Origin of the sequence: Lysinibacillus sp. FJAT-14222 (genome assembly GCF_001278875.1) — a bacterium.
GTDB classification, from domain to species: Bacteria; Bacillota; Bacilli; order Bacillales_A; family Planococcaceae; genus Lysinibacillus; species Lysinibacillus agricola.
Genome location: NZ_LIYL01000007.1, coordinates 1 through 57,671 on the forward strand (window position 1 = coordinate 1; position 57,671 = coordinate 57,671).

At 36.9% G+C, this 57,671-nt stretch carries 49 protein-coding genes, 1 riboswitch and 1 other annotated feature (1 of these 51 running past the window's edge); of the genes, 16 read left to right on the forward strand and 33 right to left on the reverse strand.

All coding sequences use genetic code 11. The annotated features are described in order from the left end of the window. Positions 1-138: 138 nt before the first annotated feature. The 4 genes from AN161_RS02620 to pepV form a co-directional block, all read right to left on the reverse strand. Positions 139-1,071 carry a diacylglycerol kinase family protein gene (locus AN161_RS02620; protein ID WP_053592831.1) on the reverse strand — a complete coding sequence of 311 codons (933 nt, stop codon included), beginning with the start codon at positions 1,069-1,071 and terminating at the stop codon, positions 139-141. A 3-nt stretch (positions 1,072-1,074) separates the two neighbouring features. Then, positions 1,075-2,079: a nuclease-related domain-containing protein gene (locus AN161_RS02625; protein WP_053592832.1), complete on the reverse strand. Its 1,005-nt coding sequence runs from the start codon at positions 2,077-2,079 to the stop codon at positions 1,075-1,077. Positions 2,080-2,327: 248 nt separating this feature from the next. Beyond that, positions 2,328-3,182, reverse strand: a complete 855-nt coding sequence (gene dat, locus AN161_RS02630; RefSeq protein ID WP_053592833.1) for a D-amino-acid transaminase — start codon at positions 3,180-3,182, stop codon at positions 2,328-2,330. Between the two features lie 29 nt (positions 3,183-3,211). Further along, entirely contained in the window at positions 3,212-4,618 is a 1,407-nt protein-coding gene (gene pepV / locus AN161_RS02635; RefSeq protein WP_053592834.1) for a dipeptidase PepV, read from the reverse strand. Positions 4,619-4,972: 354 nt separating this feature from the next. On the opposite strand from pepV, the gene AN161_RS02640 reads away from it, so the two are divergent. Both AN161_RS02640 and AN161_RS02645 read left to right on the forward strand, forming a co-directional pair. Beyond that, complete coding sequence (locus AN161_RS02640) at positions 4,973-5,194, forward strand: DeoR family transcriptional regulator (RefSeq protein WP_049667439.1); 222 nt, start codon at positions 4,973-4,975, stop codon at positions 5,192-5,194. Positions 5,195-5,766: 572 nt separating this feature from the next. Continuing rightward, positions 5,767-6,942, forward strand: a complete 1,176-nt coding sequence (locus AN161_RS02645) for an MFS transporter (protein ID WP_053592835.1) — start codon at positions 5,767-5,769, stop codon at positions 6,940-6,942. Positions 6,943-6,954: 12 nt separating this feature from the next. Here AN161_RS02645 and AN161_RS02650 read toward each other — a convergent pair whose 3' ends face one another. The 5 genes from AN161_RS02650 to asnB form a co-directional block, all read right to left on the reverse strand. Beyond that, on the reverse strand, positions 6,955-7,203 hold the full coding sequence (locus tag AN161_RS02650) for a hypothetical protein (protein WP_053592836.1): 249 nt from the start codon (positions 7,201-7,203) through the stop codon (positions 6,955-6,957). A gap of 41 nt (positions 7,204-7,244) precedes the next feature. Beyond that, positions 7,245-8,771, reverse strand: a complete 1,527-nt coding sequence (locus tag AN161_RS02655) for a GGDEF domain-containing protein (protein ID WP_053592837.1) — start codon at positions 8,769-8,771, stop codon at positions 7,245-7,247. Positions 8,772-8,948: 177 nt separating this feature from the next. Continuing rightward, positions 8,949-9,662: a pseudouridine synthase gene (locus AN161_RS02660; RefSeq protein WP_053592838.1), complete on the reverse strand. Its 714-nt coding sequence runs from the start codon at positions 9,660-9,662 to the stop codon at positions 8,949-8,951. Between the two features lie 8 nt (positions 9,663-9,670). Beyond that, positions 9,671-11,284, reverse strand: a complete 1,614-nt coding sequence (locus AN161_RS02665) for a polysaccharide biosynthesis protein (RefSeq protein WP_053592839.1) — start codon at positions 11,282-11,284, stop codon at positions 9,671-9,673. Positions 11,285-11,845: 561 nt separating this feature from the next. Further along, positions 11,846-13,693, reverse strand: a complete 1,848-nt coding sequence (gene asnB / locus AN161_RS02670; protein ID WP_053592840.1) for an asparagine synthase (glutamine-hydrolyzing) — start codon at positions 13,691-13,693, stop codon at positions 11,846-11,848. A gap of 652 nt (positions 13,694-14,345) precedes the next feature. On the opposite strand from asnB, the gene AN161_RS02675 reads away from it, so the two are divergent. After that, a complete protein-coding gene (locus AN161_RS02675; RefSeq protein ID WP_053592841.1) occupies positions 14,346-15,596 on the forward strand; it encodes an NAD(P)/FAD-dependent oxidoreductase in 1,251 nt (416 codons plus the stop codon). A gap of 77 nt (positions 15,597-15,673) precedes the next feature. On the opposite strand, the gene AN161_RS02680 is transcribed toward AN161_RS02675, so the two are convergent. The 3 genes from AN161_RS02680 to AN161_RS02690 all read right to left on the reverse strand — a co-directional run bounded on the left by AN161_RS02680 (position 15,674) and on the right by AN161_RS02690 (position 19,966). After that, positions 15,674-16,366: an AIM24 family protein gene (locus AN161_RS02680; protein WP_053592842.1), complete on the reverse strand. Its 693-nt coding sequence runs from the start codon at positions 16,364-16,366 to the stop codon at positions 15,674-15,676. Between the two features lie 403 nt (positions 16,367-16,769). Beyond that, positions 16,770-18,041 carry an OFA family MFS transporter gene (locus tag AN161_RS02685; protein ID WP_053592843.1) on the reverse strand — a complete coding sequence of 424 codons (1,272 nt, stop codon included), beginning with the start codon at positions 18,039-18,041 and terminating at the stop codon, positions 16,770-16,772. A gap of 743 nt (positions 18,042-18,784) precedes the next feature. After that, complete coding sequence (locus AN161_RS02690; protein WP_053592844.1) at positions 18,785-19,966, reverse strand: MFS transporter; 1,182 nt, start codon at positions 19,964-19,966, stop codon at positions 18,785-18,787. A gap of 194 nt (positions 19,967-20,160) precedes the next feature. On the opposite strand from AN161_RS02690, the gene AN161_RS02695 reads away from it, so the two are divergent. Continuing rightward, positions 20,161-21,081 (forward strand): hypothetical protein, encoded by a 921-nt coding sequence (locus AN161_RS02695; RefSeq protein WP_053592845.1) that lies wholly within the window; start codon positions 20,161-20,163, stop codon positions 21,079-21,081. A gap of 803 nt (positions 21,082-21,884) precedes the next feature. Here the strand turns inward: AN161_RS02695 and AN161_RS30445 are convergent. From AN161_RS30445 to AN161_RS02715, 5 genes are all read right to left on the reverse strand, one after another. Then, the gene (locus AN161_RS30445; protein WP_343069299.1) at positions 21,885-21,983 is read right to left on the reverse strand and encodes a hypothetical protein; all 99 of its coding nucleotides are present in this window, start codon (positions 21,981-21,983) and stop codon (positions 21,885-21,887) included. Positions 21,984-22,381: 398 nt separating this feature from the next. Further along, entirely contained in the window at positions 22,382-24,796 is a 2,415-nt protein-coding gene (gene leuS, locus AN161_RS02700) for a leucine--tRNA ligase (protein WP_053592846.1), read from the reverse strand. Between the two features lie 90 nt (positions 24,797-24,886). Then, positions 24,887-25,097: a binding site (T-box leader), on the reverse strand. Positions 25,098-25,305: 208 nt separating this feature from the next. Beyond that, entirely contained in the window at positions 25,306-27,030 is a 1,725-nt protein-coding gene (gene sulP / locus AN161_RS02705; RefSeq protein WP_053592847.1) for a sulfate permease, read from the reverse strand. A gap of 66 nt (positions 27,031-27,096) precedes the next feature. Continuing rightward, positions 27,097-27,444: a metalloregulator ArsR/SmtB family transcription factor gene (locus AN161_RS02710; RefSeq protein ID WP_053592848.1), complete on the reverse strand. Its 348-nt coding sequence runs from the start codon at positions 27,442-27,444 to the stop codon at positions 27,097-27,099. A 171-nt stretch (positions 27,445-27,615) separates the two neighbouring features. After that, positions 27,616-28,794: an MFS transporter gene (locus AN161_RS02715; protein ID WP_053592849.1), complete on the reverse strand. Its 1,179-nt coding sequence runs from the start codon at positions 28,792-28,794 to the stop codon at positions 27,616-27,618. Between the two features lie 272 nt (positions 28,795-29,066). Here AN161_RS02715 and AN161_RS02720 point away from each other — a divergent pair, with 272 nt between their 5' ends. Both AN161_RS02720 and AN161_RS02725 read left to right on the forward strand, forming a co-directional pair. Further along, a complete protein-coding gene (locus AN161_RS02720) occupies positions 29,067-30,023 on the forward strand; it encodes a TIGR01212 family radical SAM protein (RefSeq protein ID WP_053592850.1) in 957 nt (318 codons plus the stop codon). After that, entirely contained in the window at positions 30,020-30,598 is a 579-nt protein-coding gene (locus AN161_RS02725; RefSeq protein ID WP_053592851.1) for a class I SAM-dependent methyltransferase, read from the forward strand. The genes AN161_RS02720 and AN161_RS02725 overlap by 4 nt, the downstream gene beginning before the upstream one ends. A gap of 153 nt (positions 30,599-30,751) precedes the next feature. Here the strand turns inward: AN161_RS02725 and AN161_RS02730 are convergent, their stop codons facing one another. The 3 genes from AN161_RS02730 to AN161_RS02740 all read right to left on the reverse strand — a co-directional run bounded on the left by AN161_RS02730 (position 30,752) and on the right by AN161_RS02740 (position 34,126). Then, positions 30,752-31,384: a superoxide dismutase gene (locus tag AN161_RS02730; RefSeq protein WP_053592852.1), complete on the reverse strand. Its 633-nt coding sequence runs from the start codon at positions 31,382-31,384 to the stop codon at positions 30,752-30,754. Positions 31,385-31,684: 300 nt separating this feature from the next. Next, positions 31,685-33,193, reverse strand: a complete 1,509-nt coding sequence (locus AN161_RS02735; protein WP_053592853.1) for an alanine/glycine:cation symporter family protein — start codon at positions 33,191-33,193, stop codon at positions 31,685-31,687. A gap of 126 nt (positions 33,194-33,319) precedes the next feature. Beyond that, positions 33,320-34,126: an alpha/beta hydrolase gene (locus AN161_RS02740; protein WP_053592854.1), complete on the reverse strand. Its 807-nt coding sequence runs from the start codon at positions 34,124-34,126 to the stop codon at positions 33,320-33,322. A 137-nt stretch (positions 34,127-34,263) separates the two neighbouring features. Here AN161_RS02740 and AN161_RS02745 point away from each other — a divergent pair, with 137 nt between their 5' ends. Beyond that, a complete protein-coding gene (locus AN161_RS02745; RefSeq protein WP_053592855.1) occupies positions 34,264-34,785 on the forward strand; it encodes a gamma carbonic anhydrase family protein in 522 nt (173 codons plus the stop codon). 191 nt (positions 34,786-34,976) lie between these two features. Here the strand turns inward: AN161_RS02745 and metK are convergent, their stop codons facing one another. Further along, positions 34,977-36,173, reverse strand: coding sequence for a methionine adenosyltransferase (metK, locus tag AN161_RS02750; protein WP_053592856.1), 1,197 nt, complete (start codon positions 36,171-36,173; stop codon positions 34,977-34,979). A 290-nt stretch (positions 36,174-36,463) separates the two neighbouring features. Next, a riboswitch (SAM riboswitch) is annotated at positions 36,464-36,582 on the reverse strand. Between the two features lie 632 nt (positions 36,583-37,214). Here metK and pckA point away from each other — a divergent pair. Beyond that, complete coding sequence (gene pckA, locus AN161_RS02755; protein ID WP_053592857.1) at positions 37,215-38,801, forward strand: phosphoenolpyruvate carboxykinase (ATP); 1,587 nt, start codon at positions 37,215-37,217, stop codon at positions 38,799-38,801. 815 nt (positions 38,802-39,616) lie between these two features. Beyond that, a complete protein-coding gene (locus AN161_RS02760) occupies positions 39,617-40,573 on the forward strand; it encodes an alpha/beta hydrolase (RefSeq protein WP_053592858.1) in 957 nt (318 codons plus the stop codon). Positions 40,574-40,780: 207 nt separating this feature from the next. Here the strand turns inward: AN161_RS02760 and AN161_RS02765 are convergent, their stop codons facing one another. From AN161_RS02765 to AN161_RS02815, 11 genes are all read right to left on the reverse strand, one after another. Beyond that, the gene (locus AN161_RS02765; protein WP_053592859.1) at positions 40,781-41,788 is read right to left on the reverse strand and encodes an MBL fold metallo-hydrolase; all 1,008 of its coding nucleotides are present in this window, start codon (positions 41,786-41,788) and stop codon (positions 40,781-40,783) included. A gap of 29 nt (positions 41,789-41,817) precedes the next feature. Beyond that, positions 41,818-42,591 carry a prolyl oligopeptidase family serine peptidase gene (locus tag AN161_RS02770; protein WP_053592860.1) on the reverse strand — a complete coding sequence of 258 codons (774 nt, stop codon included), beginning with the start codon at positions 42,589-42,591 and terminating at the stop codon, positions 41,818-41,820. After that, complete coding sequence (locus AN161_RS02775; protein WP_053592861.1) at positions 42,569-43,042, reverse strand: NUDIX domain-containing protein; 474 nt, start codon at positions 43,040-43,042, stop codon at positions 42,569-42,571. Before AN161_RS02775 ends, AN161_RS02770 begins: the two co-directional genes overlap by 23 nt. A 509-nt stretch (positions 43,043-43,551) precedes the next feature. Beyond that, a complete protein-coding gene (locus AN161_RS02780; protein WP_053592862.1) occupies positions 43,552-44,475 on the reverse strand; it encodes an aminopeptidase in 924 nt (307 codons plus the stop codon). 11 nt (positions 44,476-44,486) lie between these two features. Then, positions 44,487-45,248 carry an IclR family transcriptional regulator gene (locus AN161_RS02785; RefSeq protein WP_053592863.1) on the reverse strand — a complete coding sequence of 254 codons (762 nt, stop codon included), beginning with the start codon at positions 45,246-45,248 and terminating at the stop codon, positions 44,487-44,489. 448 nt (positions 45,249-45,696) lie between these two features. Next, the gene (locus tag AN161_RS02790; RefSeq protein ID WP_053592864.1) at positions 45,697-46,965 is read right to left on the reverse strand and encodes an ArgE/DapE family deacylase; all 1,269 of its coding nucleotides are present in this window, start codon (positions 46,963-46,965) and stop codon (positions 45,697-45,699) included. After that, complete coding sequence (locus AN161_RS02795; protein WP_053592865.1) at positions 46,958-47,911, reverse strand: DUF1177 domain-containing protein; 954 nt, start codon at positions 47,909-47,911, stop codon at positions 46,958-46,960. The genes AN161_RS02790 and AN161_RS02795 overlap by 8 nt, the downstream gene beginning before the upstream one ends. 208 nt (positions 47,912-48,119) lie before the next feature. Continuing rightward, positions 48,120-49,127, reverse strand: a complete 1,008-nt coding sequence (locus AN161_RS02800) for a dipeptide ABC transporter ATP-binding protein (RefSeq protein WP_053592866.1) — start codon at positions 49,125-49,127, stop codon at positions 48,120-48,122. Further along, positions 49,114-50,133, reverse strand: a complete 1,020-nt coding sequence (locus tag AN161_RS02805; RefSeq protein ID WP_053592867.1) for an ABC transporter ATP-binding protein — start codon at positions 50,131-50,133, stop codon at positions 49,114-49,116. The genes AN161_RS02800 and AN161_RS02805 overlap by 14 nt, the downstream gene beginning before the upstream one ends. A gap of 18 nt (positions 50,134-50,151) precedes the next feature. Continuing rightward, positions 50,152-51,018, reverse strand: coding sequence for an ABC transporter permease (locus tag AN161_RS02810; protein ID WP_053592868.1), 867 nt, complete (start codon positions 51,016-51,018; stop codon positions 50,152-50,154). Positions 51,019-51,020: 2 nt separating this feature from the next. Beyond that, on the reverse strand, positions 51,021-51,983 hold the full coding sequence (locus AN161_RS02815) for an ABC transporter permease (protein ID WP_053592869.1): 963 nt from the start codon (positions 51,981-51,983) through the stop codon (positions 51,021-51,023). Between the two features lie 214 nt (positions 51,984-52,197). Between AN161_RS02815 and AN161_RS02820 the strand changes: the two genes are divergently transcribed. The 4 genes from AN161_RS02820 to AN161_RS02835 all read left to right on the forward strand — a co-directional run bounded on the left by AN161_RS02820 (position 52,198) and on the right by AN161_RS02835 (position 56,743). Then, positions 52,198-53,802 carry an ABC transporter substrate-binding protein gene (locus tag AN161_RS02820; RefSeq protein WP_053592870.1) on the forward strand — a complete coding sequence of 535 codons (1,605 nt, stop codon included), beginning with the start codon at positions 52,198-52,200 and terminating at the stop codon, positions 53,800-53,802. Between the two features lie 62 nt (positions 53,803-53,864). Next, entirely contained in the window at positions 53,865-54,926 is a 1,062-nt protein-coding gene (locus tag AN161_RS02825; RefSeq protein WP_053592871.1) for an amidohydrolase family protein, read from the forward strand. Further along, positions 54,923-56,065, forward strand: a complete 1,143-nt coding sequence (locus tag AN161_RS02830; RefSeq protein WP_053592872.1) for an amidohydrolase — start codon at positions 54,923-54,925, stop codon at positions 56,063-56,065. The genes AN161_RS02825 and AN161_RS02830 overlap by 4 nt, the downstream gene beginning before the upstream one ends. A gap of 9 nt (positions 56,066-56,074) precedes the next feature. After that, positions 56,075-56,743, forward strand: a complete 669-nt coding sequence (locus AN161_RS02835; protein ID WP_241774479.1) for an AroM family protein — start codon at positions 56,075-56,077, stop codon at positions 56,741-56,743. A 43-nt stretch (positions 56,744-56,786) separates the two neighbouring features. Here AN161_RS02835 and AN161_RS02840 read toward each other — a convergent pair whose 3' ends face one another. Next, entirely contained in the window at positions 56,787-57,104 is a 318-nt protein-coding gene (locus AN161_RS02840; RefSeq protein WP_053592873.1) for a hypothetical protein, read from the reverse strand. A gap of 138 nt (positions 57,105-57,242) precedes the next feature. Between AN161_RS02840 and ytzI the strand changes: the two genes are divergently transcribed. The 3 genes from ytzI to yidD all read left to right on the forward strand — a co-directional run. After that, positions 57,243-57,389, forward strand: a complete 147-nt coding sequence (gene ytzI / locus AN161_RS28485; protein WP_143114586.1) for a YtzI protein — start codon at positions 57,243-57,245, stop codon at positions 57,387-57,389. 70 nt (positions 57,390-57,459) lie between these two features. Next, positions 57,460-57,621: a hypothetical protein gene (locus AN161_RS30090; RefSeq protein ID WP_198926831.1), complete on the forward strand. Its 162-nt coding sequence runs from the start codon at positions 57,460-57,462 to the stop codon at positions 57,619-57,621. Further along, positions 57,618-57,671, forward strand: the 5' end (the start) of a protein-coding gene (yidD, locus tag AN161_RS02845; RefSeq protein ID WP_053592874.1) for a membrane protein insertion efficiency factor YidD. It continues 180 nt past the right edge of the window; only the first 54 of its 234 coding nucleotides appear in the window; it begins with the start codon at positions 57,618-57,620; the stop codon falls past the right edge of the window. Before AN161_RS30090 ends, yidD begins: the two co-directional genes overlap by 4 nt.

Consider the following 57,671-nt stretch of genomic DNA (forward strand, 5'->3'; position numbering starts at 1 on the left):
TCAACTTCAGCAATGGATCGCCAGCCTTCCTAATTATATCAAGGCTTATTTGTCGATTTCAGTCTGCGAAGTTTGAGGTATTAACTTAAAATTCGCATGAAATTATTGCGCAATGATATTTTAGTGATGGGTCATTTTTTAATGTTCCTTTGATATAATCTGCCAAGCATTATGTTGCACTGTACAATGAATATTCGTTCCCTCTTTAATTTCTCCAATATAATTACCATCCGTATGACAATCAATGTTATTTGCGTGCACGAAAATGTTAAATTGATTGCCTTGTAAAAAAGTAATCTCTTTAAATTTTGTATGCTTTTCAAAAAATACAGTGACAAATACAAGTAGTAACTTAAGACGTGAAATACCGTGAACGATCGTTATTTCGACTTGTCCATCATCAGGTTTAGAGGAAGGGGAAATTTTCATCCCCCCTCCAAAATAAGGTTGATTGCTCATCGCAACAAACCATGCCTGCTGAAATTGTAACTCTTGATTGTCTGCACGGATGGTTACATCAAAGCGTTCAAAGCTAAATAATCCTCTTACAACAGCCGCGGCATAAGATAGTTTGCCGAGTCCTATTTTATTGAGGTAAAACTTCAATCGGGATTTATTAATATGCTTCGTGACAAATGCATCAAAGCCCACACCAGCATTATTGACAAATATCTCGTGCTGGAGATTTCCAAGCTGAACGGCACCAATATCTGTCGGAAGGCTAGCCATTTCTGTTTGTATATAGGTTTCAATTTGTAATGCATTTTGGAATGTAGTAAAGTATCTTGCAAAATCATTTCCAGAGCCAGCACGTACTACACCAATAACTATAAATTCATTATGTACAACACCACTAACAACCTCATGTATTGTGCCGTCACCACCAACGATAACAATTAACTTTTTTGTTTGAGCATCTTGCGCCCAATTTTTAGCAAGTTCCTGTCCATGTCCTTCATATTCTGTAAAGGCGACTTGATAGTTGATTGTTAAATGCTGTTGAAGGTGATGCCAAACTTTCTTTCCTTTTCCATGCCCTGCTGCTTCATTCACAATAAATAATATTTGCATTTATTAATCCTCAGCTGGTTGAGAAGCTTGCTTCCAAATATCCCGATTAAAGGATGTTGTTTGTACATTGTTTAAAATCGTTTGAGCTGCACGAATTTGCATATGCTTCATAGGAGAGGATACTTTCTTTAAATGCTCCATCCACTCTCCATAATTTCGATGATCAACAAATTGAATTCCATAGGGTGACCCTGGATAATCGAAATAGCCATTCCGTGTTAAAATAACCTTGCGAATTGGCATATTTATTTCGTCCTGTTTAAATAATTGAGTTAATACAGATTCCATGCGATTTAAATTAATTATTGGATTAAGGACTTTTGAATCCTTCGTTCCTACTTTTTTAATCCAGAATCGTTCACTGCCTCCTACATAAACTGCTTGATTTTCCGCTTCTAGCACTGTTATACAAATACATTCTGTCGGTGACATTAGCACGACATCAAGCTCTATTGGGGCTTTTCTAATTTGTAAAATAGGGTAATAAAAAAGCAAATAATTATCCGGTAATTTTTGTAACAAATTTCGCAACAAGGGATCACGCATAAAACGTGGATCTACATACGATTTTTCACGTAATGTTGAACTTGCCCATTTCATTTGAAAATGGAAAAATTGATCGATAAACATTCGTTTCAATTCATGAATAGATTGCGGTGCATAGACAATTTTGGGTTCAAATGTTAAGGTCGTTTCTTCTTCTGGTATGCTCTCTTCATCACTCACCAGCTCATTCGTTATTTCTACCTGTTCAACGTCCTCATTGTCTTCCTTCTGACGACCTGCAAAAATTTTTTTGAATAAAGAGAATCGCTCTTTCTCTTCGAAAGAATCTTTTTCTGAATCGCTGTCGGCATGTTGCCACTCACTAATTTCTTCTCCTAACTCCCACTGTCGCTTAACACGCTCCCACTGACTTTTCTTTAAGCGTACAAATTGTGTTGGATATCTTGCTAAATCAATTTGATAGCGCGAGATATAATCTTGTAATTTCACCAATTGTGCCATTTTAAGGTCACTCCAATCTTACTTGCCCTATATCTAATTTTGCCACTATTGCTTTGGAAGACATACCACCCGCAAAATAAATAGATACTTGTTCTTTGATTTTAAAGTTCCAATCATTCTACAACTGTAGATAATCATCATCTTATATATTTTACATGACGTTCCAGTAGAAAACATCCATAATTTATTCAATAGAAAAAGAGAACTACCCAAGTTTAGGGTAGTTCTCATCCGCCGGAGGATTTAACTTATTTCGCATTAATAGAAAGCGGTAATTTCGCCTCGAATGCTTGTTGTAATTTACGAGTCCATTCACCTGGAACTCCAGCACCAATTTTGTTACCATCAACATCGATAACAGGTGTTACTTCAGAAGATACAGATGACACAATGATCTCACTCATTGTTAATAAATCTGCCTTTGTCATTGGTTCTTCAATAACAGGTAAATTAATTTCCTCTGCACATTTTAAAATGACTTGGCGTGTAATACCGTTTAAAATGAAGTTATTTGCAGGGTGTGTATAAAGCTTACCATCTTTAATGCCGTAAACATTTGCTGATGAACATTCTGTTACGATGTCACCACGATGTAAAATAGCCTCATAGCAGCCTTTTTCAGATGCTTCCTGTTTTGCCAGTAAAGCACCTAATAAGTTTAAAGATTTAATATCACAACGTAACCAGCGAATATCCTCTACTAAGGTAGCCTTAACACCTTTTTCAAAGTTTTCATATGAACGCTCACCAGTTTTAACATTCCCTGTTAATACAGCTGGAACACTTGCATCTGGGAAAATATGATTACGAGAAGTTGTACCACGTGTAATTTGGAAGTAAACATGACCCGTTTCCAAATTATTTTTTTCGATAAGTTCATGTAATAATTTGTGTAATACGTCTTTAGTATAAGGAATGACAAGACGAATTTTTTCGGCACTCGCATAGAAACGATCAATGTGTTCTTGTGCTGTGAACATATTTCCGTTATAAACTTTAATTACTTCATAAATGCCGTCACCAAATTGGTAACCTCTGTCTTCTGGAGATACTGCAATTGATCCTTCTTCAACGATTTGATCATTCCATAATGAATATGCCATTTGTTACGTTCATCCTTTTCATCTTTAATTTATTTGTTTCCTGCAAGTTCAACAATTGCTTCAGCATAAATAGCTGTTGCTTTTATGAGATTTTCAATGACGACAAACTCATCCGCACGATGCGCTACGTCAGGTTCACCTGGGAACAGCATGCCAAATGCTACACCCTTTTTCATGACACGCGCATACGTACCACCACCAGTAGACAGTAGAGGTGTTTCATAGTCTCCTGTTTGACGTCTATAGATACCTGCTAAAGTCTGGATAAATGCATCGTCCTCGCTTACATAATGAGGTTTAGAGTCATCTTGAATATCCAATGAGAATCCTTTTGCCACAGTTAAGCGTTGTGCTTCCGTGATTTTTTCATCAAACGGATATGTGACAGAATAGCGCATACTAATGACCATGCTGCCACCTTTAGCCACATCGTAGGTTACAATACCTGGATTTAATGTAGTTTTACCAGACATTTCATCCTCGAATTGTAAATCAAGCTTGTTGCCATAATGGTCTTGATAAAAAACATCTGCGGTAAAGTCGACAAATTGTTTACTTGCCTCTGTCGTCAACTCTTGTTGTAAAAATGCTGCAAGATAAACAGCTGCATTGACACCTTTTTCCGGCTCCATTGCATGGGCTGCCTTACCTTTGATAATTATTATATAGCGAGACCCCTCGATTAATAAAGAGCCTTCTAGCTGATTTTTGCTTAAAAATGTGTGAAAATTCTGTTCGAATTGTTGGGAAACGAACTGCACCGTTGCTTTTGCAAAATCTGGTACCATATTTGGTCGCTTTCCAGCATTAAATAGTAATAGCTGTTCTTTCGAAGCATCACCTGTTTTATTTTGAGAGAACACTAGCTCGGCAATGCCTTTTTCTGCATTGATGAGCGGGAAATCCGCATCTGGTGCAAATCCAATCGTCGGCATTTCCTCATGTTTAAAATAGTGGTCGACACAGCGGAAGCCTGTTTCTTCATCCGTACCGATAATCATACGTACTCTTTTATGGAGCTCAATGCCTGCATCTTTGACAAGCTTCATGGCCATCCATGCTGCAATTGTTGGGCCTTTATCATCTATTGCGCCACGAGCAAATAGTTTACCATCTGCTACAGTACCGCTAAAGGGTGGGTATGTCCAATTTGTTTCATCACCAACTGGTACTACGTCAACATGACATAAAATACCTAATAACTCTTCACCTTCACCCATCTGTATGTGACCTGCATAATTATCAATATTTTGCGTTTGCAGTCCTTCAGCTTGCCCTTTTGCTAATAACCATTCAAGAGCCTTTAGAGGACCATTACCAAAAGGTACTTCAGTAGTGATCGTATTCTCATCGAGAACACTATTAATTTGCACAAGCTCCTGTAACTCTTGTATCAATTCATCTTGCCTTTCTTTTGCAGCTTGTAACCAATCCATACGATGTACCTCCTCCAATGTATTAACATTATTCTACTCTTTACAACATAAATTACAATCATCATTCTGACAACTTTTCAAAATCCCACTTCGAACACTACCACATATAGCACGTTTTTCACTTATTCCCACAAAATACTGTATAAATTTTATGTCTTAATTGTAAATTTCCCTTGCATTCACTAGAAAATCGACTAGCTTTTCTATATAATGAAGTTATCAGAATAATTGTTCTGAATATAAATTAGAAAAGGGGATGTCTAAGGCAGCTACTTATTAGCCTAAGTGCACTCCGCACATATTGTCGTCCGCTAGTCTTTGCCAAGAGAAATAAGATGAAGGAGTGGTTCATTTATGAAACCAACTACTGATCGAATGCTTAATCGTATTAAAGACGTGTACATGTTTATTTTAGACAAAGGAACCGTGTCTACACAGGATTTAGTCGAAGAGTTTAGTATCACTCCTCGCACCGTTCAAAGAGATTTGAACGTGTTAGCCTTTAACGATTTGGTGATGAGTCCAAGTCGAGGCAAATGGACAACGACGAAGAAAAAAGTAAAATTGACGTCTTAGTTTTTACGTGTAACACGTAAAGCATTTTGTATGGGAAAAGAATGACCTTTCGTCGTGGTCATTCTTTTTTTGTTTTCTTCTATTTTTTGATCACCCCACAATTTATCAAGCAACCAAGCAAATATGATTTGATTACTTTAAGTGAAATCCCCCTCTAATTAATAAATATTCATTATTTATTGCTCATCATCAAAAGCTTAGGATGACATTTTTAAAAAAATATGCCATGTATATAAGTTGATCTTCGTTCCGACTGGGCGACTCCTTGGGAATTAGCAATAGAGGAACGCGAGTGAAGCGGCTCATCGGACGCCCCTAGGAAGCTTTACTCTGTGCGACAACAACAATGTTTTATCTGCGCGAAAGCGAAGCGTCAGCGGCAATGTTTTATCTGTGCGAAAGCGAAGCGACAGCAACAAAGCGCCCAGTCGGAACGGAAATCAACCACACTTTATGGTGATGGACCTTATTTAGGCAAAGCCCTATATTCGCTAAGAATTTTTCGACTATTTACAATTGATTAACAATCCGTTAAAATCGAAACATTCTACATTTTGAGAGGAGGATTTTCTATGAAACTATCTAAACTGTTTCATCCACTAGTTTGGATTATTTTAGGTGGAACTGTTTTCACACGCATAGCAAGTTTTATGGCCATGCCCTTTTTAGCAATTTACTTACATAATGAAATTGACGCCTCCCCTTTACAAATAGGTTTAACGATTGGTATTGCACCGCTAATCTCCACAGTAGGAGGATTTTTTGGTGGTTATTTAACGGACCGATTTGGTAGGAAGCGCATTATTTTGCTTACTATTATTGTTTGGAGCATCGTGTTCTTTGGCTTTGCAACAGCACAAACTGTTTGGTTCTTCGTAGCATTAAATGCCTTAAATGGCTTATGTCGTTCCTTCTTCGAACCTTCAACACAGGCATTAATGATTGATTTTACTCCCGCTGACAAACGAAAAAGATTGTTTTCATTGCGTTACACAGCTATTAACATAGCGGCTGTGATTGGTCCTGTTATTGGTGTTTATATTTCTCAATTGTCTAGCCCAAGTATTCCATTTTTACTGACAGGAATTATGTATATTATTTATGCTGTATTTTTATTTTTCGTTTTAAATCGCTATGAAATGCAACAACCAAAAGCTTCAACACCAACAAAAATATTGCAAACCTTCACGATACTATTGACGAATCGTGTACTACTAAGCTTTATTTTTGGGGCAATTTTAATAAATATTGGCTACTCTCAATTTGATTCAACACTGCCACAAATTATTGAGCTTAAAATTGAAGAGGGTGCCAAGCTCTATTCTCTACTAATTTCGTTAAATGCAGCAGTTGTGTTATTACTTCAATTACCGATTAGTATACTTTCAGAACGTTTTTCATCGACAGCTACTCTTTTAATAGGGATCCTGTTATTTGCATTTGGTCTTTTATTATTCGGCTTCTCAAATAACTATCCGATGTATATTATCGCTATGATTATATTTACGATTGGTGAGATCTTCGCTTTTCCGACTATGAATGTCATGATTGATGAAATTGCACCTGATACACAAAAGGCAACCTATTTAGGGGCAGCCCAATTTAAAAATTTAGGGGGCTTTATTGGACCAATTATCGGCGGGTGGTTATTAACACACTATATCGATGCAATGTTTGCGGTCATTGCAGTTCTTGTTTTATGCAGTTGTCTATTTTATAGATCAAAGCTTAAGCCGCAACAGGAATAAAGTGGCTCATCATCATAACGTGTGGTTGATTTCCGTTCCGACTGGGCGCTTTGTTGCTGTCGCTTCGCTTTCGCACAGATAAAACATTGTTGCTGTCGCTTCGCTTTCGCACAGATAAAACATTGCCGCTTTCGCACAAAGCAAAGCTTCCTGGGGACGTCCGATGAGCCAATAAAATGTAAGTAATAGGGCTTTTACGGGAGTTAACTTCAGACAAAAAATCGCTCCATTTCTATAAGCGATTCCTAGCAATTGAAACACTTGCTTGAACTCACTGTAATAGTAATGGAGCGAATGATTATTTAATTATTCAATTGGCTTTCTTTATCGGCAGCAACTTCTTCATAACTGGAGTATTGGTCTTTACCAGCATTTTTCGATTGATATAATGCCTTATCTGCACGCTCAAATAAGCTTCTTTCTGATTCATCTGGGTGAATGCAAATGGCACCACCCATACTGACTGAAAGTACAGACCATCTATCAATAGTGACTTGATCCACATATTTTAAGTGGCGAATTTTCTCCAAAATAGAATTTGCTAATTGCTGCATATATTCATCCTTCACGTCATATAAAACAATTGCAAATTCATCCCCACCAAACCTTACAACAAAGCCATTATTTCTCACTTCTTGTTTTAAAATTCTTGCTGTTTCAATCAGAATTTTATCTCCTTCAACATGTCCAAACCGATCATTTACTTGTTTAAAATTATCTAAATCTAACAGCAATAAACCAGGTTGATTCGTCTTTCTTTTTCTTAATAAATTGTCCATTTTTCTAATATAGGTAGCTCGATTATAGACATTTGTTAAAGGGTCGTATGTTGCAAGATGAATTGTTTTAGAAAGGAGTTTATTGATGACTAATAGCATGATGAACGAAGTTACTAAGGCAATACCAAGCAACACTTGAAACTGCTTTGTATTTTTAGCTAGCGCCTTAATTTCAGTAAAATTTCCATATTTCACAAATACAATCCTTTTAGAAGATTCTCCCCGAACCGTTTCTGCTACATATGGTAAAAAACGATACTTTTCGATATAGCCATTTCTAAACTCCTTTTGAAATTCCGTTGGCTTCATCGTTTTTTTTGCTAGCTCGAAATGCTCTTGAAAAATTTTCGATTGTTCTTTTACAGTTATTTTACGGGATTTAAAATCATCAAAGAAAACCCCACCTGCATTTATCGTTTGTACTTCTATCAAATCAGCATATTTATCAATTAGATATTCAGCAGTCTTTCCAAAGTTAAATGTTTGGAACACAGGATCATCAAGTAAGTCTATACCTAGCTCGAATAAATATTTGTTGTCAGGTGTTGCTAAATAGCCAAATTTTCGATATCCCCCAGTGGTTGTTGAAATATCTATGCCATCATTGTAGTATTGCCCGCTTGCTCGACGTTCATCTAGTAAAGTAGAAAAACGTTTGCAGCATTGGGAAAAATTTAACCCTTTATCTTTTTCAAAAGTTGTATAAATTACAGTATTTGATTGATCGAGTATGTACACATCCATACCATGCTCGTTTTTAATCTTTTGCAAATCCCACGTAGCTATATCTGGATTTTCACCATAATATATAATTAGTTTTCGGAGTGCTACTTCCATTTTTTCAGAAATATTTTTATCAAAATAAAAATGTGCATTATCTACAGTTTGCATATCTGTCAAAATATGATTTTCAATTAACATTCTATTCGTGGCTTCTTGTTCTTCTATATCTGCCACTAGTATTTGCCTATTGACATAAAAAATTACAGCAACCAGTATCAATGCAAAAGCAATTAAAGATATTAATAATTTAATTCTCAGGTTTTTCATTAACTTGTCCTCTACTTATTTTCACCATCATTTTTTCTGAAACATTTAGAGATTTATTAGTACCATAGACTAAATAGTGTTTTCTTTAAAAGTCATATCGTAATTATACAGTTACTGGTATAAGTATGTATATAAAAAATACCTCGATACTAATCGTCGTTAGCATCGAGGTATTCTTTAATCCCTGTTTTGTAAGCAGGCTAGCTCTTCAGCCGTTAACTCTCGATATTCACCTAATGTTAGCTTGTCATCTAGCTTTAGGCTACCCATCGATAGACGTTTTAAATATGTTACTCGTTTACCAACAGTCTCAAACATACGCTTGACCTGATGAAACTTACCTTCTTGGATCGTTAACTCAATTTCTGATTGCTGAGCAGATTTTAAGATGATGAGCTCTCCTGGTTTCGTTATATAACCATCGTCTAGCTCAACACCCTGAGCAAATTTCTCACAGTCTTCCTCAGTCACAATTCCTTCTATTAATGCATAATAGACCTTTGGCACATGTTTTTTAGGAGATAATAAATTATGTGCTAATATACCATCATTGGTTAACAGCAATAATCCCTCTGTATCTTTATCTAAGCGACCTACCGGGAAAGGTTGGAAATGTTGATGTAAAGGCTCTAACAAATCGATGACGGTTTCATCCCGTAAATCTTCTGTTGCAGAAATAACTCCAGGAGGCTTATTCATCATAAAGTATACAAATTCTGTATAAACAACACGTTCACCAAAAACGGAGACATTCTGCTTTTCAGGGTCAACATGCAATGCTGCATCCTTCGCATATGCGCCATCCACTGTCACTGCTTTTTGCTTTAAAAGCTGCTTAACTTCCTTGCGTGACCCATAGCCCATATTTGCCAGTAATTTATCTAATCGCATAGTACCTCCTATTTAAATCCCAGTTTGTTCGTAATTCTTGTCAATCGTTCACCGAGAAGTTTTTGTGCTAAGCCTAGTTGTAAAGACAAATAGCCATATACTGCTACACCTACTCCAGCACAAATAACAGAATAAACTAATGCGGAGAATTTACCATCTACTGGTCCCATTAATAACTCTAAAAGTTTATGAACAATTAGTACACTTACCGCCATTGCCGCAGTCAAAAGAGAAATGAGCATAACACGACGTACAACCATTTCTGATCTGTAGTTTAGTGTTTTTCGTAGTACAAGTATATTAATGATAATGGATACACTATAGCCAATTGCTGTAGCAAGAAGCGCACCATCAGCCTCTATCCAACGAATTAAAGGAATGTTAATTGCTAGCTTAACAAAAATCCCAGATAATAAACTGAAGACAATCCACTTTTGGAAATCAATACCCTGTAAAAGTGCTGCCGTCACTTGGAACAATGCAAATAAAATAGCAACAGGTGCGTAATGAGCTAAAATCATAGCTCCCATTTCACTTTCAGAATAGAGCATAAAGTATATTTCATTCGCTAACAACGAAATTCCTACTACTGCTGGCAATGTAATAAAAATTAATATTTGATATGTTTTATCCATTGCATGTCGTAGCGATAAATATTCACCTTGCGTAAAGTATTTTGTAATCGTTGGTACTAGCGCCATCGAAAAACCTGTAGCTAGCATTACTGGAATAATAACAACCTTATGTGTTGTAAAGTTAATCATTGATAAATACTTATCCGTTACTTCCGCTAAGCCTATTGATGTCATAGCACCGTTAAACGTTAGCATATCCACTAATTGGAATAACGGATTAGCAATACCTACAAACACCATTGGAATCGAATACGTAATTACTTCTTTATATATGTTGGACATTGGTAGCTGTGTAGATGTAACACTTTGACTACGCAGTAAATCAAATTCAGGTTGATATTTTTTCCAATAATAATAGAGCACCAGCAACCCACCAATTGCCCCGATAAAGGCAGCAAATACTGCGAAAGAGATAGCTGTTTCTGGTTCCCCATTGAAAACTACTACAACTAAGAATGAACCACCTAATAACACAACAATACGAACAATTTGCTCTACTAACTGCGAAACTGCTGTAGGCTCCATTTTGTCATAGCCTTGGAAGAATCCACGCCAAAGGCTCATAAATGGCACGACAATTAACGCAAAGCTAACCCAGCGAATGACCGAAGCAATTTGCTCAACCGTAAATGCCTGTTCATCACTTTTAATAACAAGACCTGCTATTGGCGTAGCTAGTATAAAGAGAGCCATAAACGCAGCAAAACCAGTAATCATCATAATAAGTATGCCTGATTTCATCAGTTTGCGGCCTGATTGGTAATCACCTATTGCATTGTATTTAGAAACAAACTTGGATACAGCAATTGGTGCACCCGAGATGGCTACTGCCAGCATAATCGAATAGGGAATGTATGCATATTGATAGAGCGCAATATTCTCCTCACCTACAATTGCATAAAACGGAAAAATATAAATTAATCCGAGCACCTTCGATAAAAACATTCCCATTGTTAATATCGCAGTACCTTTCATTAAATTGGACATCGTACCCATCCATTCATTATAAAATCAATATTTTCATCGTAACACTTAGAAAAGACTTATAAAATATTTGCTGTAAAGACGCTTGCTTCAGTAGCACCCTATCTATAGTTCTTTGGATAAAGCAGAGTGGGACGTTTTACAGAGTATTCGAGGCTTGAACCTGTTTTCTGAGCAACTTTGCGGATACCTGAGCGGTTTCGTTTCACCTGCTACCCGAGCACTTTTACTGGATACCTGAGCGGTTTAAGCAATTCAGGGAAACTGTTTCATTTGCAAACGCTGTCACACAGACAATAGACGGCTCTTGATAGCTTGATTTCACTGATCAACAATATTCAGCAAAACAACATGAAAGCACATCATCGCAAAATATTAAATAAGTAAACCAACTGTAATCTTAACATATTTATAGGAAAACAGACGCATAAATACATTAAAAAGTTCTAGAAAAATACAGCTAATTCAAAAAAATAGTGGCTGTGTCCTCCTGATGGAAAGTAGAAAGCTCAAAATAATCGGTGGAGATTAAGAATACCCCCACCGATTAAAGTTATCTAGCTATTACATATCTACGAAAAATTGTTTATACCATACTAAGAACACATAGGCTGTCCAAATATAACGTCCACGATTTGCTTTGTCTTCATAGTGCTCATCTAGATAGCCCACTAATTGCTTTGTATCAAAGAATTCATTGGCAAAGTCAGTTGTAAACATTTCCTTTACCATCTTGTAATACTTTTCTTCACGTAGCCAGTGACGAATTGGCACTGGGAAGCCAAGCTTTGGACGTTTCGCCCATTCTTCAGGTAATTCCTGGTGTGCAGCTTGACGGAGAACATATTTCGTATCAATGTCATTTACGCGATATTTTGATGGAATGTTTTTCGCTAATTCCATCACTTCTTTATCTAAAAATGGTACACGTAATTCAATAGAATGAGCCATACTCATTTTATCTGCTTTTAATAAAATATCGCCTGGCATCCAAAGATTTAAATCAAGATACTGCATTTTAGTAACATCATCATCACCTGGAACTTCATCGTAAATACGTTTTGTAATCGATTTTACAGATGGACCATTTTTATAGTCTGGTTTCAATACATTTAATGCATCTTCTTCGTCCCATACAACCGCTTCCCCAATGAAGCGTTCTTCTACAGTTTGACCACCTTTAACAAGGAAGTTCGAATATTGATTTTTAGGTAACGCCTCTGCTATGCCACGTAATGCTTTACGGATACCAAATGGGATTTTCTCATATTTTTGCATTTTGCCAGAGTTTTGGTACCATGAGTAGCCACCAAAAATTTCATCCGCACCTTCACCTGAAAGTACTACTGTTACATCCTTCGATGCTAACTCAGAAAGGAAGTAAAGTGGTACAGAAGATGGGTTCGATTGTGGCTCGTCCATATGCCACTGAATTTTTGGTAATGCTTCAAAACACTCATCTGCTGAAATATATTTGCGCTCATTTTGAATATTTAATGTATCAGATAATTCTTTTGCTAAATTTGTTTCATTAAACATATCCTCGTAGTCAGAGAAACCGACTGAGAAGGATTTATCAGGACGTAATAATGAAGTAATATAACTTGAATCAATACCACCTGATAAGAAAGAACCAACCTTTACATCACTTATTTGATGCGCATCTACTGATTCTTTTACTGTCGTACGAATATCTTCTACATATTTTTCAATCGGAGCTTCTTTTGCATGGAATTTTTTATCCCAATACTGCACAATTTGCTTTTGTCCATTTTGAATAAGCATATAGTGTGCTGGTTGTAATTTGTACACACCTTTAAAGAACGTTTCGTCCATTGAAGAATATTGGAACGTCAAATAAGGTCGTAGTGCATTTTTATTTAATTCTTTAATAAATGATGGGTGTGGTAAAAATGATTTAATTTCTGAACCGAAAATAAAAGTACCATCTGTTGTGTTTTCTGTATAATACAGCGGCTTAATACCAAAGCCATCACGCGCGATGAATTGTAAATCATTCTTTTTATCCCAAATGCAGAATGCGAACATTCCGCGAAGTTTTTTGACAAATTCTACTCCGTATTCAACATAACCATAAATAATAACTTCACTATCAGAGTGTGTTTTAAAGTTGTGACCTTTTTCAATTAAATCAGCACGTAGCTCTTGGAAGTTAAAGATCTCTCCATTAAATACGAGAACGATGTTTCCATCCGCACTGTATAATGGCTGATTTGCCACATCTGATAAGTCGATAATACTTAATCGACGGAATCCTAAAGTTACTTTATCATCACTATGAATTCCACCGCTGTCTGGTCCACGGTGAATAATTGTATTCATCATATTTTCAATCGTTTGATGATGATCAATCACATTTGTTCCATTAATATAACCAATAAATCCGCACATTCTATTTTTCACCTCATAATTTAGTGCATAACCTTTACCATAATAGCATGAAAAGTCGTTCATTTCATGCAGACAATACAGATAAAGTAAAACTTTCATCAGTGAGGTTATTCTACACCGATTATTCGTTCAACCTCGAGCACTTTCTCTCACTTAAAAACACTTCAATTTTTCATCTTCCATCTAAAATCCACACATGAAAGCTCTTCACCGAAAGTTTCGGATGACATTGTGTTAAAAAGTATATCATGTGTATAAGTTGATTGTAGTGGAGACTGGGCGACTCCTCGGGGATTAGCAATAGAGGAACGAAGGCTAAAACCATCACATCCTGTGATAACGCCTTCGTGACCAACATCATGTTGACCCGAGACCCTGCAGCGAAGCGTAGCGGCAGCAACAAATGTTTTATCTGCGCGAAAGCGAAGCGTCAGCGGCAATGTTTTGTCTGTGCGAAAGCGAAGCGACAGCAACAAAGCGCCCAGTCGGAACGGAAATCAACCCCACGTTATAGTGACGAGCTACTTAAAGTAGAAGATAAGGAATTATAAAATACTTTTGTTTTATTTTCAATGTGAAAGAAGCCCCTCTATATAGACTTCATGTATAATAGGAAAGATTCCTAATTTGAACAGAAAGTGAGTTTAAATATATGTACGATGTTATCGTTATCGGTGGAGGCCCATCTGGTTTAATGGCTGCTGTCGCTGCTGGAGAGCGAAAAAAGAAAGTATTATTACTAGAAAAAGGGACAAAGCTCGGCAAAAAATTGGCCATTTCAGGCGGTGGTCGCTGTAATGTCACAAATCGTTTGCCTGTTGAAGAAATAGTCAAGCACATACCTGGAAACGGTCGTTTTCTTTACAGCCCATTCACAGTTTACAATAATGAAGATATTATCGCATTTTTCGAAGGACTTGGCGTGGCATTAAAAGAGGAGGATCATGGACGTATGTTCCCTGTATCTAATCGCGCGCAAGATGTTGTAGATGCACTTATTCGTCAGCTTCAACGTCTACATGTTGAAGTACGCTTAAACACACCCGTTAATAAGCTGCTAATGGATGAGGAAAAAATTCTTGGGGTACGTCTTACAGATGGCACAGAAATTCGTAGTGAGGCAGTAGTCGTTGCAGTTGGTGGAAAAGCTGTTCCACAAACAGGCTCAACAGGAGATGGTTATCCATGGGCAGAACGTGCTGGTCATACAATCACAACGCTTTTCCCTACTGAGGTTCCTGTCCTATCAAAAGAGGATTTTATTCAAGCTCGTGAGCTACAGGGGCTAGCATTACGTGATGTCGCTGTCTCTGTTTTAAACAAAAAGGGCAAGGTGCTCGTAACGCATCAAATGGATATGCTCTTTACCCATTTCGGATTAAGTGGTCCAGCTATTTTACGCTGTAGTCAATTTGTTGTGAAAGAATTAATGAAAACAGGTTACGAGCCTGTGACAATGCGTATTCAAACACTTGTTGATTATAATGAAGAAACGTGTCTGCAATATTTAAACAGACTCATTAAAGAAGATCCAAAAAAAGCGGTAAAAAATGTTTGGAAAGGAATTGCGCCTGAACGCTGGTTGTTATTTTTATGTGAGCTTGCAGACATCGATGTACAAATGACAGGTACTGAATTATCACAGGAAAAAATCCGCAACTTAGCTAGACTACTCGTCAATTTCACAATGACAGTTAGTGGTACGCAATCTCTTGAAAAAGCATTTGTCACAGGCGGTGGCGTGTCTGTTAAAGAAATTGAACCAAAAACAATGGCCTCGAAGAAAAAGGATGGTTTATTCTTCTGTGGAGAAATCCTTGATATTCACGGCTACACAGGTGGCTATAATATAACGTCTGCACTCGTTACAGGACGTATCGCAGGGATGAACGCAGCACTGTAATTTACTCTATTTTTCGGACTTCTATCAGCGATTTTGTATCACATAAAAAGCGTGTCCTGAAATAAGGACACGCTTTTTTAACTTTCTTTAGACATATATACTTCCTCAAATGGTTGAATGATAACAAAGCCTTCACCTGAAAACGCCATTTGAATGGATTCGCCACTACCACGACCGATAAATGTTCGGAAGCTAATATCTGTTTTAAACTCTGGTGCCAAATTACCTGACCATGCTACTGTAGCATGTGGATCAGTATAGACCGTTTCACCAGGCTTCACTAACAAGGTTAACGGTTCGAAATGGGTTGTAATAGCTACCTTCCCTCTTCCTTGTAGAGTTACATTAAACAACCCACCTGACATGACTCCTGCCATTTTACGCATTAAATGAATATCCCAATCAATACTTGGCTCGAATGCGAGTAAATCATTGCCGTTTACACAAATACTTTCATCCTTTAAATCGAAGACCGTTATTTTTTTCCCTTGATCGGCTAAATAAAGTCGCCCCTTACCTTTCGCCTTCATAAGTTGTGTACCTTCGCCGGTTAATACTTTTTTAAACATTTTACCTAGGCCATGCTCCAAAACACGCTCACGCTCAAACTTAATATCTCCTATGTAAGAAATCATAGCGCCCATTTTCGACCAAACCTCGCCATTTAGGTTGACCTCTAATACACGCTCAGTTTCTAACTCGAAATATTCATTTTCGTTGTCGTCCTGCTGTGTTTTATTGATAAATTCATTTAAAGAAAATTTCCCCATATCACATTGCCTCCTTATTTATTTTATATACGCTTTAACTTATGAAAAGATTCAATCAATGCCATTAAATCAATTTCGCCTTGGCGTAATTTTTGCCCTAACTGACTCATCGAACACCCCCAGAAAATCGCCTTCACATTATAAAAATCCCTAGTTTTAGGTCACCCTTTTGAAAATTGATTAATGGACCTCGCATTTGCTTTTCGTTACAAAATTTCTCTTTTGGTAGCGAAATCACTTTATTTCCCGAAATGTTATTGACATCAGACAACAGCTGTTATACATTAAACAAAGATTAATCAAGTGTTATATAACAACAGCTACAAAAAAGGACCATATAAGCGTCATGTGCGAAATGACACTCATATGGCCAATACCTTCAAGTGCGAATTAAAAGTAATATTTATTGTGTAGCGGAGACGTCTCCAACCTTTTGAGAAGCTTCTTTTAATGCTGTTTGTTTACGTACATCTGCACGTAAAGTTAGCGAAATAATTAATGAAACTGCAATTAATCCGGCAAATACATAGAATACTGGAATGTAGCTTCCATAAGCATTTTTAATTGCGCTCACTAAAAGTGGACCAAAAATTCCACCTAGTGACCAAGTCGTTAATAAATAACCATGAATGACTCCAAGTTGCTTCGTACCAAATAAATCACTTGCAAATGCAGGTAAATTTGAGAAACCTCCACCATAGCAACTAACAACTAAGAAAATAAGTGCTTGGAAAACAATAACATTTGTTGTATGCGGTAAGACGATAAATGTAACTAGCTGTGCAATAAAGAAAATTACGAAGACGTTCGAACGACCAATATAGTCAGACACAGCAGCCCATATTAAACGACCACCACCATTAAATAATCCCATTATTCCTACCATTGCTGCGGCTCCCGCAACTGATAATCCTACAATTTCCTGAGCCATTGGAGATGCAACAGAAATCATCATAATACCTGCTGTTACGTTTACTAAATGCATCGACCATAGCATCCAGAAATGCTTAGTTTTTACAGCTTCACGTGCTGACATGACAGCTAAATCTTTTTTCACTACTTCTTGACCATTATTTGCAGCAGCCTTCATATTCACTGGCATATAACCAGGTTCAGGCGGTGCTATATATGAAGCCCCTAAAATCATTAACGTGAAATAACTTGCCCCTAAAATAAAGTACGTTGTAGAAATACCTACAGCCTCCATTAAGTTAGCTGCGACTGGCGCTGTAATAAGTGCCCCTGAACCAAATCCAAGTACAGCCATACCTGTTGCTAAACCGCGGCGATCCGGGAACCATTTTACTAATGTCGATACAGGCGCAATATAACCAATACCCATACCTAATCCACTTAGTAAACCATATGTTAACCAGTACATTGTTACGGAATCCATTGAAATCGCTACACCTGCACCAGCTTGTCCTGCTCCAAATAGAACCGCTGCTACCATCGCAGATTTACGTGGTCCCATTTTTTCTACTAAGTTACCAAATAATGCTGCAGAAAAACCTGCAAGCCCCATCATTATTGTAAAGGCAACCGTTACGTTTGTTTCACTCCATCCCATTTCTGTAACAATCGGTAGCTTGTATACACTGTATGCATATGCTCCACCAATTGAAAGGTGAATAGCGATTGCGGATAATGCAATTAACCATCTATTTTTATTCATAATTTCTCTTTTCTCCCCTCTTTTGCTACCTGTGAAAGTTTTATGAACGTCCATGTAAAACAATTTAACACTTAGAATTATTCAAATGCAAGATGTTTTTTCAAAAAATATTATTTCTCCAAAAAGTATTTTATTTTTTATCCCAGTAATTTTATAACGGAAACCCTACAGTCTCTAAGTAAATAGATGTTTATTAAACGAAAACCACAACATTTTTTAGCTAATATTATTTTTCTACTCTATTATCTCAATACACTAAAATTATCTTGATATAATTAATTTTGTGTATAATTTCACATTCAATCTATGTATAGTTAACTTTCTCCAACTCACATAATTTCCTCGAATTTCTTCAAAAGAGTATAAACGAACATTCAATACGTAGAAATATTTAGAACGAAAGAGAATTTCGAAACCTAAACAAACAAAATTTTTTCAAGTAAAAAGAAACTAAAAAATAATATTGAATGGCATTTATAACTATTAATGGATTTACCATTAAATAAATCCAATACATATTGTGCATATTTCAAAATGAATTATCATTACTTATTCATTTTTATTATTCAAATATACATTTTTTCTTTTAAAAAGAATTATTTAAACGTTAAAACAACTAATCCAATCAGTTATAACAAAAACAGTTGCTATAGCACACAAGTAATAACAGTAGATTTTGATGTTAAGCCAAAATAAAATAGTAAAAGTTGTAGGGTGAGATATTTCCCTACAACTTTCTTGAACTAATTCTTTTTTTGTACAATTAAAATTCCTATGATAGATGCCAATATTATAATCAAACCGCTTAAAAACATGGCGAATCGAATGCTTATATGATCAATCAAATAGCCAAAAATATAATAACCAATTGGTAAAAACAAAAGCCCACCGAACATTTGTAAACTTGTCACACGACCAAGGTATTCTTCTTCAATTAATTCTTGTACCGCACTATCCCATATAATCACAAATGAGGTAATAGCAAAACCGATACAAAACATCATCAATAAAGAGAGTAGAAAGATATTTGAGAAGGATAAAAATAAAATGAGCAACCCAACACTAAACATAAAAAGATAATATTTTTTGAAGTTATTCGAAACCTCGGATTGCCTACTAATAAACCATGCCCCTAAAAATGCTCCTAATGCCATGCTACTCAATAACCAGCCAAAACTTTCAATTCCCTTGAAGTATTCATTTGCATAAATAGGTAGGATAATAACATCAAATGAGGCAATCCCAATATTTACAACAGAACCAATCAAAATGCTATAACTTAGCCATTTATGTTGAATTAACACTTGGAAACCCTCTTTAAATTGTTGCCATAATGATTTTTTCGATTCAACTGCTGGCTTTCTTCCCATAGATAGAAAGGCAAAGGCGAAAGCGGCAAGTAAAAATGAAACAGCGTTGATACCAAATGTAATAAATATGCTAAAAGTTGCGACTAAATAGGCAGCTAGAATAGGTCCAATCATTTCGAAGACTTGTTGTGCCATAGCTCGATAAGAATTTGCTTTTACTAGATATTCTTTATCCACAATACTAGGCAAGATTGCTTTTAATGTGGGACGATATAAGGTATTTAATGTTCCTAAGAAAAAGGTAAGCAAATAGATGTGCCAAATACGAATATGTTTGTTTATGATGAGATAAGTGATTAGTAAAAGAGCAATACCTCTTACTAGATTGATGATAACAATTAGAAACTTCTTAGGTAGCTGGTCCACGAGCATACCACCTAAAAGAAGAATCAGCAGTTGAGGTATAATAAACATGCTTTGCGTTGCACTAATATCGCTCGCTTGACCATCTAAATGAATAATTAAAAAAGGCAAGGAAGTTGTAAATAAAGCAATGCCAATAAATGAAACAATTTGTCCGCTAAATAGCATCACAAAGTTTTTATTTTTCCACACAGTTATCCCTCCAATTTGATTCATATTATGATATGAATTTACAAAATTGTATAGTTTTTCGAAAAATACCAAATGAAATTTGACTGAATATTAAAAAAATTGTATATTTAGATGTAATAATGGGAGGTGATTAGATTCTAGCCTAATAGTTAAGAAAAGTCTAAGTCTAAATTTTAAAAAAGGAGAGGGTATTCATGTTAAAAACTAAGTTGAATTTATCGAAAGGTAAAATTGAAGTATTTGCAACTAATTTACAGACGCCTTCGCATATGGAATGGACAAAAGATGGTAGACTATTAGTTTCTGAAACAAGTGCTGGAAGGGTAAGCGATATTACTAATGGTGGGAAAATTACAGAGAACAATGTGGTTTATGATGGTTTAAATGGACCTTCAAGCATTGTTCCTTTAGAAGACGGTAGAATTTATGTTTGCGAAACCTTTGCAAATAGAGTAACAAATATAGGTAAAGATAATGACAATAAAAAGCTGAATTTTGATAATTTTAACCGTCCTTATAGCATAGTTGTACAGGATGGTAATTTAGAAATTGTTGAAAGAGAATCGAGCTTTTCAAATAGAGTAGTTAAAATTAATATGGAAAATGGTGAAAGCCATACGAAGATAACTAACATTCCAGCTCTACCATTACCTGGTTTAGAGGGATTGCTACCTACGGAACAATTTAACGATGACTTTAAAGAGAATTGGTTCCTATACTCTGGGTGTTCGGGCTGGAAAGCAAACTTATTGGATAAAGAAGGTAATATTTATTCTCTTTCTAGTAGTTCTGTCATGGGAACTATTGTGTACGACCCTGACATACCAACAACATTCTTGGACTTAGTAGATATGTTTGATCCAATTGCTACAGGTTTAGATTTAATGGGCGGGATGATTCAAAATAAAAATAATCTTATGTTATATGTCACACAACCAAGAAAAGGGACTATAATGGAGATTAACCCATTTGAAAATAGAGATTATAGATTTACCCCACCAATTGTACAGGGATTGAATTTCCCAACTTGTATTAGATTTAGTCCCGATTTCAAAGAAGCCTATGTTTGTAGTTCACCAACAGGTTCTGTTTGGAGATTTTATGATTTTGATTAAAAATAGATTATAATACCTAGATCATTCACCAACATATACAAAATCCCACAGAATAACTGACCGATCAGCTTTTCTGTGGGACTCTCTTTTTAACTTAAGAGATGAAAAAAAAATCCATTTCTATTAAAGTTATTGCTACCAACCAAACACCAAAGAAAGGATTCTTATAATCTCAAACTTCGTAGCTAGATAAACCATCCCAAAACAGATGGCTGTAAGTTGCACTATTATAAATTTATCTTTCTTGACACTATTTTTAGGTATACAAAAAGAACCTCATTCTTTGATAATAGTGCGATTGACTAAAAAAACACTACCAAAGCAGAAGAGGTGCTTTAATTGAGCTTTTTAATGGTACGTTGAAACATATCGATTTTAAGATTCAAAAATTCATTAAAGGTCAACTTCAGCAATGGATTATCGACCTTCCTAGTTATATCAAGGCTTATTTACCGATTTCATTGTGAGAAATTTGTGTTATTAAGATAAATGTTTTACCTCATTATAAAAATTAATCTCTTCCATTGATTTTTTCGATACTCTATTTCACTCAAACCAGTATTTTTAAGCAAGGTTTTTCCAGAACCAAGTTATCGTTCGATAATGCTGCTAAAATTTGCATTTATGACCGCTCCATGGACTACAAGGATAACGTACTTATCAGACATACTCCATTTTTATTTTCTGTAACCCCTCTAATACTCTATTTGTTAAATTCTCTCTAGACTCTTGATTTGGATAATTTTTTGAGGATACATTCTTCTTCTTTCTTCTATCGATAAACCTTCTACATCACCATAATCTCATTCACTAAATCGGAACATTTCTAGTAAAGGAATGTTTATTTCTTCTTTAATAATCATTGCCGCTTGCTTTACTCGTAATAAGGGACTACTAATAATAACATCCCATTTATTTTTAGATAAATAGTAAGCGCACTGCTTTGCATATCAATGCCTGTATCATTTAACAGAATATTCATTCTCTCTTATAGTTTTCCAGGCTTATTCCATTCAGTTTCCCCATGTCGCACAATACAAATTCTAGTCAAATTCTCTCTCCCCCAATTGTTTAGATTAAATCTCAAAACAATTATACTATTCTTACTATGTAAAATAATTATTATCCCGACTAATAAAGATCGATAAAATGTAAAAAAAGACAGAATCAAAATTTGATTCTGCCTTTAATCTTATATTAATGAAATGATCCAACCATCAAAAGTACTTCCGTTAAGACTCCAGTTCTGTAGCAAGTAATCTTAACTTTTATAGAAGCATGTAAATGGTGTTTCTTTCATTTATTTTACGACGATATTCACAAGCTTGCCTGGAATGACAATTACTTTTACTAAGTTTTTGCCTGCCATATACTCTTGTACTTTGCCATCAGCAAGTGCTACTTTTTCAATTTCTTCTTTTGAAGCGTCTTTTGCTACGATGATTTTTGCACGTACTTTACCGGCCACTTGAACTGCGACTTCCACTTCATCATCAACAAGTTTAGACTCATCAAATGCTGGCCATTCCTTATATGAAAGTGTTTCATCATGACCTAATATCTGCCATAACTCTTCAGCAACGTGTGGAACCATCGGAGCTAACATTTTCACAAAGCCTTCAGCATATGCTGTTGGAATAACATCTGCTTTGTAGCAATCATTGATGAATACCATCATTTGTGAAATAGCTGTATTAAAGCGAATACCTTCATAATCCTCTGTCACTTTTTTCACAGTTTGATGGTATGATTTTTCAAGCGCCTTGTCATCAGAGGCTTGAATTTTCGCAGCGATTGTTCCATCTTCATTGACAAATAGACGCCAAATACGATCTAAGAAGCGACGTGCTCCGTCCAAGCCATTTGTTGACCATGCAACAGATGCTTCAAGTGGACCCATAAACATTTCATATAAACGTAAAGTATCGGCACCGTGTGAAGAAATGATTTCATCAGGGTTGACGACATTGCCTTTCGATTTAGACATTTTTTCATTACCTTCACCAAGAATCATCCCTTGGTTAAATAATTTTTGGAATGGCTCTTTCGTGTGTACGACACCTAAATCGTAAAGTACTTTATGCCAGAAGCGAGCGTAAAGTAAGTGTAATACTGCATGCTCTGCCCCACCGATATAAATATCAACTGGTAACCAGCGTTTAAGCAACTCAGGATCTGCAATTGCCTCTTTGTTCGTTGGATCAATATAGCGTAAGAAGTACCAGCTAGAACCTGCCCACTGAGGCATTGTATTCGTTTCACGACGACCTTTTTTACCTGTTTCCGGATCAACAACATTTACCCATTCTGAAATATTCGCTAATGGTGATTCACCTGTACCCGAAGGACGAATATTATCAGTTTTTGGTAGTATTAATGGCAATTCTGATTCTGGTACTGGCGTAATTGATCCATCTTCCCAATGGATCATTGGGATTGGCTCTCCCCAGTAACGCTGGCGGGAGAATAACCAGTCACGCAGACGGTATGAGATTTTCTTCTCCCCTACGCCTTTTTCCTCAAGCCATTCAATTGCCTTAGCAATACCGTCCTCTTTGTTTAAGCCATCAAGGAAGTCAGAGTTAATGTGCTTACCATCTCCTATGAATGCTTCTTTGCTGATGTCTCCACCTTCAAGTACAGGAATAATTTCTAAGCCAAATTCTGTTGCGAATTCATAGTCGCGTTCATCATGTGCTGGAACTGCCATGATTGCACCAGTACCATATGATACTAATACGTAGTCCGCAATCCAAATTGGCACTTTTTTACCGTTAATCGGGTTTACTGCATAGGCACCTGTGAATACGCCTGTTTTTTCTTTCGCTAAGTCTGTACGTTCTAAATCAGATTTCATTTTTACTTTTTCTAGATAAGCATCTACAGCTTGTCGTTGTTCAGCAGTTGTAATTTGTTCCACTAATTTATGCTCAGGTGCAAGTACACAGTATGTAGCGCCAAATAATGTATCAGGACGAGTTGTAAACACTGTGAAGTTTTCATCTGTGCCATCAATACCGAATATTACTTCTGCACCTTCCGAACGACCAATCCAGTTTCGCTGCATATCCTTAATAGATTCTGGCCAATCAACTTCCTCTAAGTCGTCGATTAAACGGTCTGCATAGGCAGTAATTTTTAGCATCCATTGCTTCATTGGACGACGTTCTACTGGGTGACCACCACGTTCTGACTTCCCATCAATAACTTCTTCGTTTGCAAGTACTGTTCCAAGTGCTGGGCACCAGTTTACAGCCACTTCATCCACATACGCCAAGCCTTTTTTATAAAGTTGGATAAAAATCCATTGTGTCCATTTGTAATATTCTGGGTCTGTTGTGTTAATTTCACGATCCCAATCATAGCTAAAGCCTAGCTCTTGAATTTGACGTTTAAATGTCGCAATATTTTTTGCTGTAAATTCTGCTGGGTCATTCCCCGTATCAAGTGCATATTGTTCTGCTGGTAAACCGAATGCATCCCAGCCCATAGGATGTAAGACATTATAGCCTTGCATGCGCTTGAAGCGTGAAAGAATATCTGTCGCTGTGTATCCTTCTGGGTGCCCCACATGAAGACCTGCACCTGATGGATATGGGAACATATCTAACGCATAAAATTTTGGTTTTTCCATTTCATTTTCAGTTTTGAAAGTTTTATTATCAGCCCAATATTGCTGCCATTTTTTTTCGATTTGTTGATGATTAAAGCTCACGATTTTTCCTCCTTTAAACTTGTAATGTTACTCATCGTAAGAATTGACAAAATATTTAAAAAACAAAAAAACTCGCCCCTTTCTTAGTCAGAAAGGGACGAGAGAATTCGTATCTCCCGCGGTACCACCCAAATTAGTGATCACACTCGGCTTTAGCTTCCTTAACGCGGAAGGAACGGCACGCGTTATTCACGCGGGCAGACTCAGAAGGCGAGTTCAATTTGCTTTCCTACTAGCTCCCACCAACCGCTAGCTCTCTAAAAAGAACCACAAATTTACTATTCCTCATCACTGTCTTTACATGTATTGCATTTATTCTAATGGAAAGTTTTGAAAAGCACAAGCCTTTGTTTATATACTACCCATTACTGAACAATTATATCCTTTTTTCCTTATATCGCTATAAAGTGAAACTTTAATCAGTAGGGGATTTTCTTCATCCCCACTGATTATTAGCTTTCACCAATCGGGCTTTTACACCTAACTTCTTCGCTTTCGGCACAGTTAAATTACTGCCCGTTAATGCGAGATAATTCCTGACATTCACGAAAAGCAAAATGCTTACACCCAATGCATTGATTTGTATCTAAATAGCTTAGAGCTTTATTTATCGCTTCCCCTGTATGCGGATAGAAATTTTCCTCACCGATTTCATCATATAAGCCATTGTGCTGTAGTACCCTTTTTAATTCATCTTGCACACCTGTAACTAAAATGGTGCCACCCTGGGCTTTAAAATTCCGGATGACATTACCAAAATATGCCTCACCTGTTGAATCCATAAAAGGCACTTTACTCATACGTAATATTAAAGCTTTTTGCTGTTGCTGAATGGAACTTACAATTGCCTCCTCAAAAGTTTGGGCTGCACCAAAGAAAAGTGGGCCCTCAATTGTATAAATACTAATTTGTGGACAATCCCGCTTCTGATGAACAACATGTGATTGCACTTTTCCGCTCTTTAACGAATGGTCTGGTAATACCTTTGTTACTACAAGCTTTTCGCTCATACGCTTCGCAAATAATACGACTGCTAATACGAGCCCAACCTCTACAGCTAGTGTTAAACTTGTAAAAACAGTGAGAAGAAACGTAATCATTAAAACGAGGGAATCTCCTGATTTTAATTTAACGATATGCGCAAAATGCTTTTGCTCACTCATATTCCAAGCCACAACCATTAAAACTGGAGCCATACTTGCCAATGGAATATGGGAAGCAAAAGGCGCTAATAATAATAAAGTGACTAATACAAATACCCCATGAATAATACCTGACATTGGTGATACTGCACCTGTTTTAATATTTGTCGCAGTACGGGCAATAGCACCCGTTGCAGGAATCCCTCCAAAGAAAGGAGTGACGATATTAGCAATCCCTTGACCAACAAGTTCTCGATTACTATTATGTTTTGTATTTGTCATCCCATCCGCTACTACCGCAGATAGAAGTGATTCAATTCCACCAAGCATGGCTATCACAAATGCTGGTCCAATAAGTAGCTGAATTCGCTCTAATGTGATATCTGGTATTGCAAAATTCGGTAATGAATTTGGGATTTCACCATAGGCTGTTGCTATTGTGGCAACTTGTCCAGAAAAAAAGAACGTTGCAACAAGCGTAGAAACTACAATGCCTGCTAACGCCCCTGGAACTTTGGGTAAAACTTTCGGTGTGATTAAAATAATGATAAGACTAATGATTGCCGTTAAAATACTATAAAAGTTTGTCGTACCAATATGCAAAACAATTTCTTTTATATTGTCAATAAAATACTCATGTCTTTTAATATTAGTCAAACCTAAGAAATTGGCAATTTGGCCTGTAAAAATAATAACTGCAATTCCTGCTGTAAAACCTATTGTCACGGGACGAGGGATAAATTTTATTAATGAGCCAAGTTTAAACAAACCCATTAAGCACAAAATAATCCCGGCCATTAATCCAGCAATTAGTAAGTTTTCATAGCCATACGAAATGACTATCCCTAGCAGAATTGGCACAAACGCACCTGTAGGTCCCCCAATTTGATACTTCGAACCACCAAAAAGAGAAATAAGTATTCCAGCAATAAAAGCTGTATATATTCCATACTCCGGCTTAACACCTGACGCAATGGCAAAGGACATTGCCAGTGGTATTGCCACAATCCCCACAACAATCCCTGAAATTAAATCTTTCTTCAAATGATGAACTGAATATCCCTCATATCGCCCTGTAAACAGTGACTTCATCTATAAATCTTCCCTTCAAAATAATAAGTAAGGTAAATGTTTTATAAGATCTCCAGTTTACAAACACTACATATCCTCTTCATTATTTTCGTTAATGGTCATCTCTTCTAATCTTGTAATTGTATTTATTAAGTGATTGTTGAAAATATCTTTTGCTACACCAAGTAATTCTCCAATCATCGGATCGCTTAAAGAATAGTAAACTTTTTTACCCTCTTTCGTCCCATACACAATATTTTTGCCTCGTAATACACTTAATTGCTGTGAGACAGCTGAGCCCTCTTTTTCTAAGCAGCTTTGTATTTCATTGACACTTTTCTTACCATCCACCAGTAATTCCAATATTCTAATTCGTAATGGATGTGCTAAAGCTTTAAAAAAATCTGCCTTAAATTGCTGCAAGCCCTCTTCCACATTTATCCCTCCAAGGAACTTCATCTTCATATATTCAAATATTTGAATATGTATGATTGATTGTACGCTAATAGATGCTATTTTTCAACACAAGACATAAAAAAAGAGCGAAAAACGTGTTTCCCACACATTTTCCGCTCGTTCCGAAAGTATTTTTGTTAATTTTTACTATCAATCTGTCACTATTTTATTCTTTCGTAAAGGATAATCATAGATAAGACATGGAATAATTGCAAACAATACAATAATTACTAGGATTAATACGAGTGCAACCATTCCAAATTGATCAACCATAATACCACCAAATAAAGGTCCAATCATACGACCTGCTGTTGCCGCACTATTGATAATCCCTTGATAAAAGCCCTGCCGTCCTTTTGGTGCAAGCTGATTGGCGATGGTAGGTAAAGCGGGCGTATAAAACATTTCGCCAAAAGTTAGCACTACCATGGCGGCTGCAAACATTTTAAAATCACTCGCAAAGGCAATGATTCCAAAGGATAAGGCGATAAGGGTAATACCAAATACTAATTGACGTTTTAATTTATTTTCCCAACGCTTCACTAGAGGTGCAATTAGCGGTTGCCCTAAAACGATGAGTAGACCATTAATAGTCCATAATAAGCTGTACTGTTTCAATCCTAATCCTAGATCTTGCGTATAGGAAGAAATAGTCGCACTCCATTGTGAATATGCTAGCCAGCATAGCACAGAGGACGAACTTATAATTAATAATGCATAAAACGGTGCTTTATTAATTATTCGCTTACTTTCACTCACTACATTTTTCGGTGCAATGCTACCCTCTTCTAGTCGTTTAAAAGTAAATAATGCTATAAAAAAGAACAATATATACATAGCTAAGTTGACCTTGAATACGTAGTCAAATTGGTAATCAGCAACAACACCAGCAAGTGCAGGTCCAATTGCCACTCCTAGATTTTGAGCTAAATAAATTGCGTTAAAGGCCTTTCGTCCGCCCTCAGGCCATGCCGTTCCAGCTAAAGCAAACATTCCAGGGAATACGATACCTCCACTAAAGCCCAGTACCATTAAGATCCACACATAATGTGGCCAACCATGCCAAATCGTTAAAGTAATTAATGAGGCAATCGTCAAAAGAATGCCAAACATTATGGATTTATAGCCACCTATTCTATCAAATAAATACCCACCTAATAGATTCCCTAATACGCCAGCAGCAGAATTCAACATCAACACAAAGCCAGCCATCGCAAGGGACTTCCCTAAATAATCGTGCATATAAATGGCATTTAAAGGCCATAAAAAAGAGTTGCCCGTTGTGTTCACAAGCATTCCGATAATTAAAAACCAAACACTTTTTGGCATAGAATGACCTCCGTTATTTCGCTACTCTAAATAGTTAGTTTATGTTGAAAAATACAAAAGCACAAGAAAAATAATTTTACTCTTTTTACATAGGCTTTAAACTACTTTTTGTGTAGGTTTCGGTTGGCCCTCCTCATGATTTTCTTCGGTCGAAGTACTTTTTGCTCGCCTCCCCCGCGGTTTGCTCCAGTCACCCACATAATTATTAAATTCTTCCCTCATGACGGAAACATCAGCACGTGATAAAATATAGTGTTAGAGGAGTGAAATAAATGACAGAAACAAACTTTCCTTTTCCTTCAGATGGGAAAAGATATTATACATGGAATCGCTATTTACGTGAGCAATTTGGTCATAAAGTTTTTAAAGTAGCACTAGACGCAGGCTTTGACTGCCCAAATCGTGATGGTACAGTTGCCTTTGGAGGTTGTACGTTTTGTAGTGCAGCAGGTTCAGGTGATTTTGCGGGTAATAAAGTTGATCCTATCGAAGTGCAATTTGCTGAAATTCGTGACAAAATGCATCAAAAATGGAAGGACGGCAAATATATGGCCTACTTCCAGGCATATACAAATACACATGCACCACTACCAGTTTTAAAGGAAAAATTTGAAGCAGCCTTGGCCCAAGAAGGTGTTGTTGGATTATCCATCGCAACTCGCCCAGATTGTCTGCCAGATGATGTTGTTGAATATTTAGCTGAATTAAACGAACGCACCTATTTATGGATTGAGCTCGGACTTCAAACTGTGCATGAAAAAACAGCAAATCTCATCAACCGTGCTCATGATTATGCAACATATGTAGAAGGTGTTGAAAAGCTACGAAAGCATGGTATTCGTGTATGCTCTCACATTATTAACGGCCTTCCTCTTGAAGACTATGACATGATGATGGAAACTGCACGTGAAGTCGCAAAGCTTGATGTACAAGGCATTAAAATTCATTTACTGCACCTTTTAAAAGGGACACCAATGGTTAAGCAATATGAAAAGGGTATGTTAGAATTTTTAGATCAAGACGTTTATACAAAGTTAGTCGCAGATCAACTTGAAATGCTACCACCAGATATGGTTATTCATCGAATCACAGGTGATGGTCCGATCGATTTAATGATTGGCCCGATGTGGAGCGTTAATAAATGGGAAGTATTAAATGGAATTGATGCTGAGCTTGAACGCCGTGGAAGCTGGCAAGGGAAATTTTATAATGCTGAGGTTGCAAAATGAAGTTACAACGCGTTTTACAATATGCACAACAGCTAATAAAAGATACAGTTGAAGAGGGTGATACTGTGGTGGATGCCACTGCAGGAAACGGACACGACACATTGTTTTTAGCACAGCTTGTTGGCGATGAAGGTCAAGTATACGCCTTTGATGTTCAAAAGAGCGCTGTTGATGTAACTCTCCATCGCCTTTTAGATAATGGCTTAGAGCATCGTGCACTTGTTTTACATAGAGGGCATGAGGAAGTAGCCAACTATGTACACAAGCCAGTAGCTGCTGCAGTTTTTAATCTTGGTTATTTGCCTGGTAGTGACCATGACATCATTACAACGCCAAATACTACGATACAAGCAATTGAAGATTTGCTAAAGCTGCTCAAAATCGGTGGTCTTATTGTCCTTGTCATTTACCACGGTCATCTGGGTGGCAAGGAAGAACGAGATGCTGTGATAGAATATGTCAGTCAACTTCCCCAAAAATATGTACATGTATTAAAATACGAGTTTCTAAATCAACAGAATGATCCACCCTTTGTTATTGCTTTAGAAAAAATGAAAGATTACCCTTTAAGCTAGTTAGATATTTTTAATATTAATTTTTTTGAGGCATGGTTTCGATATCGCATCGGACTCATGCCTTTTTATAAAGAAAATATCCCCCGATGGCGCGGGGGATATGGAGGAGTAACTTACTTTCATGTCAAATTACCTTAATTAACTTAGCTTATGTTAGATTTTAAAAGTGTGTTGTTTCATTGCATCTACATATCGTTGATTGACTTTATCCCAATCGACAGTATTCCACCAATTCGTAACAAATTCAGGTCGACGATTTTGATATTTCAAATAATATGCATGTTCCCATACATCAATAACAAGTAGAGGAATTTTTCCTTCTTTTAAAGGTGTGTCTTGGTTAGCTGTACTCATTATGGTTAATTGCTCTCCATCCAATACAAGCCATCCATAACCACTTCCAAAGCGGGTAATTGCTGCTTTAGAAAGCTGATCCTGAAAATTATCAAACGTTTTAAAATAATAATCAATCGCCTTTCCAATATCAGCATTTGCCTCACCACCGCCATTTGGACTCATCAAATCCCAAAATAAACTGTGGCAATAGTGCCCTCCACCGTTATTCTGTACGGCTGTTTGAATGTCAGCTGGAAGTAAATCAAGATTGCTTAGCAAATCTTCCAACGGTTTACTTTGTAAATCCTTATGACTTTCTAAGGCTGTGTTTAAATTATTTACATACGTAGCATGATGCTTTGAATGATGAATTTCTAACGTTCTAGCATCAATATAGGGCTCCAACTGATCATAATCATATGATAGTTTCGGTAAATGGAACACAGTCAATTTTTCACCACCTTCCAAAAAGTTTCTTTAAGGAAAAATAATTTCCTTAAGTCAAAATATACCTTCTTTTTCTGTTGGCGTCAATAGAAATGTTATTTTCTTTTTATAGTTCTTTACTGAAATATGTAATTGACTGCATGGGAATCAAGATCAGATTTTAGTATTAATCCTTTTTTAGATCATCACCATAACGTGTGGTTGATTTCCGTTCCGACAGGGCACTGATGAGCCCTTTTTATAGAAAACAAAAAACTATCTAATAGAATGTTTTAATCTATTAGATAGCTTTCTCTTTATTGTCTATTTATTTTTACGTTTTTCATTATAATCTACCCAGAAATCTGCACCTTTAATTCCTAGTTTACGAGGATCAAAAACAGGATCTTTTCCTTCTTTTTTCTGTTTCTCATAATCCTTTAATGCGACTATAGCAGGCTTCATAATAATTAAAATCGCTATAACGTTAACCCAAACCATCAGGCCCAATCCAACATCTCCCATCGCCCAGGCAAGGTCAGATGTACGTATAGTACCGTAGAACGCAGCAATTAAAATAGCAATCTTCGCAATCCAAATGGCGACTTTCTCGGTAGCTCCTGAGAATAAATAAGCGACATTTGTTTCGGCAATGTAGTAATATGCCATAATTGTTGTAAAAGCAAAGAAGAATAATGCAATCGCTACAAATGGGCCACCAAAGCCTGGTAACGAAGACTCAACCGCATATTGTGTGTATGCTGCACCTTCTTTAATACTTTTCGCAAATGTCATTTGTTCTTCTCCAGTTAATCCGCCCTTATTGAACTCACCAATATGAACAAATGGATCAGTGCCTTCCGCCGCTTTTTCATCCTGCACATTATACATACCAGTAAATAAAATCATAAATGCTGTAGCTGAACAGATTAATAATGTATCAATGTACACAGAAGCTGCTTGTACGATCCCTTGTTTAGCAGGGTGTGATACTTCTGCTGCCGCTGCTGGATGCGCGCCCGTCCCTTGACCGGCCTCATTTGAATAAATTCCGCGTTTAACCCCCCATGCAATAGCGGAGCCAATAATACCACCAAAAATTTCTTGCGCTCCAAATGCGCTAGAAAAAATTAATGCAAATACTGATGGTATTTCTTTAATATTCATTACAATAATGATGATGGCCATAATAATATAAGCTAATGCCATGAAAGGGACTATAATCTGTGCAGCATTGGCAATCCATTTAATCCCACCGATAATAATCGTACCTAATAATACAACAATAATAAGTCCTGTAATCCAAGTCTCAATATTAAAAGCGTTTTCAACCGCTGTCGCAATTGCATTCGATTGAACACCCGGCATCAAAATTAGCATGGCAACTAATGCGGCGATGGCAAAAATAACAGCAAACCATTTTTGCCCCATTCCTTTTTCTATGTAAAAAGCTGGTCCGCCCCGATATTCTGTATCTTTCTCTTCTTTATAAATTTGAGCCAATGTCGACTCAACGTAAGCAGTTGCCGCACCGATAAAGGCGATTACCCACATCCAAAAAATAGCACCAGGTCCCCCCATCCCGATAGCTGTAGCTGTACCGGCTATATTCCCTGTACCTACTCGACCAGATAATGCGATAGACATCGCTTGGAAGGATGAAATCCCTTTTTCCGATTTTTCACCTTTAAACATTAAAACAAACATATCTTTAATGTGTCTTACTTGTAGGAACCGTGTAATAATTGAAAAAAAGAGCCCTATTAATAAAATACCATAAATAAACCACGGTCCCCATAAAATGTCATTCATTTTCCCAACGATTGCTTCCATCTTACCCCTCCAATTTGAAAAAAATTACTTTAAGTCATTATAGTATTACACTTTTCAGAAAATTACAATATTATATTTTAGTAACAATAAATTAGTAAATTTCTAGTTAATTGGAGAGGTAAAAGACTACTTAATGATATAGCCAATTCTTCGGAGAGCATTATTAATAAAATCACGTATATAAACAAAAATCTCTTCACGCTCTACTTCATGAAATAGATTATGATAACAGTTTGCCCATTCTTTGAATTGAAACTCTGTAAATTCCTGCTGTTGAAGCCAATTACGAGTTTGTTTAGTTTCTGTAATGCTATCTTTTTCAGCTGTCATAACTAACATCGGCATATTAGGAAATTCAGCCTTAGGCAATAACACTAAATTACGCATCATTTGCTGTAGCTCTCGATACCATTTCACTGAAACGACTGACATAATAGGAACCTCATCCTTCATCTCATCTCTACCTTCTACACTGCGTGTTAATGTTTTTAATGTAATTTCATGGGTTAACTTCACATTTGCTGTCAGGGCACTTAGGCTAGTTAAAGCATTTGATAGTTTACCTGGCAATAGCTTCAAATTTAACCAAGGCGAAGTTAAAATAATTCCTGCACATTCATATTTTCGCTTTTGCATGGTATGTAGTAATAATGTTGCGCCAAGGCCATGCCCTATTAAAAAGACAGGTAAATTATACGAAAAAGCATTCTCGATTAAATGCCTCGTATATTTGTTGTATTCTTTAAAATCTTCATCATGGACACGTGAAACCCTTGCATTTACTCCATGATTAGGTAAATCTCCCATGACTATGTGGAAGCCTTCCAATCTAAGTTTTTCTATAAGCCATGCATACCAGCGGTGATTTTCATATGCACCATGAAGAATAGCAACCACAGCCTTTGCTTGTCCATCAGCTTCCCATTTCCACATTTTACATAGTCCTCCTAAAAAAATAATTACACAATGATTATATCGAAAATATTCAGTTCATTTTAATTTTATATTTCCATAAAGTTGCGTATTTGATACGATAATATTACATCATAGAAAGAAAAGAGGCGATTATCATGATCTATCCATTTAAAGGTAAAACACCAAAGATCGAGCCATCTGTCTTTATTGCCGATTATGCAACCGTTACTGGTGACGTTACAATAGGTGCTGAAACAACAATTTGGTTTAACACAGTTATTCGAGGTGATGTGTCACCCACAATTATCGGAAAACGAGTTAGTATTCAAGACCTCTGTTGCTTACATCAAAGCCCTAAATATCCGCTTATTATTGAAGATGAAGTAACAGTCGGACATCAAGTAACTTTACATAGCTGTACGATTCGTAAAAATGCCTTAATCGGTATGGGCTCAATAGTATTAGACGGAGCGGAGATTGGAGAGGGTGCATTCATTGGAGCGGGTAGTCTTGTACCTCCTGGCAAAGTCATTCCTCCGAATAGCTTAGCATTAGGTCGTCCAGCAAAGGTTGTACGAGAGTTAAATGCTGAAGATAAAGAAGATATGGAACGCATCGTACGTGAATACGCAGAAAAAGGTCAGTACTATAAATCTCTTCAAACACAAAATAAATAGCTTTTTCAACTAAATCGAAGCAGCTCCTCGTTTTCTTGGACAACCAAGCCATACATGGTTGCCGGATGATCTATTAATTTGGAGCTAATTTATTTCGGTAAAAATGTGAAAGGGGCTATTAGAACGCCGAGCCCCTTTCTATAGTACTTTAAAATAATTTTACAGCTACTGCATTACTTTAGCTAAATAATTTATAACCCAGCTTTTTCTTTTAATGCGTCAGCTTTGTCTGTTTGTTCCCAAGGTACATTTAAGTCAGTACGACCGAAGTGACCATATGCTGCAGTTTGTTTATAAATAGGGCGACGAAGGTTAAGCATTTTAATAATTCCAGCTGGACGTAAATCAAATAGCTCGCGTACCCAATTTACAATTTCACTTTCCTTCACTTTTCCTGTCCCAAATGTATCAACAGCAATAGAAACTGGCTGAGCAACACCAATTGCATAAGCTAATTGTACTTCAGCACGTTCTGCTAAGCCTGCTGCTACGATATTTTTTGCCACATAGCGTGCTGCATATGCCGCTGAACGGTCCACCTTAGTTGCGTCCTTACCAGAGAAAGCACCTCCGCCATGACGTGCATAGCCACCGTATGTATCAACGATGATTTTACGGCCAGTTAGACCAGCATCCCCTTTTGGACCACCTATTACGAAACGGCCAGTTGGGTTGATGAAATATTTAGTATCAGCATCTAGTAATTCACTTGGAACAACTGGGGCAATAACGAATTCTTTTAAATCTGCTTGAATTTGTTCAAGCGTCGCTTCTTCATCATGCTGTGTTGAAATAACAATCGTATCTACACGCACTGGTACATTGTTTTCATCATATTCAATCGTCACTTGCGTTTTTCCGTCTGGACGTAAATATGCTAGTTCACCAGATTTACGTGCTTCAGTTAAACGACGAGCCAATTTATGCGCTAAACTAATCGGTAATGGCATAAGCTCTGGTGTTTCGTTACATGCAAACCCGAACATTAAGCCTTGGTCACCTGCACCAATAGCCTCAATATCAGCGTCAGTCATAGAGCCTTCACGCGCCTCTAAAGCTTGATCAACACCCTGTGCAATATCAGGCGATTGTTCACCAATAGCAAGAAGCACTGCTAGGTTTTCAGCATCAAAGCCATATTTTCCTCGTGTATAACCGATTTCTGCTACAGTATCGCGGACAATACCTTTCATATCTACATAGGTAGAAGTAGTAATTTCTCCTGCTACTAATACTAAGCCTGTTGTTACTGTTGTTTCACACGCTACACGTGCATTTGGATCTTCTGCTAAAATAGCATCTAAAATGGCATCCGAGATTTGGTCACAAATTTTGTCTGGATGTCCTTCTGTTACACTCTCTGATGTAAACAGTCGACGGTTTGTCATTTGGTTTTCCTCCTATTACGCTTATAAATAGTATTTGCGAATTAATACGGTACTCATTACCCATGTCAAGCTCGCTCCTATGGATTGAACTCTCAAGCCGTTGCTGCTGTCGTTTCACTTTCGCACAAAAAAATAGCTGCTGCTTTTAACACGAGATTTCGAAAGATCCGTCATTATAATAAGGAAAGAACTACATATACTTACCTTTAGATTTGTTTTTAACAATAAAAAAATCCTTTTCTCACGCTTACTTAACATGAGGAAAGGAATAATGACTTCGTAACCTTTCACTCTTATCGTTCAAGGGGTTTCCCCTTGCATCAGGTTGGCACCAACGCATGTCGTGAAATAGTTCATGCAGGTTGCCGGGTTTCATAGGGCCTGACCCTCCACCAGCTCGGGATAAGAGTATCCGTTCAATATCTCATATTACGTAAAAGGTCGAACGTTGTCAAATATTTTTGCTGTATTATATAAAGGAAATAGGGAATTCGATGAGTTTCAATACTTTTTACACTTGGATTATGCTGTAAATTGAAGCAAAATAATCCCTACTCTCCACCTTATATCATGTGTTAACATATGTGTGACCCTTTAATCTTCATTCAGCAAGTATTTAGCGAAAGTGCAACGTCATCTACAAATGTCTTTTGTAGCGAAAACGAAGTTATTAGCTACAGAAGGCTGCCCTCTCTACATGTGGTGGATGAATATGGTTGTAGACCCCTTTTCAGTCGGTGACAAGCTCCAACTGATAAAAAAGACAGGTAAGAACCTCACATCCTGTGCGAACCTCATGTTGACCAAAAGCTTCCAAACGTAATTCAGCTGTGACGAAGATTATCTAATCAAATAGGGGAAAAAGCATTCTAAAAACGAATAAATTTACTTTTTGTCGTTTTCTTGAAAAGTATTAAAATCTCTAAAATAATTTCCGAATTAGTATAGATTATTTAAGCAATTGTGTTATACTATTTTTGAAAATAAGAAATTCTCCCTCAAACTCTAGGGAATACTATAAAAAAGGATGGTATTTAATCGATGAATTCAGTAGAAATTGCAAACGAACTGAAGGAATTATTAAGCGGCGGTAACATTAATGTTCAACTTTCAGTACCACAATTAGCTGAAAAAGCTACAGCTCGTGGTGAAGCTATGTTAACAGTAGATGGTGCAGTTCGTGCAGAAACTGGCAAATACACTGGTCGTTCACCTAAAGATAAATATACGGTAGAAGAAGAAAGCTCAAAAGATCAAATTGACTGGGGAAAAGTAAACCGACCAATTTCTTCTGAAGTGTTCGATAACTTATATGTAAAAGTAGTAAAATATTTAAAAGAACGTGACGAATTATTCGTATTCAAAGGCTTTGCTGGTGCTGACAAAGATTCGCAATTAAGCATCCAAGTAATCAATGAATATGCTTGGCACAACCTTTTCGCTCATCAATTATTTATCCGTCCAACTGAAGAAGAATTAGCTTCTCATGTTGCTGACTTCACAGTTATCTCAGCTCCTAACTTTAAAGCAGACCCTGCTGTTGATGGTACAGCTTCTGAAACATTCATCATTGTATCACTTGAAAAGAAAATTATCCTAATCGGTGGTACTGAATACGCTGGTGAAATCAAAAAATCTATTTTCGGTATTATGAACTACTTATTACCACAACAAGGCATCCTTTCAATGCACTGCTCATCAAACGTTGGTGAAGCTGGCGATGTTGCATTATTCTTTGGTTTATCTGGTACTGGTAAAACTACTTTATCTGCTGATCCTGACCGTAAGCTTATCGGTGACGATGAACACGGTTGGTCTGATAATGGTGTATTCAACATCGAGGGCGGTTGCTATGCAAAAACAATTAACCTTTCTGCTGAAAAAGAACCAGAAATCTACAACGCAATCCGCTTCGGTTCTGTTTTAGAAAACGTAGCTGTTGATCCAGAAACTCGAGTTTGTGACTATGATGATGGTTCATTAACAGAAAATACACGTGTAGCTTATCCAATTCAATACATTGAAAATATTGTTGATCCATCTGTTGCAGGTCACCCAAAAACAATCATCTTCTTAACAGCTGATGCATTTGGTGTATTACCTCCAATCAGTAAATTAACAAAAGAGCAAGCAATGTACCACTTCCTAAGCGGTTTCACATCTAAACTTGCTGGTACAGAACGTGGTGTAACAGAACCAGAACCAGTATTCTCAACTTGCTTCGGTTCTCCATTCCTTCCACTTCCAGCAACAGTTTATGCTGAAATGTTAGGTCAAAAAATTGACGAGCACGGTGCACAGGTATTCTTAGTGAACACTGGTTGGACTGGTGGAGAATATGGTACTGGTAGCCGTATGAAGCTTTCTTACACTCGTGCAATGGTACGTGCTGCAATTGACGGTAAATTAGCTAATGTTGAAACAATTCAAGATTCAGTATTCGGTTTAAACATTCCAACTTCTATTGAAGGTGTACCAACAGAAGTGCTTAATCCTCGTGATGCATGGGCAGACAAAGCTGCTTATGATAAAAAAGCTGCTGAACTTGCTGGACTGTTCAACGAAAACTTCAAGAAATTCTCAAATGTTTCTGAAGCTATCACTAATCTTGGTGGTCCATTAAAATAATTCATTAAGCAAAGGGAACGATTTAAAAGTCGTTCCCTTTTTTGTGTTGAAAAACTTTAATTTCAATAAAATTAAGGTGTCCTATTAAGGCTCCTCTGCACAACGAGGGGTTGATTTCCGTTCCGACTGGGCGCTTTCCTGGGGGCGTCCGATGAGCCGCTTCGCTTCGCTCCAGGGTCTCATCTGTGACGCTGATCCCCAAGGAGTCGCCCAGTCTTCACTCCAATCAACTATTTCACTTAGCAAATATTTTCTTACATGTTTCTCTTATTTATAGTGTGAAATCAATTTTTAGCAATAAATGGTTTTTACGCGAGATCGAGGTGGCAACAGCAGATGTTTTTGTACAAAAGCGGAATGTCAGCAAAGGGTTTTAGTCTGTGCGAAAGCGAAGCGACAGCAACAACAACAGTTGTACAATCACTTTCACTGTTATAAGTCTATTCTGATCGATTATGGTGAGTAGCATAACTTTCACTTTTAACATTAAATTAAATTTATAAAAGTTCTACTTTATTGCTGATTGGAGTGGAAGGCTACTCGACTCCCGTGGGAAAGCGAGACAGGCGAGACCCTGCACGGAGCGTAGCTCGACGCTCGCCCACAGGAAAGCGAGTAGCCTGGAACGGAAATCTCCCACCTTTAAAATGCCACAACAATCACAATGATTTACTTAACTATTTAATTTTTTCAACACTATAAAAGGAAACGATTAGAGTCGTTCCCTTTTTTATTTTCCCCTATTTTAGAAAAGTCTACTTTTCATATTGTTAACTTTGTGTATAATTCATAATAGTAGTTCTAGGGGGATACATATGAAAAGAAAATATAAAGTGATTATTACCATTGTCAGTCTTCTATTAGTATTGTTTGTTGGTGCTGGATTTTTTGCAGGGAATTATTTTTATAATCTAGCCTTAAATCCGAATACAGATAAATCAGCCGTGCTTAATGCGCCGCACAATTCTATTGCTGTTAGCCCTGAGGATGCTAAAGAAAAAGAAGAAAGTGAAAAGTGGTTTAAAGAGAATTTTGAGGACTCTTTTATACAGTCTTTCGATGATTTGAAATTACATGCCTATACGCTTAAAAATACAAACGAAACAAATAAATGGGCAATTGTTTTTCATGGATATTCATCTGATGGCTCACAAATGTCAAAGTCTGCTAAGCATTTTTATGATACAGGCTTCAATGTTATCATACCAGATGCAAGGGCTCATGGAAAAAGTGAGGGTGACTATATTGGGATGGGCTGGCATGATCGACTTGATGTAGTTTCATGGATTAATAATGTTATCAGTTCTGATAAAAATGCTGAAATTGTTTTGTATGGTGTTTCCATGGGAGGTGCTACAGTGATGATGGCCTCAGGAGAAGATCTACCTGACAATGTTAAGGCTATTATTGAGGATTGCGGTTATTCCTCAGTTTGGGGTGAATTCTCCTATCAATTGCAAGAAATCTTTAATTTACCCACCTTTCCTATTATGCACTTTTCTTCAATTGTTACGAAATTAAGAGCTGACTATACACTTGGTGAAGCTAATACTGTAGAGCAAGTAGCCAAATCGAAAACGCCGATGCTGTTCATTCATGGTAGTAATGATACATTTGTCCCTTCTGATATGCTAAATGAAGTATATGAGGCTGCCAATGTACCGAAAGAGAAATTTATAGTTGAAGGTGCTGGACATGGCGGTGCAGAAAGCGTTGCTGGTGACTCTTATTGGAAAACTATTAATAACTTTTTAGCAAAATATGTAGAGTAAGTATCCTTTTTTCTACCGTTCGGGTGCCTGTCAAAAAGCACCTGAACGTTTTTTTGAGTCAACCCGGGCAGTTTTACATCTGATCGTGCGATTTTTTGGTCTACCTGAGCACCTTTTCACTAAAAAAACTCCATGTTGCAAGAGGTAATCAAAATGGAGTTAATTCGCTAAATGAAGCATGCAACTCTCCTTTATCACACTAAATTATCAGAAATAAATGCTTTGAAAACCTTGAAGTATTTGAAAATCAATTTTATCTACTTTTGTCCTTTGAATTATAAAATCTAATCCTGCTTTTGTATTATCTGCAAATTTAGGCATTGCTTCAAGAGCATCGGTTAATGGTTTGGTGAAGTTGTCCCAATGTATTGGAATAATGAGTTTCGGTTGTATTTTCCGCACAGTTTGTTCATAATACATATTTTGAAAATTTTCATCCTGAGCTCCTAATACTCCTATTCCTAAAAATAAAACATCAGCTCGAATATCATCTAATGCCCCTTCTATATAGTTAGCACTTGGTTTAACAAAGAATTTTTTATTATGATGCGTAATCAAGAAATCGTATGAAGAATCTTCATGATAATTTAAGGCTATAGCTGGTTGTTTAAGTGGCTCGTTTATTTTTTCCCCTTCGTCAAAAGTTGGTGAATGTTTTGACTGAAGGACCGTGACAGTAAAATCACCCAACTGCATAGTTTTGTTTACTTCGTATACAGACATCTGATCCACATTTATACCTTCACCAAGCCCTATGTTAATCGCTGATTCTGAACCATATACATGCGTACCAATTTGTTTAGCGATATAAGCTAAATCTAACGCATGATCATAATGTGTATGAGCTATAAACAACCCTCGAAGTTTATTATGATCAATGCCTATTTTATGAAAGACATTATTTACAGCATCTGCATCTGTTTTCACAGTACTGAGGGGCAACATTTTTAATAAGGGCGGCCTAGAAATAAAACCATCAATCATTAATTGTGTGTTGCCATCATCAAATAATAAAGATGATGTTCCTAAAAATGTAACCTTTACCTCATCTTGAATTAATGTTTTTTGCGTTGTTTTCGGAGCATAGTATTCCTTATATTGCTGAATATCTGCTGAAGGTGCTAAAAACTGATAATAAACAAAAATGGAAGCGATTATTATCAATACTAATCCTACAATAATAATCTTAAGTCTTTTACTTATTATGTATTTCAAAGAATACTCTCCTCTCAAAACATAATATTTTATTGACGTTTCATCCATTCGCAAAGTGCATGTACTGTTTCTCTATTTTTAGTCGGTGGATACTGATGAGCATAGCGAAGATCATACCATGTCTCATATGTTTTATTGGCATCCTTTAAATAAAATTCTAATTGTCTTGCATGTTCAATATCTACATTTTCATCACGGTAGCCATGAATAATAAGTACTGGAGCTGTAATGTTCTCTATCTCAAATAAAGGTGTTCGAGCATCATAAGCCTCTGGTACACGATTCGGCGTCCCTCCAATAACACGCTTCATCATTCGGCGCATATCTGGCCGCTCCCAATATGTAGCTGTTGCATCAGATACTCCTGCCCATGTCACAACGGATGTAATATCTCTACGTAATATTGCAGTCCAAAGTGCCATAATACCACCACGTGAAAAGCCATAGATATGAATATTATCATTACAAAACTGTTTTAGCACGTCTACTGCGTATACAGCATCATAACGATCCGCTCCTGCAAACTCATCTCGACCTTCTCCACCTCGATTGCCACGATAATATGGGGCAAAAACGATAAAGCCTTGCGCAGCAAACTGTGCCACACGCGAAGGTCTAACCATACCAATGCTTTGCATGCCTCCACGTAAATATAAAAAGCCATCATATGTACCTTCTGCCTTAGGCTCTGCTAATAATCCCTTCACACGTAGACCCTGTGACATATAAGTAATCTCTGTTAAACGAATAGCTGGATTCGGTGAAGGATAAGCACGTTTTTCAACGATCTCCCCATTGGTCATACTGTTTCAACTCCTCCAGCATTTTCTGCATTCCTTCATCCTTCATATGAAAGCTTAAATTTGGATGATTTGCAAATTCTTCATCCGATAGCCAAGTCATCCCTGACGTTTCTAAATCAAAATCGATGTCCTCCTGCCCTGCAAACTGTGCAGTAAAGACCGTTTTACAAAATAAGATATCATCATGAACGGCATATTCTGCAAACCATTTAAGATTTTTTACATGAACACCGGTCTCCTCAAATACTTCCCTAATTGCCGCTTGCTCCAATGTTTCTCCAGGTTCTTGCTTTCCACCTGGAACTTCAACACCACGGCGTTTATGAATTGTACATAACCACTTATTTTCATGTTTTAAAAAAACGAGTACATGCTTAGGCTCAACCTCAAACTCACCTCTTGAAAAGCTTAAATCCACTCGTAAACCATTTAAATCTGTAAATGAGAACATGCTCTTCAACTCCTTTTTATATTGCTAAAGCCTTATTTTATACACTAAGTAGAATCTTTTTTTGGAAAATAACAGAATTCATTTGGCATTTATAATAATGATCTTTTATTTTACTATAGTGTAATTATGTAGCTATAATCAACAAATAAAATCACTAATATTCAACTCCGATATGTACAAAGAATGTCTTACGAGCAATTTTCATGTTAAAGGTCATATTCGCACTTTTACCGCTAGCTATGGTTTTGATTTAGCTTTTCTCCACCGCTAGCTGCTAGTCCTCAAAATGTGAGCTCATCTCTTATGACAATGGTTAATCCATCAAGAGTTGCCCTTAACCGTTCAGTTTGCCAAATTAGTGGGTGGAAAATAACCTTCATAAATTGGTACTCTTTAAATTTTAAAAATTGAAATTGCGATAATAGTAGTTTTCAATATTAGCTTTCATTAACGTCTCTTTAACGAAAAAAGCGTGCTTCAAAATTTTTGAAGTCACGCTCTGTTTTTGACTATATAACTTGTTTACCATCGAAATAAACAATTGGGTTTTTAACAACACAATCAATATGGACATCTGCCGCATTTGTACCACCAAAAGGCGCATTACTGCCAAATGCAATATGAATGGTGCCATAGACCTTTTCATCTTCAAGTACATTCCCACATAAAATAGCACTTTTGTTTGCACCGATACCAAATTCTGCAATAATACGACCGTTGTCCTCACCTAATAATTCAAGTAATCGTGGACCATCTGGACCTATTGCTTCTTCTAGTCGGCCATTACGAACCTTTAACAATAATGGTTCCTTTAGTACCCCAATGTTGGCAATTGAACCATCGACCAAAATTTCACCATTTGCAGATGTTTCAATAGGAGCAATGTATGACTCTCCCGACGGTATATTACCGTAGTCTCCTGGATTACGGACAATACCTGTTGAACGAATACCTAAACGATTTTTTATGCTAAACGTTAGCTCATGTCCATCTTTTACAATCCGTACATTTTTTGCAGGATCAAGTAGGTTAACATATTTTTCCACAAGGACTTCTATTTCACGTGCATCAGCATGAAGTGCACCTTGTTCAAGCATTGCTAATGTAACTCCTGGCATTGTCGCAACTCGTCCACCGTTTTCACATGCCTTTTTACGAGCCATTGTATGTGTTAGAGAATGGGAGGTAATGCACAGTGTCACATCTACATTGGACATTAACGATGATATAGCGTTAATTGGCTCCTGTCCGGATTTCATCAATATTGGCATCACAACTAACATCGTGTTTTCCGTAATGTTTAATCCAGCTTCATGAAAAATTTTTGCGATATCTTGTTTATGAACATCTGTTAGAATGACAAGTGTTTCTGATGATTGAATATTTAAATTACCTTTTAAGATATTCAGTGCAATCTCATGTAAATGTTGCATATCATTACTCCTTAATTGAAATTCAAATGATATCTACGAATAATATCTTCAATTTCATTTTTTGCTTCTGTTAATGGTTCCAATACTTCTGAAATACGTTGTTCTGTGAAACGATAGGTAGGGCCTGATACAGTAACTGAAGCTACTACCTGTTCTTCACTATTAAATATAGGCATTGCAAGTGCGAGTACGTCCGCCGTATATTCACTTTTACTTACTGCATAACCACATTCTCGAATCTTTTCGAGCTCATCCTGAATTTCATTCGCATCTGTCATCGTATTATTGGTATAGGCGATTAAAGGCTCGTCAATAACTTTTGAAATTTGCTCTTCACTTAAGAAAGCAAGCATCGAACGATAGGAGGCACCTACATAAAGAGGAGTTCTACTTCCTCTTGAAACTGAAAATTTTACCTTATTTACAGGCTCTGCTTTCAGCAATGTTAACGCTTCCAGCCCATTTAAAACTGTAAAAACAGCTGTTTCACCTGTTGTATCTTTTAATTTTTCAAGAATTGGCATACAAAGCTGGTCAATGTTTAGCGAATCATACATATTCATCCCAATTTCCCATATAGCAATTCCAAGAGAGTATTTTTTAGTAATAGGATCTTTTGTAATAAATCCGTTATTCTCAAATGTCTCAAGTATTCGATATAAATTTGTATGATTCATATTCATTGCCGTTGCTAGCTCACGCCCACCCCATGAGGGCTTTTCCTTTGTAAACATCTTTAAAACAGCAATCGATAAATTTAAAGTTTTTAGCATCTCTCTCATCCTTTTGATCTATTTATCCCGCATTAACAGGCAGAAATTTATCTGTGCGAAAGCGAAGCGACAGCAACAAATGTTTTCTGTGCGAAAGCGAAGCGACAGCAACAAGACTCCCACCTCAACATTCAGAGAAAGCAAAGAAGTTAGGTAGGAGATGAACTGCCAGCAAAGGCCTGATTGGTGAAGACTAATAATCAGTGGGGATGTAGAAAACCCCCACTGATTAAAGTTTCACTTTATCTCGTACAAACGGTTGCATATTACTTTTACTTCAAAAAGGGGGAATAATTGAAGTGGTAAAATATTAAGCAACCGCAAGTACCAGGTCCATTTAACTTTAATCAGTGGAGGATGAAGAGGAGGCTAAGAACACTGCCGTCCTGTGCGTCATCCCCCACCGATTAAAGCTTCACATAATCAAAAGCAAGAGAGTAGCATTCTCTTACTTTTGATATAGGAAATCAATTACAGCAGTAATATACACTTTTGCGCAGCGTACGATATCCTCAACACGTACTTTTTCGTTATAGCCATGAATACTTGGTAAATAAGCTGGACCATATTGCAGCACGGGAATATCATATTGTCTGAAATGACGAGCGTCGCTACTTGCCCATTGCATAACGCCATACGCCTCTTTTCCCGTAACAAATGAAATATTTTCAACAATTGATTTACATACTGGATTTTCCGCTGGGGTGTAGTTTGCCACACTTTTAAATCCAAAACGTTTTATCAAATAGTCAATATTCAATGCATCCAATTTATTTTTCAAAATTTCAGATACTTCTTCTTGAGTAATACCGAATGGTAGGCGGCAATCTACCTGAACCTTACAATAATCTGGAATAACGTTGGACTTCGTACCTCCCTCAATTGTACCAATATTTACAGTAATTTTCTCTAGAACTTCTTGATATTTCAAGCGATCTTTTTCAACTTCACGCATATATTTTTTTGATACTTCAATAAGAGGCTGTACTTCTTCAGGAATATTAATAGTAAGATCCCATAATGTACGAATTTCATTGATAGCACGAATAGCATCTACAATGGCGTTTTTCCCGGCTAATGGTGACAAGCTTCCATGTCCTGGTTCCCCACGCACTTCTAATTCAAACCAATATGAACCTTTTTGACCAATTGTAGGATTTAAAGGTGAAGAAGGCTCTGCAATTAAACAGCCATCCCCCTTTATTAAACCACGCTCTAAAAGCCAAGGAACCCCATACTCGCCACCAGTCTCTTCATCTGGCACAATCGCTAATGTTAGCTTTCCAGGTAATTCAATATTTAATTTTTTCAGCATTTTTGTTGCAAAAATAATACCTGCTAAACCTGCCTTCATGTCACTTGCCCCACGGCCAAGCATCCAGCCATCCTTCACTTCCCCAGAAAAAGGATTAAAATCCCATTTTGAAAGATCTCCAACCGGAACAACATCTGTATGTCCACAATAGACTAACTCCTTACCCCCATCATTACCAATAGAAGCTACTAAGTTAAACATATTATCTGCAGATTCATATTTTTCATATGGAATGTTCACTTCATTTAAATAATTTTCTATAAAATTTGTAATTTCAGTTGTATCTCCGGGGGGATTGACACTTGGTATTTGAATTAATTTAGAACAAAATTCAATTAATTCATTCTTGTTATTTTCAACTTCATTGATTAATCGCAGTTTGAGCTCTTGAAAATCATTCATGTGCGCGTACCTCATTTCCTTTTGTTTGTAAATGATTCATGCTACCATATAGCTTTTCAATGAGGGTGAATTGCTTTTCATCATAGAAAGAGCATTTATTGGCACCATAAGTTTTAGCTACTTCTAACACGAAACGAGCTACATTCTCTACATCTGTAACATGAGTTGCACCTGTTGCACAGCCTGCAACTACTGATTCTGTAGTAATGGCAACACCTACCACTGGGCTTGATGTAGCAACTGCTGGTTGTAAAATACTATTTATATGGAATAAGCCATTTCCATATGGTGTAATATCCTGTGTTGTAATGGGCATTACTACTGGTGAAATTCCTGCTGATTGGGTGTAAACATGTAATAAATCATCACTAATTTTTAAAATATAGCCCTCTTTGACAGTAGGTGTAATAGCAAATCCTTTATGGTTACAAACTTGATTGCCCTTCGTTGTATCGATGGATAAAATGGCATCCATTTCTGCATCTACCTCGTTCTCATTCATGACACTAATATCGACTGGTGAGTTCATGAACGGCACTGGCTTATGTGGTAAAGTTGGTGCTGTTGGACAAATATGCGTTGTGAAAATAACATCTCCTACAAATCGATCACCCTTTAATACCATATCTATAGCTTTTGCTGCACTTGCCATACATGCTAACGCACCATCACCATCGGACACAAAACCTGTCATTTCTGGACGTGCACCAATTCCACCTAAACGTCCAATAATGCCTAAAGTTGGCGCACTCCCTCCGGATGATTTACCGTTCTTTCCTTTAACAAGAACCTTTACAAAATCAGTAGAACCTTTTTCACCTGTAATCGTTTTTACAGTAACATCCGCTGACGGATCAATATTGTGTAAGTAATCTTTGACAACTTCCCCATTCACATAAACACTATCCATTACCTCGTATAATTCAATGACATGTTTTAATGACATAATAATTGCGCTCCTTTTTTAATCAATAATGCCTCGCTCTCACAGGCACTCATTTTGATAGCACTTAGTAAACATCAAGTGATTTGGATTTTTAACCCATGCTTCAAAATTCTGTCTAAGGCTTTTACTGTAATGTTGATCACTTAGGCATTGCCAAAGTTAATTTCTCATCTAACTGTAGTTATCGTTTACCCAGCCATAAGTTACGTTAAGTAGTTGGGACTTCCTCCCGAATTGAGTTAAATAAATGACAGGATACTTGATGTGTTACAGTAACCGAATCGAGTATAGGCTGAACTTGTGAACATTTTTCCGTTGCAAATCGGCAACGTTTATGAAATGCGCAGCCACTCGGTGGGTTAACTGGACTCGGAACGTCCCCAGATAAAATAATGCGTTCCTTCGTATCAAACGGATTTTCTTTAGGAATTGCCGATAATAAAGCTTGCGTATATGGATGCTGAGGATTCTCGTATATTTCTTCATACGTACCAATCTCTACGATTTTTCCTAAATACATGACCGCAATACGATCACACATATAATTCACAACATTTAAATCGTGTGAAATGAAAATATATGTTAAACCGAATTCCTTCTGTAAATCTTTCAATAAATTAATAACCTGGGCTTGAACAGATACATCGAGTGCTGAAACTGGTTCATCGCATATGACAATATCTGGGTTTAACGCAAGCGCACGAGCAATGTTAATACGTTGTCTTTGTCCACCAGAAAATTCATGTGGATAGCGCTTTGCATGATAGGCACTTAAGCCAACTGTTTCAAGTAAGTCTACGACACGTTTTTTGCGTGATGCATCGTCACCAATGCCGTGAATCACTAGTGGCTCAGCAATTAAGTATTCAATCGTTTTTCGTGGATCGAGTGAAGCATACGGATTTTGAAATACCATTTGTATCGATTTACGCGCTGAGCGAATATCTGTTGTACTTACACTTGCTAAATCGATTCCGTTAAACTCTACTTTTCCTTCTGTCGGTGTAATTAATTGATTGATTAAACGTGCGACAGTCGATTTACCACATCCAGATTCACCAACAATGCCTAGTGTTTCACCTTTATATAATTCAAAGCTTACACCGTCTACTGCTTTTACAAATTGTGTTGTCTTTTTAAAAGGAATAGAACTTTTAATAGGAAAATGCTTTTTTAAATTACTCACTTTTAGTATTAGCTCTTTATTGTGCTGCATTAAAAATTCCCTCCTTACGTTCTACAATTTGTTCTTTCGATTGCAGATGGCAAGCCACAAAATGATTGTCTTGAACCTCCACTAATTTAGGTTCTTTACTACGGCAAATATCTGTTGCCAAAGGACAGCGAGAAGAGAAATGGCAGCCACTATGCGGCATCGATAAATCTGGTGGACTTCCTGGAATCGCCGGTAGCCTGTCATGCTCTTGAGTGCCCATCGTAATTTGTGACTCAAGTAACCCCCATGTGTAAGGATGCAATGCATTTTCATAAAGTTGTCTAGTTGTAGTGGATTCTACAATTCGTCCTGCATACATGACATTTACTTTGTCACAAAGCTCCCATACAACACCTAAATCGTGTGTAATCATAATGATGGCAGTATCGTGCTCCAGCTGTAGTTTTTTCATTAAATCTAGAATTTGTGCCTGTACCGTTACATCCAGCGCTGTAGTAGGTTCATCTGCTATAAGCAGCTTTGGATTACATGCTAATGCAATGGCAATCATGACACGCTGTCTCATTCCACCTGAAAATTCGTGTGGATACATTTTCAAACGTTTTTCAGGCTCTGGAATACCTACCATTTTTAGCATGTCAACAGCTTTCACACTTGCTTCTTTCTTTGATAAATTTTCATGAGCACATATTACTTCAATAATCTGATTACCTACTGTTAAGACTGGATTTAAACTTGTAATAGGATCCTGGAAAATCATCGACATTTCATTACCTCGTACATTGCGCATTTCCTTTTCCGATATCCCTAGTAAGTCACACCCATTAAAATGAATTTTCCCATTAGTAATTTTTCCTGGCGGAGATGGGATTAAACGCATTAATGCTGTAGCTGTAACACTTTTGCCCGAACCTGATTCTCCAACAATTCCAAGTGTTTCCTTCTTATTTAATTGTAAATTTACGCCATTTACAGCTTTCATCGTCGAACCACCACTCTTAAATTCAACTGTTAAATTTTCTACATCTAGTAAACGTTCAGTCATGACTCCCCCCCTTCCATATCAAACTTTCATTTTCGGATCTAGTGCATCACGTAATCCATCGCCTAAAAGGTTAATGCCAAGTACAGTTAATAAAATACAAATTCCTGAGAATGTCGCCATTTGAGGATTTAACACTAGAAAATCTTTTCCATCTTTCAAAATACTTCCCCATGAAGCTGTAGGAGGTTGGATTCCTAATCCTAAAAAGCTCAGTGCTGCCTCAGATATAATTGCCCCAGCAGTACTCATCGTGCCGTAAACAATTAAAGGCGCCAGACAGTTTGGTAAAATATGACTAAAAATAATACGTGTATGTGTAGCACCTAATGAATGCGTTACCTCAATAAACTCTTCCTCTTTCACACTTAATACTTGTCCTCGAACAAGTCGTGCAAACCCTGGTATATTGGCAATACCAATGGCCACAATAACATTCACTAAACCTTGACCTAGCACTGTCATTAAAGTGATTGCTAATAAAATGAATGGGAAAGCAAACAGACCATCCATTGTGCGCATGATGACAGAGTCTAAACGACCTCCAAAATAACCTGCAACTAATCCAAGTAATGTGCCAAATACTGCTCCAAACAGCACCGCAGCAATACCAACAACCATTGAAATTTGCGTACCATAAACTAAACGGCTAAACAAATCACGACCATAATTATCTGTACCGAGTAAATGCCCCTCTGTATTCATCGGTAAAAATGATTTTCCAACAGTCATTTCATTCGGCGAATGGGTTGCAATTAACGGAGCAAAAATGGCTACAATCGTCATCATTGCAACTATTATTAAACCGATTGTCGCCAATTTGTTTTTTAACAACTTTCGTAGCAATGTATTTTTCTTTTGATTGTCATTTACAATTGCTTGAACCATATTTACTTTTTCCTCCCATCTGATTCTAGATTTACTTTTGGATTTACAACTTTATATAAAACATCAACAACTAAGTTAATAAGTACAAAGATGAAAGCAATAAAAATTACTGTTCCTTGTACAACTACAAAATCACGCTTATCAATAGCATCTACAATAAGTCGTCCCATACCTGGCCAACTAAATATAGTTTCGGTTAGTACGGCACCACCGAGTAAATTTGAAATTTGCATCCCTAGTACAGTTAAAATTGGTGTTAAAGCATTTTTAAATGCATGCTTACCGATAACTAAATATTCTTTAATTCCTTTCGAACGTGCGGTTTTAATGTAATCTTGCGAAATAACCTCAAGCATACTTGAACGTGTAATACGTGCAAATGTCGCCATCGGAATAGTAGCTAAAGCAAATGCTGGCAAGATTAAATGTTTCATAAATTCCCAAAGTCCATCATCTAAATTACCCATCCCCGTAGCTGGTAGCCATCCGAGGTTGACACTAAAGAATAGAACTAACATAATCCCTAACCAAAAGATTGGCATAGAAACACCAACTAAAGATACGAGCATTACTGCATAATCAATCATTGTATTTTGTTTTCTTGCTGCTAATATTCCAGCTGGAATCCCAATGACTACTGCAATTAGTAGCGCTGCCAAAGCTAATATCACTGTATTAGGAAATCTTTCTACAATGAGCCCAATGACAGATTCACTATAAGAATAGGAATATCCTAAATTAAGCTGCGCTAAGTCTGCTACATAGGAAATAAATTGTGAAGGGAGCGATTTATTTAAACCTAACGTTTCTCTTAAATTCTCTACATCTTCCACACTGGCTTGGGGTCCAAGCATTACAGACGCTGGATCACCAGGTATCATCCTAGTAATAATAAAAACAATGATTCCTACTACTAGGAGTGTGGGAATGAGGTTAAACAACCTCTTTACAATAAATGAGCCCATTATTCCAAGACCTCCTTTTCATTATTTGAAACAGTGATTCATATTGTGAATAATCAAATAGTACACCTCACTAACTTTGTTTGTAAATACTTTTTTCAGAATTTTTATAATTTTATATTTACTTTTGGTTTACATTTGTGCTACTTTTATGTCGAACCTATATTTCGAATCAATGGTTCATATTGTGAAACAACAAACAAGGAGGCTAGCAAGTATGAAGCGAATAAATGTAAAAAGATTCTTACTACTATTGTTATTAACTTTAATAATTGGTGTATTAGCTGCTTGCGGTGGCGGTAAATCAAATAATGGGAGTTCATCTGGAGAAAAAGATGGAGAAGCTACATCTGGTGGGACATTAAATGTCGGACTTTCCGCAAATGCAAAAACATTTGACCCTATAAAATACACAGGGGTTTATGAATCACAAGTAATGCGCCAAATGGCTGACACTTTAGTTGTTTACAACAAAGATTTATCGGATATCATTCCTTCATTAGCAACGGAATGGAAAGTATCTGATGATATGTTAGTCTATACATTTAAGTTACGTGAAGGCGTTAAATTCCAAAAAGGTCAATACCAAGATGGCCGTGAAATGACTGCTGAAGATGTGAAGTATTCATTAGAGCGTTCTGCAAAAGAATCTGCCATGAATCGTTTAAGCGGTGTAACAGAAGTAAAAATAATTTCCGATCATGAGGTTGAAATTCATTTAGCATCTCCGAATGCCGCTTTACTAGCCATGCTAACGGATGCAGGTAATGTCATTATTCCAAAAGAAGAAGTTGAAGGCTGGGGAGATAATTTCTCTGAGCATTTCATAGGGACAGGTCCTTTCCAATTAACTGAATGGAAAAAAGACCAAGAAGTCAAACTAGTGCGTAATGAAAACTACTGGGGTGAAAAACCTCACATTGATAACTTAACAATGAAATTTATCTCTGATCAAAACATGATGACAAATGCATTACGTTCTGGCGATATTGATATCGCTATGGATGTAAAAGGTCAAAACCGTGAAATTATTAGTCAAGATAGTAATTTAGAGCTTTTAACAAATCCAGGTTTATCAATTGTCTATCTTGATCTGAACAACAAGGTAGGCCCAACAGCCGATAAGCGAGTGCGTGAGGCTATCTATAAAGCAACTAATGTAGAGGAAATTATCTCTGGTGTTAACCAATGGGGTGGCGGTGATGTTTCTTATTTACCTCTACCACCAGGCTCATGGGGTTATGATAAGTCTTTAACGGAATTAGTACCAACTTACAATCCTGAGGAAGCGAAAAAAATATTAGCTGAAGCTGGATATCCTGATGGTTTCAAAACTGAAATTTATGTATCACAGGCACGTGTACCTTATGCAACTATTTTCCAAAGTCAATTAAAGAAAAACTTAAACATTGACGTTGAAATTAAAGTTCTTGAGTGGGGAACTTACAGTGACACAGTAGCTAAAGGGAAAGCACCAATGAATATTGGTGGTTGGACTTGGTATCCGGATCCATACTTCTTCCTATATCAATTGTTCCACACAAATCAAATTGGCGCTTTAGGTAATGGTAAAGGCTATAGCAATCAAGAAGTTGATAAATTATTAGAACGGGCTGTATCTGAAACAGTTGTTCAAGAAGAACGTGCAAAACTATATCAAGAAGCTTTAAAACTTATTTTAGCTGATGTTCCACGAATTGAATTAGAGGCAACACAAACAGTGGCTGGTATTAACAAAAAGGTAAAAGGCTTTGAGGTTTCTGCAGATAACTCCCTACAAATCGTACATCCAAACGGCACAAACGTTTCAATTTCTAAATAACTTAGCAAGAAAAGTGGAGATGCAGATCTCCGCTTTTCTATTCATATGGAGGGAATTTAACGATGACTCGTTATATAAATGGACTCGTTTTCAATTCTGAGACTCGTAGTTTTGAAAAAAGCAATTTTCAAGTACATGGACAATATTTCAAACAATCGAATACCTTTGAAACAAAAATCGATTTAGATGGTTATTACATCACTCCCGGCTTTATCGACAGCTGCTCACAAATTGGACTAGCTGAAATTGGTATTCGCTGGGAGGGTGATGATAGTTTTGAGTTTGAATCAAATATACAATATTCAGTCGTAGATGGAATATATCCGTTTGATACCGCATTTAAAAAAGCAATTTCACATGGCGTCACTTCATCTCATATTGTTCCCTCTCCTAAAAGTTTGATTGGCGCGAAAACAGCAATTATACATCACACCCATACAACTGTTGATGAGATGGTAATAAAACAAGGTGTCGCCTACTCCTTTTCAATTGGTCAAAATGCCAAAAGTACGTTTTTTGCCGAGAAGAAAAAGCCATTGACTCGTATGGGTATTGCTAAGATTATGAGAGAAACACTCCAACAAATTAAAGAGCAGGAGCCTCTAATTCGAAAAATTGTGGTACGAGCACATAAAGCTGTCGATATCGAACTAATTGTCCGCCTACAGCAAGAATTCGAATTTGATTTCCATATCATCCATGGCACTGAAATCCCGCTTCTAGAGGATCCATCATTGAATACAGTTATTGCAGGCCCTACATTCCGTCATATTGAGCATAACGAAATGATGGCACTGTCACCCAAATTATATAAGCAGTTTGCAGCAAATAGCATTCCATTTGTATTGTGCACAGATCATCCCATAAGTAATGCAACTCATCTAGCACTTGAAGCCTGTTTAGCGGTTCGTGAAGGATTATTACGTCAGGATATGGTTTATGCGTTAACGACTGGTGCAGCAACTTTCCTTGGAATAGAACATATAACAGGTTCCATTAAAGATGGTTTACTAGCTGATTTTGTTGTCTGGAATAAGCATCCTTTAGATTTAGATGCAAAAGTTGTTGCCACTTTTATTAAGGGTAAAAAAGTATACGCATGGGAAGAGGAAATGACAAAATGATTATTTATCATCATGCAAAATTTATAGCAGTAAATGAACAGAATGATATCTTTGAACAGCTATGGATAGAAGATGGTCGAATTGACTATGTAGGGCCTGCTAGAGAGATCCCTGACAATGCTGAAGTAGTTGATTTACATGGAGCATTTGTGACACCAGGTTTAATTGATATTCATGCACATGTTGGTACGTGGGCAGAGGTTACTGAGGATATTAATGATGCCAATGAATATAGCGAACCGTTCACCCCCCTCATGCACGCTTTGGACAGTGTAGATATTCGTCACTTTTCTTTTCAGCATGCTCTTGAAGGTGGCGTAACTACCGTTCAAACGGGGCCAGGAAGTGCCAATGTCATCGGCGGGATTTGGAGCATATTAAAAACTGCGGGTCCTACACTTTCTTCAAGACTACTAGTTGAGCGTAGTGGCTTAAAGGGCGCTTTAGGTGAAAATCCTAAAAATGTTTTTGGCAATCAATATAAGCGTAAGCCTATGACACGTATGGCAATTGCTCAATTATTACGCGATGGCTTCCAACGTGCCGCTCGTCTAAGTAAAGAAGAAAAAACAGAGCATGTAAAACATAATTTAGAGTTACGTCCATTTATCGAGGTGCTACAAGGCGAAATGCCACTGCGTCTTCACTGTCACCGAGCAGATGATATTATGACTGCGATTCGTATTGCAAAAGAATTTAATGTACAGCTACATTTAGAGCACTGTACGGAAGGACATATGATTGTTGATGCTGTGAAAGCTAGTGGATTTAATACAACTATTGGGCCCTATATGCTGACACCATCAAAATATGAAACTCGTAATTCAACACCAGCAATCGCAAAAATTTTTAAAGAACACCATATTCCATTTGCTATTATGACTGACCATCCATTTGTACCAATTCAATATTTAAAGTATTGTGCTTCTGAGGCAATTCGATATGGATTAGATGAAGAAACAGCATTAAGAAGTATCACCATTAATGCCGCTAAACTTGTACAGCTCGATCATCGAATCGGCTCTCTTGAGGAAGGCAAAGATGCAGATTTCGTAGTTTGGTCTCATCCTATTTTTGAAACAGAAGCGAAAGTGCTACAAACCTATGTGAATGGTAAAAAACATTATGAAGCGGAGTGAAAAAAATTGGTGGAATCAAAAATCGCAATCGTCACAATTGGTCAAGCACCTCGCAAGGACATGGCCGCGGATATCAAACAATTAGAAAATGCTGGTTTACATGTCACAGAATTTGGTGTACTTGATTTACTGACGTCTTCAGAAATTGCAGCACTTGCTCCAACCAGTGAAGATTCAGATGTTTTAGTAACTCTTCTCGCAAATGGTGAGCAGATACAGCTAAGTAAAAAAAAGCTGATGCCTTTTATTCAGAAACGAATTTATGAACTTAAGGAATTTACTTGGGTTTTACTTATGTGCACAGGCGATTTTACTAACACATTATCTGGCAAAAATCTATTACTTCCTGACCGCATGATGACCTATTTAGTAAGAGGCATGAATGCTGATTTAACGCTCGGTTTGATTGGACCTGAGCCCGAGCAGCAAATTAGCGTTGCTGAGAAATGGCAAAAGTCACGATTTAATGTAACATTTGAGGCTAGTTCTCCTTATCGTTTTAACGAACAAGATTTATTGGCAAAGGCTAAGTCATTAGAAATACGCGGTGCCGAATTACTTATATTAGATTGTATGGGTTACTCTACTGCCATGAAAAATGTGATTAAAAACAAGCTTAGTATTCCTGTCATAGTACCACGAGAAGCTGTCTTTACTATTTTAAAAGCTATTTGTTAAAAGCAAAGGAGGGTCACTGAATTTTTTCAGTGACCCTCTACTTTTAGACACGTTTGTTGAAGTAAGGAAGCTGTTCCACAAATGCCTTTGTATCCGCATCCCCATATTCATGGACAAGTGCATAGATTTTTTTTAATCGCAAATCAATTTCATCATTTTCTCTATCAAGATGATATTGTATATATGGCAATTGTGCACGCCATGCATTCGAAATTTCTAACAGCTGCATTTGCTGAAAAATCTTTTCAAAGACGTCTAATGCTTGGCGATCTATATTGAGTTCAAAGTTCCACGGACCTGCATATGGATTTGTATAATACGTTCTATTGGCAAGTGAAAAATATACACGCTGACGCTCCATCTCTACAAAACACTCCTTTTTCCATAGTATGGAGGTAAAAGTGTTGTTTTATTCGCTGGAATGTCAAACTTCCTTCACAACTAAGTGAGATTATCTAATTTATAATAGATATGATGAACAAGGAACGGAGTGAATGCCATGAGTTTAATCACGCTTTTAGTTGTAGCAGCGATCATCGTTATTTTAGTAACGGTCGCGACTATTTTCAGTGTCAATCGTGCGTATGCTTTTAAACATACAGTTGATGACAAACCTAAGCAAAGCTTTCATCAAAATGATGACTAGTTCAATTTGTACATTTTTCACAGAGATTCTTTTATAATATTATTAACAAATAGAATTTGGAGTGAACGCAATGGGAGTACCATTACCAATAATAATTATGATTGCCATGATGATGCTAATGTTTGGCGTTTCTGTCATTGTCCTCTTGAAGAAAAAAGGCAATTTCTTTACACAGACTATCGATGCTAAGCCTGAGCAGGTCAACCCTCAACAAAAGGATAAACAAATATGAAATATCCCTTTATTTGGCTCATTAAGTTTTACAGAAAATTTATTTCACCG

What these genes read in the sequence shown, in the direction of transcription:
- AN161_RS02620 (WP_053592831.1), bottom strand. Translation starts at nt 1,071, where the DNA reads ATGCAAATATTATTTATTGTGAATGAAGCAGCAGGGCATGGAAAAGGA.
- AN161_RS02625 (WP_053592832.1), bottom strand. Translation starts at nt 2,079, where the DNA reads ATGGCACAATTGGTGAAATTACAAGATTATATCTCGCGCTATCAAATT.
- dat (WP_053592833.1), bottom strand. Translation starts at nt 3,182, where the DNA reads ATGGCATATTCATTATGGAATGATCAAATCGTTGAAGAAGGATCAATT.
- pepV (WP_053592834.1), bottom strand. Translation starts at nt 4,618, where the DNA reads ATGGATTGGTTACAAGCTGCAAAAGAAAGGCAAGATGAATTGATACAA.
- AN161_RS02640 (WP_049667439.1), top strand. Translation starts at nt 4,973, where the DNA reads ATGAAACCAACTACTGATCGAATGCTTAATCGTATTAAAGACGTGTAC.
- AN161_RS02645 (WP_053592835.1), top strand. Translation starts at nt 5,767, where the DNA reads ATGAAACTATCTAAACTGTTTCATCCACTAGTTTGGATTATTTTAGGT.
- AN161_RS02655 (WP_053592837.1), bottom strand. Translation starts at nt 8,771, where the DNA reads ATGAAAAACCTGAGAATTAAATTATTAATATCTTTAATTGCTTTTGCA.
- AN161_RS02660 (WP_053592838.1), bottom strand. Translation starts at nt 9,662, where the DNA reads ATGCGATTAGATAAATTACTGGCAAATATGGGCTATGGGTCACGCAAG.
- AN161_RS02665 (WP_053592839.1), bottom strand. Translation starts at nt 11,284, where the DNA reads ATGTCCAATTTAATGAAAGGTACTGCGATATTAACAATGGGAATGTTT.
- asnB (WP_053592840.1), bottom strand. Translation starts at nt 13,693, where the DNA reads ATGTGCGGATTTATTGGTTATATTAATGGAACAAATGTGATTGATCAT.
- AN161_RS02675 (WP_053592841.1), top strand. Translation starts at nt 14,346, where the DNA reads ATGTACGATGTTATCGTTATCGGTGGAGGCCCATCTGGTTTAATGGCT.
- AN161_RS02680 (WP_053592842.1), bottom strand. Translation starts at nt 16,366, where the DNA reads ATGGGGAAATTTTCTTTAAATGAATTTATCAATAAAACACAGCAGGAC.
- AN161_RS02685 (WP_053592843.1), bottom strand. Translation starts at nt 18,041, where the DNA reads ATGAATAAAAATAGATGGTTAATTGCATTATCCGCAATCGCTATTCAC.
- AN161_RS02695 (WP_053592845.1), top strand. Translation starts at nt 20,161, where the DNA reads ATGTTAAAAACTAAGTTGAATTTATCGAAAGGTAAAATTGAAGTATTT.
- sulP (WP_053592847.1), bottom strand. Translation starts at nt 27,030, where the DNA reads ATGAAGTCACTGTTTACAGGGCGATATGAGGGATATTCAGTTCATCAT.
- AN161_RS02715 (WP_053592849.1), bottom strand. Translation starts at nt 28,794, where the DNA reads ATGCCAAAAAGTGTTTGGTTTTTAATTATCGGAATGCTTGTGAACACA.
- AN161_RS02720 (WP_053592850.1), top strand. Translation starts at nt 29,067, where the DNA reads ATGACAGAAACAAACTTTCCTTTTCCTTCAGATGGGAAAAGATATTAT.
- AN161_RS02725 (WP_053592851.1), top strand. Translation starts at nt 30,020, where the DNA reads ATGAAGTTACAACGCGTTTTACAATATGCACAACAGCTAATAAAAGAT.
- AN161_RS02735 (WP_053592853.1), bottom strand. Translation starts at nt 33,193, where the DNA reads ATGGAAGCAATCGTTGGGAAAATGAATGACATTTTATGGGGACCGTGG.
- AN161_RS02740 (WP_053592854.1), bottom strand. Translation starts at nt 34,126, where the DNA reads ATGTGGAAATGGGAAGCTGATGGACAAGCAAAGGCTGTGGTTGCTATT.
- AN161_RS02745 (WP_053592855.1), top strand. Translation starts at nt 34,264, where the DNA reads ATGATCTATCCATTTAAAGGTAAAACACCAAAGATCGAGCCATCTGTC.
- metK (WP_053592856.1), bottom strand. Translation starts at nt 36,173, where the DNA reads ATGACAAACCGTCGACTGTTTACATCAGAGAGTGTAACAGAAGGACAT.
- pckA (WP_053592857.1), top strand. Translation starts at nt 37,215, where the DNA reads ATGAATTCAGTAGAAATTGCAAACGAACTGAAGGAATTATTAAGCGGC.
- AN161_RS02760 (WP_053592858.1), top strand. Translation starts at nt 39,617, where the DNA reads ATGAAAAGAAAATATAAAGTGATTATTACCATTGTCAGTCTTCTATTA.
- AN161_RS02770 (WP_053592860.1), bottom strand. Translation starts at nt 42,591, where the DNA reads ATGACCAATGGGGAGATCGTTGAAAAACGTGCTTATCCTTCACCGAAT.
- AN161_RS02775 (WP_053592861.1), bottom strand. Translation starts at nt 43,042, where the DNA reads ATGTTCTCATTTACAGATTTAAATGGTTTACGAGTGGATTTAAGCTTT.
- AN161_RS02780 (WP_053592862.1), bottom strand. Translation starts at nt 44,475, where the DNA reads ATGCAACATTTACATGAGATTGCACTGAATATCTTAAAAGGTAATTTA.
- AN161_RS02785 (WP_053592863.1), bottom strand. Translation starts at nt 45,248, where the DNA reads ATGCTAAAAACTTTAAATTTATCGATTGCTGTTTTAAAGATGTTTACA.
- AN161_RS02790 (WP_053592864.1), bottom strand. Translation starts at nt 46,965, where the DNA reads ATGAATGATTTTCAAGAGCTCAAACTGCGATTAATCAATGAAGTTGAA.
- AN161_RS02795 (WP_053592865.1), bottom strand. Translation starts at nt 47,911, where the DNA reads ATGTCATTAAAACATGTCATTGAATTATACGAGGTAATGGATAGTGTT.
- AN161_RS02800 (WP_053592866.1), bottom strand. Translation starts at nt 49,127, where the DNA reads ATGCAGCACAATAAAGAGCTAATACTAAAAGTGAGTAATTTAAAAAAG.
- AN161_RS02805 (WP_053592867.1), bottom strand. Translation starts at nt 50,133, where the DNA reads ATGACTGAACGTTTACTAGATGTAGAAAATTTAACAGTTGAATTTAAG.
- AN161_RS02810 (WP_053592868.1), bottom strand. Translation starts at nt 51,018, where the DNA reads ATGGTTCAAGCAATTGTAAATGACAATCAAAAGAAAAATACATTGCTA.
- AN161_RS02815 (WP_053592869.1), bottom strand. Translation starts at nt 51,983, where the DNA reads ATGGGCTCATTTATTGTAAAGAGGTTGTTTAACCTCATTCCCACACTC.
- AN161_RS02820 (WP_053592870.1), top strand. Translation starts at nt 52,198, where the DNA reads ATGAAGCGAATAAATGTAAAAAGATTCTTACTACTATTGTTATTAACT.
- AN161_RS02825 (WP_053592871.1), top strand. Translation starts at nt 53,865, where the DNA reads ATGACTCGTTATATAAATGGACTCGTTTTCAATTCTGAGACTCGTAGT.
- AN161_RS02830 (WP_053592872.1), top strand. Translation starts at nt 54,923, where the DNA reads ATGATTATTTATCATCATGCAAAATTTATAGCAGTAAATGAACAGAAT.
- AN161_RS02840 (WP_053592873.1), bottom strand. Translation starts at nt 57,104, where the DNA reads ATGGAGCGTCAGCGTGTATATTTTTCACTTGCCAATAGAACGTATTAT.
- ytzI (WP_143114586.1), top strand. Translation starts at nt 57,243, where the DNA reads ATGAGTTTAATCACGCTTTTAGTTGTAGCAGCGATCATCGTTATTTTA.
- AN161_RS30090 (WP_198926831.1), top strand. Translation starts at nt 57,460, where the DNA reads ATGGGAGTACCATTACCAATAATAATTATGATTGCCATGATGATGCTA.